Raw genomic sequence first — 56902 nt, 5'->3', positions numbered from 1 at the left:
ATTACAGTTGGGACGAAGTCGGTATCTGGCAAGGGGTAAGCAGTATTTCAGATGCTTATCTGCAGTTTATTACGGCATCTTTTAGCGTTTACCTGTTGCCAACGCTTGCTCGTCTGAAAGAAAAAAGCGCCATCACGCGTGAAATTGTGCGCTCGCTAAAGTTTGTTCTGCCCGCCGTGGCAGCCGCAAGCCTGACAGTCTGGCTGCTGCGTGATTTCGCCATCTGGCTACTGTTTTCGCCAAAATTTATCGCCATGCGTGATTTGTTTGCCTGGCAGCTGGTGGGGGATGTGCTGAAGGTAGGCGCCTATGTGTTTGGCTATTTGGTTATCGCGAAGGCGTCACTGCGCTTTTATATTTTGACTGAAATCAGTCAGTTTATGCTGTTAACCGGCTTTTCGCGTTGGTTAATACCTGCTCATGGTGCGCTGGGCGCGGCTCAGGCTTATATGGCGACCTATATTGTTTATTTTGCGCTCTGCTGTGGCGTATTTCTTATTTATCGTAGACGAGCATGACAACACTGATTCACGTATTGGGATCTGATATCCCGCATCATAATCAGACGGTATTACGTTTTTTTAACGACGTTCTGTCCGCCACGACGCCTCATGCACGAGAGTTTATCGTGGTTTCAGAGGATCGCTCTTTGTTGTCCGCTTTTCCGGCGCTGTCGATCTCTCTATGCCCTTCAAAGCAGGCTATTGCCGCAGAAATTGTGGCAAAAGCTCGAGCTAACCGACAGCAGCGTTTCTTTTTTCACGGGCAGTTTAACGGCAGTCTTTGGATTGCCTTGCTAACCGGGGGACTAAAGCCGGAGCAGGTGAACTGGCATATCTGGGGAGCCGATCTTTATGAGGTATCACGCAGCATCAAATTTCGGCTTTTTTACCAGTTACGCCGTTTTGCCCAAGGGCGAGTTGGGCGCGTTTACGCCACGCGTGGGGATTTAAGCTATTTTCACCGGCGGCACCCACAGGTGCCTGGCGAGCTGTTGTATTTCCCAACGCGTATGGATCCTGGCCTCAATACAATGGCTGTTGATCGGCAACACAGCGGGAAGCTGACGTTACTCGTGGGCAACTCTGGTGACCGCAGCAACCAGCATGTTGATGCACTGAAGGCTATTCATCAGCAATTTGGCGACACGGTGCGCATTGTTGTGCCGATGGGATACCCGACAAATAACGAAGCTTATATTGCAGAAGTAAAGCAGGCTGGCAGCGGTTTATTTAGCCCGGAAAATTTTGACGTGCTGACGGAAAAAATCGAATTCAATGATTACCTCACTCTGCTGCGTCAGTGCGATCTCGGCTATTTTATCTTTGCACGCCAGCAGGGCATCGGCACGCTTTGCTTACTGATTCAGGCCGGGATCCCCTGCGTGCTGAACCGGAAAAATCCTTTCTGGCAAGACATGGTTGAGCAGCATATTCCGGTGCTCTTTACCGAGGATATCCTGGATGAGGCGACGGTGCGGGAAGCTCAGCGCCAGCTACGCTTACTGGATAAACAAAGCATCGCTTTCTTTAACCCTAACTATATCGATGGGTGGCATCGCGCGCTTAGCACCGCGGCTGGAGAGCAAAAATGAGTCTGACGCAATTTGGCGGGTTATTTGTTGTCTGGTTCCTGTCGGTCGGGTTTATCGGATTGTTGACGTATCAAGAGTTTCGCCGCGTGCGCTTTAACTTCAACGTCTTCTTTTCACTGCTTTACCTGTTGACCTTTTTCTTCGGCTTTCCGTTTACCTGTACCCTGGTGTTTCGTTTTGGGGTATCGGTGGTGCCCGCGGACGTGCTGTTGCAAGCTCAGCTCGCAGCGGCCTGTTTCTATGGCATTTACTATGTGACCTATAAAACGCGGCTTAGGGCGAAGGCAGGGCACATGGAGCGGCGTCCACTATTTACCATGAATCGCGTTGAGACGAACCTGACGTGGCTGATGCTGGTGTTAGTGGCTCTGGTCAGCGTCGGCATCTTCTTTGCCCATAACGGCTTCCTGTTGTTTAAGCTGCATTCTTACAGCCAAATTTTCTCCAGTGAAGTGTCAGGCGTAGCGCTTAAGCGCTTCTTCTATTTCTTTATACCAGCCATGCTGGTGGTTTACTTTCTGCGTCAGGACAGCTGGGCCTGGATCTTCTTCCTGGTCAGTACTGTGGGTTTCGGCCTGTTAACGTACATGATTGTCGGCGGGACGCGTGCCAACATCATCATCGCCTTCGCCATCTTCTTGTTTATCGGCATTATTCGCGGGTGGATCTCTCTCTGGATGCTGGCGGCGGCGGGTGTGCTAGGGATCGTCGGGATGTTCTGGCTGGCGCTTAAGCGCTACGGCCTGAACGTCAGCGGTGACGAAGCGTTTTATACCTTCCTTTATTTGACCCGAGATACGTTCTCTCCGTGGGAGAATCTGGGTCTCTTGCTGCAAAATTACGACAAGATTGAATTCCAGGGGCTCGCACCTATTATTCGGGATTTCTACGTATTTATCCCCAGTTGGGTCTGGCCAGATCGTCCTGGCACGGTGCTGAATACCGCGAACTATTTCACCTGGCAGGTACTGAACAACCATTCGGGACTGGCCATTTCCCCAACGCTGATCGGCTCGCTGGTGGTGATGGGCGGCGTGTGGTTTATCCCACTCGGGGCAGTTGTCGTCGGCTTGATTATCAAATGGTTTGACTGGCTGTATGAGCTGGCGAACAGAGAAAGTAATCGCTATAAAGCGGCAATAATCTATGCGTTCTGCTTCGGGGCGATTTTCAATATGATCGTTCTGGCTCGTGAGGGGCTGGACTCTTTTGTTTCACGCGTGGTGTTCTTCCTGGTCATTTTTGGCGCCTGCCTTGTTGTGGCAAAATTACTTTATTGGCTATTTGAAAGCGCGGGGCTTATTCATCAGCGCTTGCGCCGCGTGTCCGCAGTCGACGCGCAAAATGCATGACAAGGATATTCATGAACAACTCTACTGAAGCCCCTTTTTATACTCTTCGTGGTCTTGACCTGTTGGGATGGCGAGATATGCAGCATGCGCTGGATTATCTCTATGCGGGGGGGCGATTGCGCCAGGGGACGTTAGTGGCGATTAATGCTGAAAAAGTGCTGACGGCAGAAGACGATGAGCAAACTCGCGGTCTGATTGCGGCAGCGGAATACAAATACGCCGACGGCATCAGCGTCGTTCGCTCCATCCGGAAAAAATACCCTGAAGCTGTGGTTAATCGCGTAGCGGGGGCCGATCTGTGGGAAGCCTTGATGGTACGGGCGGGTCAGGAAGGGACCCCGGTATTTTTGGTGGGCGGCCAGCCCGACGTTCTTGCGCAGACCGAAGCTAAGCTACGGCAGCTTTGGCAGGTCAATATTGTCGGCAGCCAGGACGGTTATTTTACCGATGCGCAGCGGCCAGCCTTGTTTGAGCGCATTCGTGACAGTGGGGCTGAGCTTGTTACCGTCGCGATGGGCTCGCCACGTCAGGAGATCCTGATGCAGGCGTGTCGGAAGGTCCATCCCCATGCGCTTTATATGGGCGTCGGTGGTACATATGACGTATTTACCGGGCGAGTAAAGCGGGCGCCTAAGGTTTGGCAAAAATTCGGGCTGGAGTGGTTATACCGGCTGTTATCCCAGCCAACCAGAATCAAAAGACAACTCAGACTGCTGCGCTATCAGCGCTGGCATCTGACCGGTAAGCTTTAAACCTTTCAACGCGCTCATCCGGGCGCGTTTTGCTTTCTCTGCACGATTTTCAACCAGACTTATTCCAGTTTGTTACGCAGTTATTTGTAATTTTGTAAAAAATACGGAACCATTGCGCCAACTCGATGCAGTGCCGTAGTGATGTTGCGCCAGCAAATCTCTTGCCGACGCTGCATGGCCTGTTATTGACCCTGGCAACAACCAAACACAATAACCGGTAAAAACCGGAGTAAAGCAAACACAATACAGAGGATTTATGGCAGAGAAAAAAGCAGAGCTGCAGCGCGGGCTGGAAGCTCGACACATCGAACTTATCGCCCTGGGAGGGACCATTGGTGTTGGCCTGTTTATGGGCGCCGCCAGTACCCTCAAATGGGCCGGACCGTCGGTACTGCTGGCGTACATTATTGCGGGCCTGTTCGTGTTCTTTATTATGCGTTCAATGGGAGAAATGTTGTTCCTTGAACCCGTAGCCGGGTCGTTTGCCGTCTATGCGCACCGCTATATGAGCCCCTTTTTCGGCTATCTGACGGCCTGGTCTTACTGGTTTATGTGGATGGCGGTTGGCATCTCCGAAATTACAGCGATTGGCGTCTACGTCCAATACTGGTTCCCGGATCTTCCTCAGTGGCTGCCCGCCATTTTTGCCGTAGGGCTTGTGGCGCTGGCAAACCTTGCGGCAGTGCGCCTTTACGGGGAAATCGAGTTCTGGTTTGCAATGATTAAAGTGACAACCATCATCGTGATGATTGTCGTTGGCCTGGGCGTTATCTTTTTCGGTTTTGGAAATCATGGTCAGGCGACTGGCTTTAGCAACCTTACAGAGCACGGCGGCTTCTTTGCTGGCGGCTGGAAAGGATTCCTGACCGCGTTGTGTATTGTTGTGGCTTCCTATCAGGGCGTGGAGTTAATTGGTATTACCGCCGGCGAAGCTAAGAACCCGCAGGTCACCTTACGCAGTGCCGTAGGGAAAGTGCTGTGGCGTATTCTGATTTTCTATGTGGGCGCGATTTTCGTTATCGTCACTATTTTCCCATGGAACCAAATCGGCACTACAGGTAGCCCGTTTGTACTGACCTTCGCGAAAATAGGCATCACCGCGGCGGCAGGGATTATTAACTTTGTTGTTTTGACGGCGGCATTGTCTGGCTGTAACAGCGGTATGTACAGCTGTGGGCGTATGCTGTATGCCCTGGCGAAAAACCGCCAGCTCCCGGCCAAAATGGCGAAAGTTTCCCGTAGCGGCGTGCCTGTCGTTGGGGTAGCTGTTTCTATCGGTATTTTGCTGCTCGGTTCTTGTCTGAATTACATCATTCCAAATCCGCAGCGCGTTTTCGTTTATGTCTACAGCGCCAGCGTATTACCGGGCATGGTGCCGTGGTTTGTGATCCTGATTAGCCAGATTCGCTTCCGTAAGGCGCACCGGGAAGCCATTGCCAGCCACCCGTTCCGATCTATTTTATTCCCGTGGGCTAACTACCTGACCATGGCGTTCCTGGCGTGTGTGCTTGTGGGGATGGGCTTGAATGAAGATACGCGAATGTCGCTGACGGTCGGCGTTGTTTTCCTGGCTGCGGTGACGTTGGTTTATAAGGTGTTTGGCCTGAATAAGCATGCCGTTAGTGAAAAACTGAACGGATAAGCATCAGGATGCACAAAGCATAACCAAACGCGCAGTTTTGCGAGTATTTTATTGAAATAAGCACTAGACAGCTGAGCACGAAGCCCGTATTATCCGACCCCGCAACGGCGCTACGCGCCCGTAGCTCAGCTGGATAGAGCGCTGCCCTCCGGAGGCAGAGGTCTCAGGTTCGAATCCTGTCGGGCGCACCATTTATTATAATGGCGCTAGAGCTGCGGTGGTATCATGTACCGCGTGAAAGTTTTACAGTGGTGGCTATAGCTCAGTTGGTAGAGCCCTGGATTGTGATTCCAGTTGTCGTGGGTTCGAGTCCCATTAGCCACCCCATTAATTTAGATGTATGCGAAGGTGGCGGAATTGGTAGACGCGCTAGCTTCAGGTGTTAGTGTTCTTACGGACGTGAGGGTTCAAGTCCCTCTCTTCGCACCACACCTAAATTAATCAGCAGTATAAGCAGTATTTCGGCGAGTAGCGCAGCTTGGTAGCGCAACTGGTTTGGGACCAGTGGGTCGGAGGTTCGAATCCTCTCTCGCCGACCAAATTTTAAAAGCCCTTCTAAAGAAGGGTTTTTGCTTTCAGCCCGGAGCCCTAATAAGCTTTTGATGTGTTGAAAGCAGCAGTAAAAGCAGTATTTCGGCGAGTAGCGCAGCTTGGTAGCGCAACTGGTTTGGGACCAGTGGGTCGGAGGTTCGAATCCTCTCTCGCCGACCACTTTAGAAAAGGCCAGCTTTCGAGCTGGCCTTTTTGCATCTGAAGCTTACAGAGGATGAGAACCTTCGAAGGAGGTTTGAGCCGAGCGCAGCGAGACAACGTTGCTTCAGCAACGGCCCTTAGGGGAATAATCCTCTCTCGCCGACCACTTTAGAAAAGGCCAGCTTTCGAGCTGGCCTTTTTGCATCTGAAACTTACAGAGGATGAGAACCTTCGAAGGAGGTTTGAGCCGAGCGTAGCGAGGCAACGTTGCTTCAGCAACGGCCCGCAGGGGATGTCTCCCCTCGCAAATTCCCGCGGTCGCAAACCCACCCTTGTCATTCTGCCGCTGAAATTGTCGCCTGGGTGCGACAATCGGGTGATTTTGTGTCTTCAAATGGAGACATTTAATCTCATGTTTTTATTTGGTTTTTTTATTTAAGCCACGGCTTGTCTCCTGGAGGAGACAATTTATTTCTGCCGGTGCAGGCCGGCGGGAAAGCCTGGAGGAGAAAGCTTTGTGGTGCTAATACTATGAAAATACTAATTTTGGTAGTTGAGTCCGTTTCTGCATGCAAACCTGGCATGTATTGTGCAATAATACCTGCGTAGATGCTCATTCCACTTCTTATGTTTGCTTCGGCTTCATAAACCAAGGAATGACGCAGAGCCGATTACGGTGCTTATCGTCCACCGACAGATGTCGCCCCCATGGGGTCTCATCGAACACCCTGGACATAACGTTGAGTGAAGCACCACTTAGTTGTCAAACAGACCTGTTTTAACACCTGCCTTTTGGCAGGTGTTTTTTTTTGCGTGGGAAAAAGAAAAGGGCGGTAGAGCTCCGCCCTGATGATCAGCTGTTAGAGGGAGTTTGCAGCGTGAGCAACAGACCGTCACGACGCATGAGGGCGGCTTCTTCAGGCTTATGTAATTTGTCGAGAGAGTCTGCCAGCCAGGCGTAATCGTAGGCATCCGGGCGCTGTTTAATGGCCTCACGGAATGCATCACATGCCTGCTGCCATTCACCGTGTTTCATCAGCAACTGGCCAAGCGTACTCTGCAGTAAAGGGCGATCGCCTTGCGTTTTGATCTGCTGGCGCAATGCTTTCTCTAACTGCTCTGGGTTACCTGACTTCAGACGCGGCATCAGCAATACCAGACGATCGTCATACTGGCGCTTCAGCCCGTCAAGGATGATCTCCTGGGCGGCGTCGTGATCATCGCACTCAATAAGATGCTCTGCCATGGCGACCTGCAGCGTGGTCTGGTGGCGCGTTTTACGGCTTTGATTACGCCACCAGGTTTTGAGGCCTTCGTTACCCTGTCCGGCCATCGCCTGATCCATAAGGCCGATCCAAGCCTGCTGTTGCAGCGCATCGCGGTGGGCTTCATCCCCAATCTGCACTTTTTCCATGGTCGGCAGAATATCCAGCAGGGAACTCCACGCGCCGGTTCGCAGGTAAGCTTGCTCGGCCAGGCGAAGCACTTCAGGATGGCGCGGCGCAATTTCCAGAAGCTTATCAATGCCGTGGCGTGCGGCGTGGTTTTCATTGCGGGCAAGCTGCAGGCGAACGCGAGCGATTTCGACCGGGAGCTGATCGCTATCCGCCAGTTCGGCGGCGCGCTCTAAATGCTGGTTCGCACGAATTTCATCCCCGCGTTGCTGGGCGGCTTCGGCAGCCAGCAAGTAGTTAACCACCGGCTGTTCGGCGTGATCGGCATTCTTACTCATCAGCTTCTCAACCTGCTGATAATCGCCTTCGGCCAGTTTCAACAATGCGGCTTTGGTCTGTTTGCGGGCGCGGCTGCGTTTGCGGCCCAGGAACCACCCACGGGTACGGGCACCGGTACGGAAAATGCGGCGCAATACCCATTCGATGGCGAACAACACCAGCATGGTCAGGATCAGAATAATGACTAATCCGGTCACGCTGGTTTCAATGTTGTAGTTATCGGTCTGGATTAAAACATAGCCCTGATGGCCTGCCAGCATTGGGCCCAGCACGATGCCCGCAATCAGCAGCAGGAAGAGCAATAAGACTTTAATCATACTTATTCCCCCTGACTTACGGCAGGTGCCGGCTGAGCGGGGGCCGCTTCTGGCTGCGCATTATTGGCCGCAGGACTTGCCGGCTGAGCAAGCAAATTGCGAACCCGAGTCTGCATCAGCTTTTCAAGCAGGGCCTGGCTTTGCAGCGTTTGCGGAATATCCATATGAATACTTTGCTGGCTCAGGCCATCAAGCTCTTCAAGGAACGCTTTGGTGGCGGAATCATTGGTGTCGTAGTAGGCGCGAACCCACGTTGAAACGTTATCCAGCGCCTGCTTGTAAGTGTCTTCCTGATGGCGTGGCACCGCCTGCGCGGCGACTAGCAGGCGGGAGCGGATGTTTTCGCGCAGGTAGATATCCTGATTCGGCGCCAGGAGCGGAACCGCGGTTTCATCGCGGCGGCGGATAGTAATAAAGCTATCCATAAAGCTGTGCCAGCTTTTCACCAGATTTTGGCGCCATTCGGTAATCGTACCTGACAGCTCGCTGCTGTCAGAATCCATCGGGGAATCATCGCTGTCGTTGTCGGCCAGACGCAAATTATCCAGGCCGTTAGAGAGCTGATTGAGCTTGAGGATAATTCCGTCGTAGTCGACCTGTGTTACCGTAGACAGCGTAGAGATATCGTCGGTCAGTGCGCGGCGAGCGGTGATCAAACTTGGATCGTTCATATCTGCCAGGCTGGCGTCAGCGCTTTTCAATAGCGCAGCGGCCGTGGTGACATCCTGATCGCTCCACAGCTTGCGGCCGGCCAGTTTCACAAGGAAATCGGCCTGTGCCAGCAGCCAGGTTTTGGAATCGCTACCGGAAATAGTCGCGACTTTTTGCTGCACTTCGTCCAGATGACGTGCCAGCGCTGCCTGCTGTTTGCTGGCGTCGCTAAGTGCGGTCGTCTGCTGTTTTAGCGCCGCTTCAAATTCACTTTTTTGTTCTTCTTGCTGTTTTTGCAGGGCAATCAGCTGATTTGCCAGCGCATCGCTGGTGGCCGTCTGAGTGGACGCCTGATGCTTACCATAGCTATAAAGTCCGCCACCTAATGCCAGGGCAATGGCAATCGCGATGGCCCCCAGCGCAATACCGGCAATGCCGGAACGATTTTTCTTCGTCACGGGCTCGGCGTGTGATGGCGTCTCCGCCGCGGGTGTGGTTTCCTCAACTATGGCGGAGGAAGTATTTTGTTCCGTCATTGTGGCGTCCTGTTATTGTTAGGTGTGTTGTAACGCGCGAAGCAGCGCGTCATTGTCCGCATTCGCGGCGACCCGAATATTCTGCCAACCCAATGTCCTGGCAAGCCTTGCCAAACGCTCGCTGACAACAAGTAACTCACAGCGAAGTAACCAGTTCTCGCGATACCAGTCAGGCGTAAGCGTATAAAGCTGCTGTAGCATTTCGCCGCTGGTCACGACCAGCGTTGAGATCCCCCGGGCGTGCCAACGGTGGGCTTCTTCTGTTCCATCGTAAATAATAGCGCTTCGCTGATAGCATTCGCAGAAGCTAACTTCTGCACCTCGCGCTTCCAGCGTTTCGCCCAACAGTTCACGCCCGCCATTACCACGTAAAATCAATGCGCGCTTACCAGCAACATTTTGTAATTCCGGTAATTGTAGCAAGATTTCGCTGGTTTCCCGATCTTGTGGGTAACGAATAGGAATATGGCTGACGATATGGAAAGCCAGCGCTGTCGTTCTGCCGATGGCGAACCAACTGAGATTGCCCGGCCACGGGATGCCGTTACGGCGCAAAAGTGGGGCGGCATAGTCAATGACGTGCTGTGAGAGGACAAAGACCAGATCGCCTGGCGCGAGCGCCGCAAGCTGGGCCGGAAGCTGCGATAGTTGCCGGCCGGGCGAGAACTCGATAAGCGGGAAGCTGTAAGCCACCTGCCCGAGTGTGCGCAGTCGGCTCACTAACTCTTCCCCGGCTGGGGAGGGGCGGGTGACGAGGATCGTCATGCGGGAGCGTCTCCATCATAAACGTCGGCGAGGATTTCCCTTGCGCCGTTATTCAACAGCTCTTCAGCCAGTGAAACACCCATGGCCACGGCATCTTCTGGCTTACCTCGACGTTCACCACGAACCATAATGGAACCGTCCGGCGCGCCAACTAATGCGCGCAGCCAAAGCTCGTTATCTTTCAGCTCTGCATAGCTGCCGATCGGCACCTGACAGCCACCTTCAAGGCGCATATTCATCGCACGTTCGGCGCTCACGCGAACGGCGGTTTCATGGTGATTCAACGGTGCGAGCAGTGCTTTGGTGCGTTCATCGTCCAGGCGACATTCGATGCCGACGGCGCCCTGGCCGACTGCGGGTAAAGACACTTCCGGCGGTAAGGCGTAGCGAATGCGATCCTGCATCTCAAGGCGGTTTAGCCCGGCAACGGCAAGAATAATGGCATCGTATTCGCCTTTATCCAGTTTACCAAGGCGGGTGCCAAGATTGCCGCGCAGGGAACGAATCACCAGATCTGGACGCTGCTCGGCTATCTGACACTGACGGCGCAGGCTTGAGGTGCCCACAATGCTGCCGGCAGGCAACTCATCCAGCGTTTGATAATGATTGGAAACAAAAGCGTCGCGGGGATCGTCGCGCTCGCAGATGGTGACCAGCCCCAGACCTTCAGGGAATGCCACCGGCACATCTTTCAGGGAATGGACGGCGATGTCCGCGCGCCCGTCCAGCATTGCCAGCTCAAGCTCTTTAACGAACAGCCCTTTGCCGCCGACTTTGGCAAGCGGTGTATCCAGCAGGACGTCGCCACGGGTGACCATTGGCACCAGTTCAACGGTGAGTTGCGGGTGAAAAGCTTCAAGACGTTGCTTAACATAATGTGCTTGCCAGAGTGCAAGGGGACTTTGGCGAGTGGCAATTCTGAGTATATTGTCTAACATGCTTGTTACCGTAATTATCGTCCACTGACCATCCTACCACTCTTAGCGGAAGGCTGTCAGGTTCGGCGGTTTTTCCGGCAACAGAGGGACGTGATTCGTATTATGGAAGAAACAGCCTGTGGCCAGGGCATCTACCACTTTGGTAGCGCATCTTTCTTTACGGTCAACAGGCAAGGTGTTAAATTGATCACGTTTCCAGCAATTGCTGTCCCGATCGTTTATAATAATGGGGACAACAACCAGGAAACGGGTTTTTTCGTAATACTGAAACCATCAGGCGATACGTCTTGTACCTCTATATTGAGACACTTAAACAGAGACTGGATGCCATCAACCAACTGCGCGTAGATCGTGCGCTTGCTGCTATGGGGCCTGCCTTCCAACAGGTCTACAGTCTACTGCCAACGTTATTACATTATCATCACCCGCTGATGCCGGGTTACCTTGACGGTAACGTTCCCCGCGGCATTTGCCTCTACACGCCTGATGAAACCCAACGCCACTACCTGGACGAACTCGAGCTGCAGCGCGGTATGCCGCCTCAGGAGACGCCAGCGGGCGAACTGCCGATCACCGGCCTCTATTCTATGGGCAGCACCTCCTCCGTGGGGCAGAGCTGCTCTTCTGACCTTGATATCTGGGTTTGCCACCAGGCTTGGCTCGATAACGACGAGCGCCAACTGCTGCAGCGCAAATGTAGCCTGCTGGAAAGCTGGGCGGCCTCCCTTGGCGTTGAGGTCAGTTTCTTCCTGATTGATGAAAACCGCTTCCGCCACAACGAAAGCGGCAGCCTGGGCGGCGAAGACTGCGGTTCTACCCAGCATATTTTGCTGCTGGACGAATTTTACCGCACTGCGGTACGTCTGGCCGGGAAGCGCATTCTGTGGAACATGGTGCCGGGCGATGAAGAAGAGCATTACGACGATTACGTGATGAGCCTCTATGCGCAGGGTGTCCTGACGCCGAACGAGTGGCTAGATCTCGGTGGATTAAGTTCACTGTCTGCTGAAGAGTACTTTGGTGCCAGCCTGTGGCAGCTCTATAAAAGCATCGACTCGCCGTATAAAGCCGTGCTGAAAACGCTGCTGCTGGAGGCGTATTCCTGGGAATATCCGAACACGCGCCTGCTGGCAAAAGACATTAAACAGCGCCTGCACGACGGCGAAATTGTCTCCTTTGGCCTCGATCCGTACTGCATGATGCTGGAACGCGTCACCGAGTACCTGACGCAAATCGAAGATCATGCGCGTCTGGACCTGGTTCGCCGCTGTTTCTATCTGAAAGTTTGCGAAAAACTTTCACGTGAGCGTGCCTGTGTTGGCTGGCGCCGCGAAGTCCTTAGTCAACTGGTGAAGAGCTGGGGCTGGGACGAAGCGCGTCTGGCGATGCTGGACAACCGTGCAAACTGGAAAATCGACCAGGTCCGCGAGGCGCACAACGAACTGCTCGACGCGATGATGCAAAGTTACCGCAATCTGATCCGCTTTGCGCGCCGCAACAATCTGAGTGTGTCCGCCAGTCCGCAGGACATCGGCGTGTTAACGCGTAAGCTGTACGCTGCGTTTGAAGCGCTGCCGGGCAAAGTCACGCTGGTAAACCCGCAGATTTCCCCCGATCTGTCTGAACCGAACCTGACCTTTATCCATGTGCCGCTTGGCCGTGCGAACCGCTCTGGCTGGTATCTCTACAACCGCGCACCGAACATGGACTCTATCGTCAGCCATCAACCGCTGGAATATAACCGTTATCTTAATAAGCTGGTGGCGTGGGCCTACTTTAACGGCCTGCTGACCTCGCGTACCCGCCTGTTTATTAAGGGCAACGGTATTTGTGATTTACCGAAGCTGCAGGAGATGGTGGCGGATGTTTCCCATCACTTCCCGCTGCGGCTCCCGGCACCGACGCCAAAAGCGTTGTATAGCCCGTGCGAGATTCGCCATCTGGCGATTATCGTCAACCTTGAATATGACCCGACGGCCGCCTTCCGCAATCAGGTTGTGCATTTCGATTTCCGTAAGCTGGATGTGTTCAGCTTCGGCGAGCAGCAGCAGTGCCTGATTGGCAGCGTTGACCTGCTGTATCGCAACTCGTGGAACGAAGTGCGTACCCTGCACTTTAACGGCGAGCAGGCGATGATCGAGGCATTGAAAACCATTCTTGGGAAAATGCACCAGGACGCCGCACCGCCGGATAGCGTGGAAGTCTTCTGCTACAGCCAGCACCTGCGTGGCCTGATCCGCACTCGCGTACAGCAGTTGGTGTCTGAATGCATCGAATTCCGCCTTTCCAGCACGCGCCAGGAGCCGGGCCGCTTTAAAGCGCTGCGCGTCTCCGGGCAGACATGGGGCCTGTTCTTCGAGCGTTTGAATGTCTCGGTACAAAAACTGGAAAACGCCGTTGAGTTTTATGGTGCCATCTCGCACAACAAGCTGCATGGCCTGTCGGTGCAGGTTGGCACTAACCAGGTGCAGTTGCCGGCGGTGGTGGATGGCTTTGCCAGTGAAGGGATTATTCAGTTCTTCTTTGAAGAAGCCAGTGAAGACCAAGGCTTCAACATCTATATCCTGGATGAAAGCAACCGGGCGGAAGTTTATCATCATTGCGAAGGCAGCAAAGAAGAGCTAGTGCGCGACGTGAGCCGCTTCTACTCCTCGTCCCACGATCGTTTCACCTACGGCTCAAGCTTCATCAACTTCAACCTGCCGCAGTTCTATCAGATTGTGAAAACGGATGGGCGGGTGCAGGTCATTCCGTTCCGCACCCAGTCACTCACAACAGCCGCGCCGGTTAATCAGGACGACAACTCAGCGCCGCTGCTGCAGCAGTACCAGCCGTAATCAGCGGAAGCTAACCGCTTCACCTGCCTGCTGCGTGCTCGCTTCTTCCAGCAACTGCCAAAACTCTGCGCCGCTACGGTCGCATATCCATTCGTCACCTTTCAGGTTGAAATGGTAGCCGCCGCTTTTGGTGGCCAGCCACACCTGATGCAAAGGCTCCTGGCGGTTGATAATGATTTTGCTGCCGTTTTCAAAGCTGATGGTCAGCACGCCACCGTTGATCTCACAATCAATATCGCTATCGCCGTCCCAGTCGTCCAGGCGCTCTTCAATCGTGCGCCACAGGTTATCGGCTAAAAGGTGAAATTCGCTGTCGTTCATGTCTGCTTCCTGTTGGGATTTCAGGGCAGTATAAGAGCATCGCCGGTAATTAGAAACTGCGGCTCAGGGATCATTCAGGGCCGTAATACTCATCCGTTTTATCTGTGCCACCTTTTGAAAGACAACCTGCGTCAGCGATGAGAAGGGCCAGGTAGCAGCGATTATTTTCTTGCCCGATTTACTGCCAGGTGATTTTCAGCGGTCTGGGTGATGAAGAGTATTGCTTTTCAGGGTTCACCTGCGATGATAGACGGCAGAATAGTGAATCACAGGCTACCCGATAATGAAGAAGATTTTCTGCCCTCTAGCTTTGGCACTGACGCTCGTCAGCCTCACCGGCTGCGGCCTGAAGGGGCCTCTTTATTTCCCTCCGGCTGATAAAAAAGCGACGCCGACAACGCACAGCGCAACCCCAGAGCAACCTGTCCAGACGGCACCCGTCCGCAACAGTCGCGGCATTGATGATGCGCCGACTCAGGTTGTTTACTAGCTAAATCGTGCTTTGTAACCGCGCTAATGGAGCAGAAGATGCAGTTCTCTAAAATGCATGGCCTTGGTAATGACTTTATGGTCGTCGACGCGGTGACGCAGAATGTTTATTTCTCTCCGGAGCTGATCCGTCGGCTTGCGGATCGTCATCTTGGCGTCGGCTTCGATCAGTTGCTGATCGTTGAGCCTCCCTACGATCCCGATCTCGACTTTCATTACCGGATCTTTAACGCCGATGGCAGTGAAGTTTCCCAGTGTGGTAACGGCGCGCGCTGTTTTGCCCGCTTTGTGCGCCTGAAAGGGCTGACCAATAAGCGTGAAATTCGCGTCAGTACCGCCAATGGCAGAATGGTACTGAGCGTGACGGAAGATGAGATGGTTCGCGTCAATATGGGCGAGCCTAACTTCGAACCGTCCCAGGTGCCGTTCCGGGCAAACAAAGCAGAAAAGACCTATATTATGCGTGCCGCCGAACAAACCATTATGTGCGGCGTCGTTTCAATGGGGAACCCGCATTGCGTCATTCAGGTCGATGACATCGAAACCGCCGCGGTTGAAAGCCTGGGCCCAGTGATGGAAAGCCATGAACGCTTCCCTGAGCGAGCCAACATCGGCTTCATGCAGGTGGTGAGCCGCGAACACATCCGCCTGCGCGTTTATGAACGCGGTGCGGGCGAAACTCAAGCCTGCGGCAGCGGCGCCTGTGGCGCAGTGGCGGTTGGAATTCAACAAGGATTACTGGCGGAGCAGGTACGCGTTGAGCTACCTGGCGGCCGTCTTGATATCGCCTGGAAAGGGCCAGGGTCACCGCTTTACATGACCGGCCCGGCGGCCCACGTCTATGATGGATTTATACATCTATGAAGAATGCCGAGGAACAGCAAGAAGCCCTTCTTGAGCTTAACGATGTCGCGGTTGCCGAATACTTACAGCGCAACCCTGATTTCTTTATTCGCAATGCCCACCAGGTGGAGAGCATGCAGGTTCCTCACCCGGTGCGCGGCAGCGTTTCGCTGGTGGAGTGGCATATGGCCCGCAGCCGTAACCACATCAATCACCTCGAAGAGAACATGACGCTGCTGATGGAGCAGGCGAGCGCCAACGAAGGTCTGTTCTATCGGCTACTGAAGCTTCAGGGGCGACTGGCTTCGGCTTCCAGCCTGCAGGAAATGCTGAACCGGCTGCATCGCTGGGCGCGGGACATGGGTCTTGCCGGGGCGAACATCCGGCTTTTTGCTGACCGCTGGCGTATCGGCGCTCCGTCAGACTTCACGCATCTCGCGCTGAACCGCCCGGCTTTTGAGCCGCTGCGTATTCAGCGTCTTGGCGAAAGCCAGCACTACCTCGGCCCGCTTAATGGCCCGGAACTTTTGTTGGTCTTGCCGCAGGCAAAAGCCATTGGTTCCGTTGCCCTGTCGCTGATGGGCAACGAGGGCGATCTTGGCGTTCTGCTGTTCAGTAGCCGCGACCCGCAACATTATCAACAGGGGCAGGGCACTCAGCTGCTGCACGAGCTGGCGCTGATGCTGCCAGACTTGCTGGAGCGTTGGATTGAACGGGCATGACCACTTCCGTATTAACATCTCACGTTGATGGTTTTCTGCGATACCTCAAGGTTGAGCGTCAGCTCAGCCCGCTCACTCTCCTGAACTACCAGCGCCAGCTCACGGCGATTATTCACATTGCAGAAGAGATGAAGCTCACCAGTTGGCAGCAATGCGATGCCGCAGCCGTGCGTTCATTGGCCGTGCGTAGCCGCAGGGCTGGCCTACAGGCCTCCAGCCTCGCATTAAGACTTTCGGCACTACGCAGCTTTTTCGACTGGATGGTCAGCCAGGGAGAGCTAAAGGCGAACCCGGCCAAAGGCATCACCACGCCAAAAGCCGGTCGGCATTTGCCTAAAAACATTGAAGTCGATGATGTGAATCATCTGCTGGATATCGATCTGAACGATCCGCTGGCAGTACGCGATCGGGCAATGCTGGAAGTGATGTACGGCGCTGGCCTGCGTCTTTCCGAACTGGTGAATATGAATTGCAGTCATATAGATCTTTCTACCGGAGAGGTCTGGGTGATGGGGAAAGGGAGCAAAGAGCGCCGCGTACCCGTTGGCCGGAGCGCAGTGACCTGGGTTGAACACTGGCTGGATTTGCGCGAACTTTTTGGCCCGGACGACGATGCGTTATTTCTGGCGAAGACGGGAAAGCGAATATCCGCCCGCAATGTGCAAAAGCGGTTTGGCGAATGGGGTATCAAGCAGGGGCTAAGCAGCCATGTGCATCCCCATAAACTGCGTCACTCGTTTGCCACCCACATGCTGGAATCTAGCGGCGATTTGCGCGCCGTTCAGGAACTGCTTGGGCACGCTAACCTGTCCACTACGCAAATCTATACCCATCTCGACTTTCAACATTTAGCCTCGGTGTATGATGCCGCGCATCCACGCGCCAAACGGGGGAAATCGTAATGCATTTTTACCGCCCGCTCGGGCAAATTGCTGCTCTGACGTTCGATCTCGACGATACGCTTTATGATAACCATCCGGTGATCCTGCGTACCACTCAGGAGTCGCTGGCCTTTGTGCAGAATTATCACCCAAAGCTCAGCGCGTTTACTGCCCTGGATTTTCACCGCAGCCGTGAAGCGCTTCGCGTGAAAGAGCCGGACATTTATCATGATGTCACCGAATGGCGTCGCCGTGCCGTCGAGCAAATGATGCTGGATGCCGGACTTAGCGCGGAAGAGGCCTTTACCGGTGCCGGTGCCGCCATGGAGAACTTCGCAAAATGGCGCAGCCGCATCGACATCCCACAGGAAACGCACGACACGCTGGCAAAGCTTGCTAAAAAATGGCCGCTGGTGGCGATCACCAACGGTAACGCAGAGCCGCACCTGTTCGGGCTGGATAACTACTTCGAATTCATCCTGCGGGCCGGGCCGGACGGGCGAGCTAAACCTTTCAGCGATATGTATCATACCGCTGCGCAGCGTTTAGGTGTGCCGCTGGAGCAAATCCTGCATGTCGGCGATGACCTGACCACCGACGTGGCGGGTGCCGTGCGCTGCGGAATGCAAGCCTGCTGGATTAACCTGCGCGAAGGCGACCTGATGCGTATAGATGACAGCCGTTTATTACCGCATCTGGAGATTTCGCGGTTGGCATCCCTTCTCGCGCTGATATAATCAACAGTAACTCTGTACAAATCACCAGTAGTTGGCTGAGCCAACTCTTTCTCTTTTTCGGCGGTGCCAATGGACGTTTCTTACCTGCTCGACAGCCTCAACGACAAACAGCGCGAAGCGGTTGCCGCCACGCGCAGCAATATGCTGGTGCTGGCCGGGGCGGGCAGTGGTAAGACACGTGTGCTTGTGCACCGCATTGCGTGGTTGATGACGGTCGAAAACTGCTCGCCTTACTCGATCATGGCGGTGACCTTTACCAACAAAGCGGCGGCGGAAATGCGCCACCGCATCGGTCAACTGATGGGCACCAGCCAGGGCGGGATGTGGGTGGGTACCTTCCACGGCCTGGCACACCGTCTGCTGCGCGCGCACCATATGGACGCCAACCTGCCGCAGGACTTTCAAATCCTCGACAGCGAAGATCAACTGCGCCTGCTGAAGCGCCTGATTAAAGCGATGAACCTGGACGAGAAGCAGTGGCCGCCGCGCCAGGCGATGTGGTACATCAACGGCAAAAAAGACGAGGGCCTGCGCCCACATCACGTTGAAAGCTACAGTAACCCGGTGGAGCAAACCTGGCAGAAGGTATACCAGGCCTATCAGGAAGCCTGCGACCGCGCCGGGCTGGTGGATTTTGCTGAGCTGTTGCTGCGCGCCCACGAACTGTGGCTGCACAAACCACATATCCTGAATCACTATCGCGAGCGTTTCACCAACATCCTGGTGGACGAATTCCAGGACACCAACAGCATTCAGTATGCGTGGATCCGCCTGCTGGCCGGGGACACCGGCAAAGTGATGATCGTCGGCGATGATGACCAGTCGATCTACGGCTGGCGCGGGGCGCAGGTTGAAAATATCCAGCGCTTCCTGAATGACTTCCCGGGGGCACAAACGATTCGTCTGGAGCAAAACTACCGCTCGACGAACAACATTCTGAACGCGGCCAACGCCCTGATTGCCAATAACTCTGGCCGCCTTGGTAAAGAGCTGTGGACCGACGGCAGCGACGGCGAACCTATCTCAATCTATTGCGCTTTCAACGAACTGGACGAAGCCCGTTTCGTGGTTAACCGCATTAAAACCTGGCAGGAAAACGGCGGTGCGCTCGAGCAATGTGCCATTCTGTACCGCAGCAACGCCCAGTCGCGCGTGCTGGAAGAGGCGCTGCTGCAGGGCAGCATGCCGTACCGTATTTACGGCGGGATGCGCTTCTTCGAACGTCAGGAAATCAAAGACGCGCTCTCCTATCTACGCCTGATGGCCAACCGCAACGACGATGCTGCCTTTGAACGCGTGGTGAATACGCCAACCCGCGGTATCGGTGACCGCACGCTCGACGTCGTGCGACAGACCGCGCGTGACCAGCAGCTAACGCTGTGGCAATCTTGCCGCCTGCTGCTGCAGGAAAAAGCACTGGCTGGTCGTGCGGCCTCCGCGCTGCAGCGCTTTATGGAGCTGATTGACGCGCTCGCCCATGAAACTGCGGATATGCCGCTGCACGTCCAGACCGACCGGGTAATTAAAGATTCAGGCCTGTTCATCATGTATGAGCAGGAAAAAGGCGAGAAAGGCCAGACCCGAATTGAGAACTTAGAAGAGCTGGTGACGGCCACGCGCCAGTTCAGCTACAACGACGAAGACGAAGATCTGATGCCGCTGCAGGCGTTTCTCTCCCATGCCGCGCTGGAAGCGGGGGAAGGCCAGGCAGATACCTGGCAGGATGCCGTGCAACTCATGACGCTGCACTCGGCCAAAGGACTGGAGTTCCCACAGGTGTTTATCGTGGGGATGGAGGAAGGCATGTTCCCGAGCCAGATGTCCCTCGACGAGGGTGGGCGCCTGGAAGAAGAGCGCCGTCTGGCCTACGTGGGCGTAACCCGCGCAATGCAAAAGCTGACGCTGACCTATGCGGAAACGCGTCGCCTGTATGGGAAAGAAGCCTACCATCGTCCGTCTCGCTTTATCGGCGAGCTGCCCGAAAACTGCGTGGAAGAAGTTCGCCTGCGCGCAAGTATCAGCCGTCCGGTCAGCCATCAGCGGATGGGGACTCCTCTCGCCCAGAACGATTCTGGCTTTAGCCTGGGGCAGCGCGTGCGTCATCCTAAGTTTGGCGAAGGGACCATTGTGAACCTGGAAGGCAGCGGGGAGCACAGCCGCCTGCAGGTGGCATTCCAGGGGCAGGGAATCAAGTGGTTAGTTGCCGCTTATGCGCGCCTGGAAACCGTGTAACCTACAGAAACTAATTACAATTTTTAGTGCGTGGGCTACCCTTAATATGTCACTGGCATGAACTTGTTCAGCCGTGTCCCGTTGCGTGTTGACGCCATATTAGTGGTGGCGTAACATGCGCGCACGAATACGCTAAGAGGACACTCGCCTTGGACACACCCAGTAGATGCTGGCTCAATAACCTGTCATCCAGGTACAACTTCTAAGGCTATCCTCTGATGCTGATAGCCTTCGTGGTTGTCAGCGACCTCGTGTATTTTCATTCCGTCGCCCCTTGAGTCAGACTGTTTAATGGTCTGAAACCTCTATTGTTTCTGTCTGTGTGCCAACCGAATTGTCCCTGATCTTTTTTTGCATTGGGAGTCCCGGTCATGCTGAGCGCATTTCAACTGGAAAATAATCGCCTTGCCCGCATTGAGCTGGACGAGACGGATACCCTTGCCAATTCGGTATGGGTCGATCTCGTCGAGCCGGAAGAGAGCGAGCGAGAGCGAGTGCAAACGGAACTTGGTCAAAGCCTGGCAACCCGACCAGAGCTGGAAGACATCGAAGCGTCCGCGCGTTTTTTTGAGGACGAAGACGGCCTTCACATCCACTCCTTTTTCTTCTTTGAAGATGCCGATGACCACGCCGGTAACAGCACGGTCGCTTTTACCATTCGTGAAGGCCGCTTGTACACGCTGCGTGAACGTGAGCTACCTGCGTTTCGCCTGTACCGCATGCGCGCCCGCAATCAGTCCATGGCGGACGGCAATGCGTGGGAGCTGCTGTTGGATCTGTTTGAAACCAAAATCGAACAGCTGGCGGATGAAATCGAAAACATTTATAGCGATCTGGAGCAGCTTAGCCGTGTGATCATGGAAGGGCATCAGGGCGACGAATACGACGCCGCGCTTTCGACGCTGGCGGAACTGGAGGATATCGGCTGGAAGGTTCGTCTGTGCCTGATGGATACCCAGCGCGCGCTGAATTTCCTGGTGCGTAAGGCACGTTTGCCGGGCAGCCAGCTGGAGCAGGCTCGCGAAATCCTGCGAGATATCGAATCCCTGCTGCCGCATAACGAATCTCTGTTCCAGAAGGTGAACTTCCTGATGCAGGCGGCGATGGGCTTCATCAACATCGAGCAGAACCGCATCATCAAAATCTTCTCGGTGGTTTCGGTTGTTTTCCTGCCGCCAACGCTGGTGGCGTCCAGCTACGGGATGAACTTCGAGTTTATGCCTGAGCTGAAGTGGAGCTTTGGTTACCCCGGCGCGATCATCTTTATGATGCTCGCGGGCTTAGCGCCCTATCTCTATTTTAAGCGTAAGAACTGGCTTTAAACCGGTTGCGGCTTTCGTCCTGAAGGCCGCATCTGTCGATAGCATTTATTATCTTGTCTCTGCGATTATCTTGAGGGGCAGTTGCTTCTCAGCTCTAGTACTGTGCGAATTGACCATTTATTTTCATGACTTATTTCGGGATTGTCACGAATGTGATCCATCAGGTAATTTCTACAGGAGTATTCCTTTTGATCATTAGTAGAGTTGACATAACTCTCCTGATAATCAAATGTGGCCGTGTCGTCCATCCCTCGGGCGAGTAACCAAATGATTAAATTTTCTGAGCCATATCTGAATATATAGCTTAATAGATCTATTTTACTGTTCCTCCAAACGTGATGATCTGAGCTCAACAGCTCGATATTTAGAAAGTTTTTATTTTCCTCAATCTTTTTCATGATTTTTTCATCTGCATGGCTTAAGACACTTGTTGCCAAAAGCAGATTTTCATTTTTAGTAGAATGATATGGGAGGGCGTAATTAATAAAGGTTATATTGCCGTAATCTATTGCGTTTATGATATCTTGCTCATCTATTTTTATGTAGTTAGTTAATTCTGGATGTTTTTTGATAAGGAAGTTAAAGCGCTCTACGAACCATGTATTTTTAGCTGAATAGCGGTTGTTTATTTCGGAAGTGATTTCTTCTACAAGATTATTTTTATCACTTTCATTGAGTTTATGATAATAATCAGCGTAGAGTAGGTTTAATAGTGCTGTGTTTGTATTTTCACGAAGTAATGCGTTTTTGTAAAAGATTATAAACTGAAATGGGACATGTTTCGTCTCGGTGCTTCCAGCCATACAGTCCAGCATAAAGGTAAACGATTTTGCAGGATAAGTTTCAACCTCAGCCATTTCGTATAGATAATCAAAAGTGATACTATTATTTGAGCATTCATCATTAAATACTTGCTGAAGTTTTTTTATATTCCCTTGTTCCAACGCAGAAAAAATCATTGCGCGGTGATCTTGCTTTAATTTTTCTGAAAAGCAATAAAAATTATATACACAAAGTGATAAGCTGAACAGTATTATGTACGTATAAATGTCAACTTTTTTGGGTAGGTTAATTAACAATGACAAAGAGGCTGGAAGGAAAGTTATCAGACTCATGGTGATAAAAAAAATCGTATGGGAGCTATAGGGCAAACTATTTGGTGAGAAAAAATAATAGAGTATGTTAACTATTATTAAAACATTGGCAGATAATATTATTTTGATGAATGTAATTTGTTCTTTTTTCTTAAATGCGCCGTAAATAGTGATTGGTGTATAAATAAAAGGAGTTGTATAGATAATTGCTATAACTGCAAGGAATATATAAAAATCACTCGATGATGAAAACATCCATTGTCCTTAAATATTATTAATCCATTGATTTTTTACACTAACATGAATGCTTCTACGTCACTACTCCGTATATTGATTTGTGCCTGCTGCTTCACAGGCACATTACTAAAAAAATTGAACCTATAACGGTTAGCGTATTTTATACCTTACGCAGACGCCGCTGGGTATAAATCGCATCGGCAATAAACAGCGCCAGCGCCGCCCAGATAAAGCCAAAAGTAATCAGCTTATCTTCAGTTACCACTTCGCCGTAGAACGTCACCGCCAGCAGGAACATCAGCGTCGGCCCCAGATACTGGAAGAAGCCCAGCGTGGAAAGGCGCAAGCGGGTCGCGGCGGCAGTAAAGCAAAGCAGCGGCACCGTGGTGATCACCCCGGCGGCGATAAGCATCAGATTCAGCGTCCACGGGTTCATCCCCATATGGCTGGTGGCACTGTCGGCGATGCCAAACAGGTAAATGCCCGCGATCGGCAGCAGCCACAGCGTTTCAAACAGCATCCCGGTTTGTGCATCTACGGCAATCTTTTTGCGGATCAGGCCGTAAAAAGCAAAGCTGAAGGCCAGGCCCAGGCCAATAATCGGCAGAGAACCGAAAGTCCAGAGCTGAACCAGCACGCCACAGAAGGCCAGCAAGACAGCGACCCACTGCATCCGCCGGAAGCGTTCACCCAAAAAGAGCATCCCCAGCAGCACGTTCACCAGTGGATTAATAAAGTAACCCAGGCTGGCTTCCAGCATGTGCTGATTATTCACTGCCCAGATATAAAGCAGCCAGTTACCGCCAATCAACACGGCGCTTAACGCCAGCGCGAGGATCTTTTTACGGTTCTGGCAGGAGCGTTTCACCTGCGGCCACTGGCGGCAGACAGTGATCAGCGCCAGCATAAAGAAGAATGACCAGATAACGCGGTGGGTCAAAATTTCTGTCGCCGGTACGTAGTGAATCAGTTTGAAATATACCGGCGCGATGCCCCAGATAAAGTAGGCCGTCAGGGCAAGCAAGATCCCCTGACGTGTCTGTTTCGGATCCATGAAGAAAACTCAGCAAAAAAATAGTGAGCAAATAATAACAGGGTTTACATCCTTACCCTACCATGTAGGTAGCCGTTGCGCTGGCAATGTGCAGTTGGTCCTGGTTATGCAGCTCTACTCGCGCTACCGCAACTTTGTTACCGGCGCGCAACAGGCTGCTGCTGGCCGTGAAGCGCTCTCCGCGGCCCGGACGCAGATAATCCACGCGCAAATCGATGGTGCCCATTTTGGACAGACGTTGACGAAGCTCGTCTTCGGTGATGGTGTCGTGGCGAGTCAGCGTACTGCCTACGCAGACCAGGCCAGCCGCCACGTCCAGCGCGGAGGCAATAACGCCGCCGTGCAAGATGCTTTGTGCCCAGTTGCCCACCATCATCGGCTGATTATTAAAGCTCAACTGGGCGAACGCTTTTTCGTAGCGCTCCAGCTCCAGGCCAAGCGCGCGGTTAAACGGCATGTGATACACGAAGATTTCGCCCACCAGCTTGAGGGCGGCTTCTGTGGTCAATACGGGGGAAGACATCGTTCATTCCTCGAACAAATAACGAATAAGTTAACAAAGTGTGTAGTTTATGCTTCTCAATTGTTGCTTTCCACTTTCGGAACCGTAGAGACGTGCTTTGGCCCATCCTGCGGTAAAATGTTTGGCAATAAATATTTAGACACTTTTTGTTATGGAGAACGGGACTAATGCTGAAACCTTTGGGGTGGGGAGTAGCCGCGATGCTGCCCTTGACCGCCTTCGCACAAGAAACCACCATCGATAAGATTCACGACAAGCCCGCGGTGCGAGGCAGCATCATTGCCAATCTGCTGCAGGAACACGACAACCCTTTCACGTTGTACCCGTACGACACGAATTACCTGCTGTACACCTGGACCAGCGATATGAACAAAGAGGCAATTAGCTCTTATGACTGGGCCAGCAATGCGCGCAAAGACGAGGTGAAGTTCCAGCTCAGCCTGGCCTTCCCGCTTTGGCGCGGAATTCTGGGGGATAATTCAGTGCTGGCCGCCTCCTATACCCAGAAATCCTGGTGGCAGTTTTCCAACCGCAATGAATCCTCCCCGTTTCGTGAAACCAACTATGAGCCTCAGCTATTCCTCGGTTTCGCAACGGAGGCAACGTTTGCAGGCTGGACATTGCGGGACGTCGAGTTTGGCTATAACCACGATTCAAACGGTCGTTCTGACCCAACCTCGCGCGGCTGGAACCGCCTGTACACCCGCCTGATGGCACAACACGGCGACTGGCAGGTGGAAGTCAAACCCTGGTACGTAGTGGGGAGCGTAGAGGACAACCCGGACATCACCAAATACATGGGTTACTACCAGCTTAAGGTGGGCTATGCGCTGGGCGATGCGATTTTCAGCGTGAAGGGGCAATACAACTGGAATAGTGGCTACGGCGGGGCAGAATTTGGCTTGAGTTACCCGATCTCGAAAAACGTTCGCTTCTATACCCAGGTCTATAGCGGCTACGGTGAATCGCTCATCGATTACAACTTTAACCAGACACGGGTTGGCGTAGGCGTTATGCTAAACGATCTTTTCTAAAGCATTGCAGTTTCTCTTCCAGGCGCTGAAAATGGCGCCTGAATTTTAGGTAGTGGGGATAGCGTGGCACAGGCGGAAGTAATCAATCAGGCGTCGCTGGCGAGACAGGTTCTGCAGGATACCTTTGGGTACCAACAGTTCCGTCCGGGTCAGGAAACCATCATCGACACGGTGCTGGAGGGGCGTGACTGCCTGGTAGTGATGCCAACCGGCGGTGGTAAATCCCTGTGCTATCAGATTCCTGCCCTGGTATTTGGCGGTCTGACCGTGGTGGTTTCCCCGCTGATTTCCCTGATGAAAGACCAGGTCGATCAGCTGCTGGCGAACGGCGTGGCGGCGGCCTGTCTTAACTCGACCCAAACCCGTGAACAGCAGCTGGAGGTGATGACCGGCTGCCGTACCGGGCAAATTCGTCTGCTGTATATCGCGCCTGAACGCCTGATGATGGACAATTTTATTGACCATCTCAGCAACTGGCAGCTTTCGATGGTGGCGGTGGACGAAGCCCACTGTATTTCGCAGTGGGGGCACGACTTCCGCCCGGAATATGCCGCCCTTGGTCAGCTTCGCGAAAGATTGCCTGCCGTCCCCTTTGTTGCATTAACGGCCACGGCGGACGACACCACCAGGCTCGATATCGTGCGCCTGTTGGGACTCCACGATCCGTTTATCCAAATCAGCAGCTTCGACCGGCCGAACATTCGCTACATGCTGATGGAGAAGTTTAAGCCGCTCGATCAGCTCACCCGCTATATTCAGGAACAGCGCGGTAAGTCCGGGATTATTTACTGCAACAGCCGGGCGAAAGTGGAAGACATTGCCGCCCGACTGCAAAGCAAAGGCATCAGCGCTGGCGCTTATCACGCGGGCCTGGAGCATCAGGTGCGCGGTGACGTGCAGGAGAAATTCCAGCGTGACGATCTGCAAATCGTGGTCGCGACCGTCGCTTTTGGCATGGGCATCAACAAGCCGAACGTGCGTTTTGTCGCCCACTTCGATATCCCCCGCAACATTGAATCTTACTATCAGGAAACGGGCCGCGCCGGGCGCGATGGCCTGCCTGCGGAAGCGATGCTGTTTTACGATCCGGCGGATATGGCCTGGCTGCGTAAATGCCTTGAAGAAAAAGCACCGGGACAGCTGCAGGATATCGAGCGCCATAAGCTCAACGCCATGGGTGCGTTTGCCGAAGCGCAAACCTGCCGCCGTCTCGTGCTGCTGAACTACTTCGGCGAAGGCCGCCAGCAGCCCTGCGGCAACTGTGATATCTGCCTCGACCCGCCTCGTCGCTATGACGGTCTGATGGACGCGCAAAAAGCGCTGTCCTGCATTTACCGCGTCGGCCAGCGCTTTGGGATGGGCTACGTGGTTGAGGTTCTACGGGGGGCCAACAACCAGCGAATTCGCGATCTCGGCCACGACAAACTGAAAATTTACGGCGAGGGCCGCGAGCACACGACGGAGCACTGGGTCAGCGTGATCCGCCAGCTCATTCACCTCGGCGTGGTGACGCAAAATATCGCCGCGCACTCAGCGCTGCAGCTCACGGAAGCGGCACGTCCTTACCTGCGTGGTGAAGAGCCGCTGATGCTGGCGGTGCCCCGTGTTGTCGCCATCAAGCCGCGCGCCAGTCAGAAAGTCTTTGGCGGTAATTACGATCGCAAGCTGTTCGCCAAACTCAGAAAGCTGCGCAAATCCATCGCGGATGAAGAAAACATCCCGCCTTATGTGGTATTCAACGATGCGACGCTGATTGAAATGGCGGAACAGATGCCGCTGTCGCCCGGCGAGATGCTGGGCATTAACGGGGTGGGGACGCGCAAACTTGAGCGCTTTGGCCGCCCGTTTATGACGCTTATCCGCGACCACGTTGACGGTGTGGATGAAGAGTAGCCTGCCGCGAAGAAAAGTGGCAGGATAATGACTCTTCGAATTATCTGCACGCGAGCTATTCCCTATGTTAATGCTATTTCTGACCGTGGCGCTGGTGCACATCGTTGCCCTGATGAGCCCGGGGCCTGACTTTTTCTTTGTTTCCCAGACTGCCGTAAGCCGCTCTCGCAAAGAGGCGATGATGGGCGTGCTGGGGATCACCGCTGGCGTCATGGTTTGGGCAGGCGTGGCGCTGCTAGGCCTGCATCTTATCCTCGAAAAAATGGCCTGGCTGCATAACATCATCATGGTCGGCGGCGGGCTGTATCTTTGCTGGATGGGCTATCAGATGCTGCGCGGTGCATTCAAGAAAGAAGTTAAAAGCGAAGAGGCGCCAAAAGTCGAGCTGGCGAGCGGTGGGAAGAGCTTTGTGAAAGGGCTGCTGACGAACCTGGCTAACCCGAAAGCGATTATCTACTTCGGCAGCGTGTTCTCGCTTTTTGTTGGCGACAACGTGGGCAGCGCCGAGCGCTGGGGCCTGTTTGTGCTGATCGCGATTGAAACCTTCGCCTGGTTCACTATCGTGGCGAGCCTGTTCGCCTTACCAAAAATGCGTCGCGGCTATCAGCGCCTCGCCAAATGGATAGACGGTATGGCTGGCGCTCTGTTCACCGGGTTTGGTATTCACCTGATCATCTCCCGATAATCAGGCCTGGCGCGCTCCCGCAAGCAGCGCGCCAACCAGCATAAACAGCGAGCCAAAGACCCGGTTCAGGGCTTTCATCTGGCGCGGCCCTTTAATCCAGGCGGCAATCCGTTTGGCCAGGGTCGCATAGCCAATCATCACAATAATATCGACGACGACTGTGGTAACACCGAGAACAACGTACTGCATCGCCTGGGGCTGATGCGGGACGATAAACTGCGGAAACAGCGCGGCCAGAAACACGATGCTCTTCGGGTTGGTCAGGTTAACAAACACCGCTCGCTTGAACAGTTTGCTGCGCGGTTGCGTGGTGGCCAGCGTGTTTAAGTCCAGTGCACCAGCGGCTCTCCATTGCTGGATGCCCAGCCAGATAAGATAGGCAACGCCCGCCCACTTCAGCACTTCAAAGGCCAGCAGCGAGCGTGAAAACAGGGCCCCAAGCCCAACGCCGACCAGCACAATATGCAGCGCCAGCCCGGTTTGCAGTCCGGTAATTGACGCTGCCGCACCGCGATAGCCGTGGCTGATAGCGGTAGTCATGGTATTGATGGCACCAGAGCCGGGGGAAAGGCTAAGAATTATTGTGGTTAGCAGATAGGTAAACCACCACTCGAAGGTCATGCGAAACTCCCTGAACGCGCGCTTTTATGCCACAATACGCTATTGTTGATAAGCGTGCCACGGGCCATAAAAAAACCACAGATACCTGATGCCGACCCCTATTTCTCAGCATAAAAATGGATGGTTAGAACGCGAAGGCGCATTTGCTGCTTTTGCCACGGGCCCACTGACGGACTTCTGGCGCAAGCGGGAAGAGCGCGAATTTACCGGCGTGGACGACGTGCCGGTTCGCTACGTTCGCTTCTGTTCACCGCAGCACGATCGCGTGATTGTGGTCTGCCCTGGTAGAATAGAAAGCTACGTGAAATATGCTGAGCTGGCGTATGACCTGTTCCACAGCGGGTTTGATGTGTTGATCATCGACCACCGCGGGCAGGGGCGTTCAGGACGCATGCTGTCGGACACCCACCGTGGCCACGTCGTCAACTTTAGTGACTATGTCGAAGATTTTGACCATTTTTACCAGCAGGAAGTGGCGTCAGGGCACTGGCGTAAACGCTACCTGTTGGCCCATTCGATGGGCGGCGCCATTGCCGCGTTATGGTTACAGCAAGCCCCGGGCGCTTTTGATGCGGTCGCGCTCTGCGCCCCGATGTTTGGTATTATCCTGCGCTGGCCGGAATGGATGGTGCGTCATATTCTTGACTGGGCCGAAGGGCATCCACGTATTCGGGAAGGATACGCCATTGGGACTGGCCGCTGGCGCGCGCTGCCGTTTAGCGTTAACGTCCTGACCCACAGCGAAGAGCGGTACCGCCGCAGCCTGCGTTTTTATGCTGATGAGCCAGCATTACGGGTGGGCGGGCCAACGTTCCATTGGGTACGAGAAGGGATCCTCGCCGGAGAAAAGGTGTTAGCAGGAGCCACTGCCATCACCACGCCGATCTTTTTACTCCAGGCGGAAGAGGAGCGAGTGGTCGATAACCGCGCGCACCAGCAATTCTGCGAAATTATGGCCGCGGCGGGCCACCCTTGTGAGGGGGAAACACCTTACGTCATTGAAGGCGCGTATCACGAGATCCTGTTTGAGAAGGACGCTATGCGAGCCAGAGCATTGTCTGCCGTGCTTGAGTTTTTCGACCGGCATAACTAATTGAAAATATCTCTCCAGAGGCTGAATATCCCTATGTACCACGTCGTTGCTTCAGATTTAGATGGCACCTTGCTGTCTCCCGATCATTTCCTCTCCGCTTACGCGAAAGAAACGTTAAAACTGCTCACCGCTGAAGGCGTTAACTTTGTTTTTGCCACCGGCCGTCACCATATCGATGTGGCGCAAATTCGCGACAATCTTGAGATCAAGGCGTACATGATCACCTCGAACGGCGCTCGCGTGCACGATACCGACGGCAACTTGTTCTTCTCTCACGATCTCGACCACGACATCGCTCAGGACTTGTTTGGCGTGGTGCATAACAACCCGGACATCGTGACCAACGTCTACAAAGGCGACGAGTGGTTTATGAACCGCCACCGCCCGGAAGAGATGAAGTATTTCCAGGAAGCCAAATTCAGCTACACCCTGTTTGAACCGGGCCTGCTGGAAGCCGACGGCGTCAGCAAAGTATTCTTTACCTGCGACGATCACGACACGCTGCTGCCGCTGGAACAGGCGATCAACGCCCGCTGGGGTGACCGCGTGAACGTCAGCTTCTCGACGCTGACCTGTCTGGAAGTGATGGCGGGCGGTGTTTCCAAAGGACACGCTCTGGAAGCGGTCTCGAAAGCGATGGGTTACGGCCTGAAGGATTGCATTGCCTTTGGCGACGGCATGAACGACGCCGAGATGCTGAGCATGGCCGGTAAGGGCTGCATCATGGGCAACGCTCACCAGCGCCTGAAAGATCTGTTGCCGGAGCTGGAAGTGATTGGCACCAACGGCGACAACGCCGTGCCGCATTATCTGCGTAAGCTGTTCCTCAAGACTGAGTGATCGGCAAATGACGAGTGGTTAATAAATACCCACTCGTCAACTAAATAGTTAAGCCGATGTAGCCTCCTCTCAGTACAATGGCGCAATCTTGTTCGTTGTGGATTGCTCATTGTGCCATTACTCATCATTACCACGATTCTGTGGGCCTTCTCGTTTAGCCTGATTGGGGAGTACCTCGCCGGGCATGTGGACAGCTATTTCTCGGTGCTGATGCGCGTTGGCCTGGCGGCGCTGGTGTTTCTGCCGTTCCTGCGTTTTAAAGGCTACCCGCTCAAAACCCTGCTGCTGTACATGCTGGTGGGCGCGCTACAGCTGGGCGTGATGTACCTCTTCAGCTTCCGCGCTTACCTCTATCTCACGGTATCCGAATTCCTGCTTTTCACGGTAATGACGCCGCTGTACGTCACGCTGATTTACGACCTGCTGAGCGGCAATAAACTGCGCTGGGGCTATGCGCTGAGTGCGGGGCTGGCGGTGATTGGCGCGGCGATTATTCGTTACGATAAAGTCAGCGATCACTTCTGGATCGGCCTGCTGCTGGTGCAGGGGGCGAACATCTGCTTCGCTATCGGCATGGTGGGCTACAAGCGCCTGATGGAAACGCACCCGATGCCGCAGCACTGCGCGTTTTCGTGGTTCTATCTGGGGGCGTTTATTGTCGCCGTTGTTGCCTGGTTTGCGCTTGGCAATCCGCAGAAACTCCCCACCACGACGCTACAGTGGGGGATTTTGGTCTGGCTTGGCGTTGTCGCTTCCGGGTTGGGTTATTTTATGTGGAACTACGGCGCAACTCAGGTGGACGCCGGCACGCTCGGCATCATGAACAACGTGCACGTCCCGGCCGGGCTGCTGGTGAATCTTGCCATCTGGCAGGAGCAGCCCCACTGGCCGAGCTTTATTATTGGGGGAACGGTAATAATGGCCTCGCTGTGGGTACATCGCCGATGGGTCGCTCCGCGTTCTTCACAAACGGTAAATGGTCGCAGGCGTGCTGGCGCGTCGAGCGAATAAACGCCTCGGTCACCGGCTGGCGCTGTTCGCCGTCACGTACCGCGGCGTAGAGGCGGCTCCATAAACCTTCACCCAGGGTTCTGGTCACAATCAGGCCCTGGTGCTCAAAGCTTTCCACCACCCAATGCGGCAGGGCGGCAATCCCCATCCGCGCCGATACCATCTGAATCAGCAGCAGCGTGTTATCGACGTTTTTCAACGACGGGCTAACCCCTGCTGGCTGCAGGAAATGACGCCAGATATCCATACGCTCACGCTGTACCGGGTAAATAAGCAGCGTTTCAAGCGTTAAATCTTCAGGCTCAATGCTCTCTTTCTTCGCCAATGGGTGGTCGGTCGCCATCACCAGGCGCACTTCAAAATCAAACATCGGCGAATAATGTAGCCCGCTGCGCGGCAAAATATCCGATGTCAGAACGATATCCAGCTCGCCCTGCTGCAGCGCAGGCTGCGGATCAAACGTAACGCCGGATTTAAAGTCCATCTCCACCTGCGGCCAGTGCTGGCGGAAATTTTCCAGCGCAGGCGTCAGCCACTGAATGCAGCTGTGGCACTCAATCGCAATGCGCAGCCGGGTTTGATGCGGCTCATTGCAGGCCTGCAGGGCGCGGCCAATCTGCGGCAACACTTGTTCCGCCAGCTGCAGCAGGATCTCCCCCTGCGGCGTAAAGCGAAGTGGCTGACTTTTACGGATAAACAGGCGGAAGCCGAGCCGCTGCTCCAGATCGCTGAACTGGTGAGAGAGGGCCGACTGAGTCTGATGCAGGGCGGCAGCAGCGGCGGCCAGCGAACCGCTGTGTCGTAACGCTTGCAGCGTCCGCAGGTGTTTAATCTCGATCATGAAAGTCCTTCACTTCGGCATGAACAAATTGCGCTTGAGGATTATACAGTACCTGCTGATTATAGAAGTGTAAACATCTGGATGGCTAAATACATCGCACCGAATAGAGGAAAGACCATGACAATCCATAATCACACCCTGGGGTTCCCTCGCGTCGGCCTTAAGCGCGAGTTGAAAAAAGCACAAGAAAGCTACTGGGCAGGGAATACCTCCCGCGAAGAATTACTGGCGGTTGGCCGCGAACTGCGTGCCCGCCACTGGGACCAACAAAAACAAGCCGGCGTCGAATTACTGCCGGTGGGCGATTTCGCATGGTACGACCATGTTCTGACCACCAGCCTGCTGCTCGGTAACGTACCGGCTCGTCATCAGAACAAAGACGGCAGCGTCGATATCGATACGCTGTTTCGCATCGGCCGTGGCCGGGCACCAACCGGCGAGCCTGCTGCTGCCGCAGAAATGACCAAATGGTTCAATACCAACTACCACTACATGGTGCCGGAATTTACTAAGGGGCAGCGGTTCAAACTGACCTGGACTCAGTTGCTGGAAGAAGTCGACGAGGCGCTTGCGCTGGGCCATAAGGTGAAACCTGTCCTGCTTGGGCCAGTGACTTACCTGTGGCTGGGCAAAGTGAAAGGCGAACAGTTTGATCGCCTGAGCCTGTTGAAAGATATTTTGCCGGTCTACCAGCAGGTGCTGGCCGAATTGGCGAAGCGTGGCGTTGAGTGGGTACAAATCGATGAGCCTGCGCTGGTGCTGGAGCTGCCAAAAGCATGGCTGGATGCCTTCAAACCCGCTTACGACGCGCTGATCGGCCAGGTGAAGCTGCTGCTTACCACCTACTTCGAAGGCGTGGGGCCAAACCTGAACACCATCACCGCGCTGCCGGTGCAGGGTCTGCACGTTGATTTTGTACATGGCAAAGATGACGTGAATGACATCCATAAGAAACTGCCTGCAAACTGGTTGTTGTCGGCGGGTGTTATCAACGGCCGTAACGTCTGGCGTGCCGATCTGACGGAGAAATATGCTCAGTTAAAAGACCTGGTGGGTAAACGTGAGCTGTGGGTGGCATCTTCCTGCTCCCTGCTGCACAGCCCAATTGACCTGAGCGTAGAAACTCGCCTGGATGCCGAAGTTAAAAGCTGGTTTGCTTTTGCCCTGCAGAAGTGTGCTGAGCTGTCCTTACTGACTGAAGCATTAAACAGTGGGAATACCGCCAAAATTGCTGAATGGAGCGCCCCGATTCAGGCTCGTCGTCAGTCCAAACGTGTGCACAATGCCGCTGTCAGCGAGCGTCTGGCTAAAATTACCGCCCAGGACAGCCAGCGCCAGAATGCTTACACTGCCCGTGCAGCAGCCCAGCGTGAACGCTTCAACCTGCCGGCCTGGCCAACAACGACCATTGGCTCCTTCCCGCAAACAACTGAAATTCGCGGCCTGCGCCTGGACTTCAAAAAAGGCAAGCTGGACGCGAGCAACTATCGCACCGGTATCGCCGAACACATTAAACAGGCGATTGTTGAGCAGGAACGTCTGGGCCTTGACGTGTTGGTGCATGGCGAAGCTGAGCGTAACGACATGGTTGAGTATTTCGGCGAACATCTGGATGGCTTCGTCTTTACTCAGAACGGCTGGGTGCAGAGCTACGGTTCCCGCTGCGTGAAACCCCCGATTGTTATCGGCGATATCAGCCGTCCGGAGCCGATCACCGTTGAGTGGGCCAAATACGCGCAGTCCCTGACCGACAAACCGGTTAAAGGCATGCTGACCGGTCCGGTGACGATTCTTTGCTGGTCCTTCCCGCGTGAAGATGTTTCCCGGGAGACTATCGCGAAGCAGATTGCGCTGGCCCTGCGTGACGAAGTAGCGGATCTGGAAGCCGCAGGTATCGGTATCATCCAGATTGATGAACCCGCCCTGCGTGAAGGTTTGCCGCTGCGCCAGTCCGACTGGCAGGCTTATCTGGAGTGGGGCGTGGAGGCCTTCCGTCTGAACGCCGCCGTGGTGCGAGATGACACCCAAATCCATACCCACATGTGCTACTGCGAGTTCAACGACATCATGGACTCCATTGCGGCGCTGGATGCGGACGTGATCACCATCGAAACTTCCCGTTCCGATATGGATCTGCTGGAGGCGTTTAAAGAGTTCGAATACCCGAATGAAATCGGGCCGGGCGTGTACGACATCCACTCTCCAAACGTTCCGGATGTGCAATGGATTGAAGCCCTGCTCAAGAAAGCGGCGGAATCTGTTCCGGCAGAGCGCCTGTGGGTTAACCCGGACTGCGGCCTGAAAACCCGTGGCTGGCCAGAAACCCGTGCGGCGCTGGCAAACATGGTGCAAGCGGCCCAGAATCTGCGCGAGGCTTAATACTAAAACGGAGGTGAGAGCCTCCGTTTTTCACACAGTTAAAATCACGCCCTCATCTCCCTGTTCGCTAATGCATGCTAATGCCAGGAATAATGCCCTTACTCTTTTCTGAAAGTCGTATTTATCCAACATTCACCTTGTCACGCTGAATTTTTTCTTGAGAAGCTTACTGCGCAGTTTGTCTTTTTTTGTGAAATAAAAGGATACTTATGAAGCAGCTAAGCGGTGAAAGCTGGGTTAGTCGATTCCAGGGAAGTAGTGACACGCAAACCCTGAGTCCAATATTCCGGGCAAATGTTAATAATTTTCTAAAAAGCCTTGAAGATGCTGGCGTCAGGGTAACTATTTCGGCGACGTTACGTCCGCCGGAAAGGGCATATTTAATGCACTGGTCCTGGAAGCTGGCACGAGGCATGGTTGAACCCGCCAATATTCCTGAAAAATCGGGTGTGGAAATTGAATGGGTGCATAATGGTGCGAACGGAAAGGCTGACAGAAATAAAAGCATTAATGCGGCAAAAGCGATGGTCCGGGCTTATGGCATGTCCAATCTCAACGTTGCTCCGGCGTTAAGGAGCCGACATACGGAAGGCAATGCTATTGATATGACGCTGTCGTGGATGGGTAACCTGGAAATTAAAGATAATAAAGGTGAGACTGTTATTATCAAAACAATGCCCCGTGATGGCATGAATGCTCAATTACATGAAGTAGGGAAAAGCTTTGATGTGATAAAGTATCACGGCGGTGCTAACGATAAACCTCATTGGTCAACGGATGGTCGATAAAATGAATAAAAGCCTAATTTTCTGTGCGCTATTCTTTTTGGTTTCCTGCGCTCAGGCTGCGGATAAATATCCAAAAGACGTTACTGAGTTTCTAATAAATGCAGATGACTGCCAGCATTTATCTGGTGAATGGGATTCGAGCTTGCCAAAAGAGCAGCAAAAGGATATTGAAAAACAGGTTAATGTTATTTGTGGTAAAGCAAAATCGCAGCAGGGTGCTTTGAGAACTCGCTACCATAATGAAAAAAGTATTCTAGATGTGATTAACGAATACGATTTTTAGATGTCAGGGATATAACGGGCCGTGACGGACGGCCCGTTATGTTATGCAGTCCGGGGTAACTGACCGGCTTTACTTCCTTACTCCGTACCGTTTAAACCACGCCAGCATCCTTTCCCAGCCATCTTTGGCCGACGCTTCATGGTAGCTCGGGCGGTAGTCAGCGTTAAAAGCATGTCCGGCTTCCGGGTAAACAATGATTTCCGCTTTGGCATTGGCCGCTCTTAGTGCCTGGCGCATGGTCTCAACGCTTTCCTGAGAAATCCCGGTATCCTGACCACCATAAAGGCCTAGCACTGGCGCATTAAGATTGACGGCGATATCTACCGGGTGGTGATGAGAGTTCAACGTTTTCTCACCCGTCAGCTTGCCGTACCAGGCGACGGCCGCTTTCAGCTGTGGATTGTGCGCCGCATAAAGCCAGGCAATTCGCCCGCCCCAGCAAAAACCGGTGACCATCAGGCGATGCGCATCGCCGCCGTTGCGTGACGCCCAACTGGCCACATGATCAAGGTCGCCCAGCACCTGGTTATCCGGCACTTTTGAGACCAGGCCGCTTAACAACGTGGGGATATCGGCAAAATCTCCCGGTTCTCCCTGGCGAAAATAAAGCTCCGGGGCGATGGCCAGATAGCCTTCAAGCGCCAGTCGACGGCAGAGATCGCGGATATGTTCGTGAACGCCAAATATCTCCTGAATGACAATCACGACCGGCAGCGGGCCATCGGCATTTTTGGGCCTGGCGTGGTAAGCCGGCATATTGTCGCCCTGGCTTGGAATTGACGTTTCCCCAGAAAGAATAGTGTCGTCCGGCGTTAGCAAAGCGGTGGGGGCGATGGGGGATGCCGCCGGTGCGAAACCTTCGCCCGGTGTGTTATGTGTTGTTTGCTTTTGTTTCATGGTTTTCTCCGAACCAGCATTAGCGCAGTGTGATAACTATAGCCAGGATTAGTAGCAAATCTGGCGGGCAAAAAACGCCGTCAAAGTTCAAAAAATAGCCCGATTGACGCTTAATTGTGATGCTGATCGCATATGAATATACAAATAATGTAATTTGTTTCATCCAAAGTGAGCGTCATCACGAAATTATGCTCAGGGGTTCTGTAAAGTGTCGCTTTGCTTCTCCTGAAACCTACTCAACAGAGGAGTCTGTTATGTCCAAGTCTGATGTTTTCCATCTCGGCCTCACTAAAAATGACCTGCAAGGGGCTACGCTTGCCATCGTCCCTGGCGATCCTGAGCGTGTGGAAAAAATCGCCGCGCTGATGGACAAGCCGGTTAAGCTGGCTTCCCACCGTGAATTCACTTCCTGGCGTGCTGAACTCGACGGCAAGCCGGTTATCATCTGTTCTACCGGTATCGGCGGCCCATCTACCTCTATTGCCGTTGAAGAACTGGCACAGCTTGGCATTCGCACTTTCCTGCGCGTCGGGACTACCGGGGCGATTCAGCCGAACATCAACGTCGGCGATGTGCTCGTGACCACCGCATCTGTTCGCCTGGATGGTGCCAGCCTGCACTTCGCGCCAATGGAATACCCGGCTGTGGCAGACTTCGCATGTACTACCGCGCTGGTTGAAGCGGCAAAAGCCGTGGGCGCAACGACGCACATCGGCGTGACGGCATCCTCCGACACCTTCTACCCTGGTCAGGAGCGTTACGACACGCTCTCCGGCCGCGTAGTTAGCCGCTTCAAAGGCTCAATGAAAGAGTGGCAGCAAATGGGCGTGATGAACTATGAAATGGAATCCGCCACGCTGCTGACCATGTGCTCCAGCCAGGGTCTGCGTGCGGGTATGGTTGCCGGGGTCATCGTGAACCGTACTCAGCAAGAGATCCCTAACGCGGAAACCATGAAGAAAACGGAAAGTCACGCGGTGAAAATCGTGGTCGAGGCGGCGCGTCGCCTGCTGTAGTTTTGCTTTTCCGATCATAAGGCCGGCGCTCGCCGGCTTTTTTTATGCTTTGCGCGCTCCCTTCCGGAAAATCCCTTTTCATCTGGACATTTATACAGCAGAATTTTATTTTGCCGATGTTGGTATCGTTTTGGGGGAAGCATGGATATTTCACTGTTGTTTGGGCTGGGCATCGGGTTGGTGGGCTTGCTGACCGGCTGGCTTGTCGCCAGTCTGCGTGCGGCGCAGCGGTTGGCGGCTTTGCATGAAGAACAGCGTGAAATCTACGGTGAGCTTACAGCCGCGCGGCAGGAGCTTCAGCAAAACCAGCACTGGCGAGATGAGTGCGACCAGCTTAACCGTGAGGTCCGTGCTCAAATGGAAATTAACAGCGGGCAGGAAGCAGATATTCGTGAGCTGACCACGTTGCTCGAGCAAACCCGGCTCAATGCTGAAGACAAGCATCGCCAAATGCTTAACAGCGAGCAGCGCCTGAACGAGCAGTTTGAGAATCTGGCCCACCGTATTTTTGAGCAAAGCGGGCGTAAGGTTGAAGAGCAGAACCGCCAAAGCCTTAACGTGTTGCTTTCCCCACTTCGAGAACAGCTCGATGGCTTCCGACGCCAGGTCCAGGAGAGTTTTGGCCAGGAAGCACGCGAACGGCATACGTTGACGCACGAAATCCGTAACCTGCAGCAGCTCAATGCACAAATGGCGCAAGAGGCGCTCAATCTCACCAAAGCACTGAAGGGCGACAACAAAACCCAGGGTAACTGGGGGGAAGTGGTGTTAACTCGGGTATTGGAAGCTTCTGGCCTGCGTGAAGGGCATGAATACCAGACTCAGGTGAACATCCAGCTTGAAAACAACAGTCGTATGCAGCCGGATGTTATCGTCCGCCTGCCTCAGGGCAAAGACGTTGTTATTGATGCAAAAATGACGCTGGTGGCCTATGAGCGTTACTTCAATGGTGAAGATGAACTCACGCGTGAAAGTGCGCTGAATGAGCACATCGCCGCTATCCGCAGCCATATTCGCCTGCTGGGGCGCAAAGATTACCAACAGCTACCCGGGCTACGTTCGCTGGACTATGTGTTGATGTTTATTCCCGTTGAGCCCGCTTTCCTGCTGGCTATCGACAGGCAGCCTGAACTGATTAGCGAAGCGCTGAAAAATAACATTATGCTGGTGAGCCCGACGACGCTGCTGGTGGCGCTGCGCACTATTGCCAATCTGTGGCGCTATGAACATCAAAGCCGTAATGCCCAGCAAATCGCCGACAGGGCGGGGCGCCTGTACGATAAAATGCGCCTGTTCGTGGATGATATGTCTGCGATTGGGCAAAGTCTCGATAAGGCGCAGGATAACTACCGGCAGGCGATGAAAAAACTTTCATCCGGGCGTGGGAATATCCTGGTTCAGGCAGATGCGTTTCGCGGACTTGGCGTAGAAGTCAAACGTGAGATGAATCCAGATCTGGTCGAGCGCGCTCGTCAGGAAGATGAGGATGATTCGGCTCGACTGGGCCATGCGGGCGAAGAACCTGAGGCTGAATTCGATACTTTGTCTTCATCGCGCACGGGTGAAGAGCGTTAAACTGAGGCTGAGTAGCACGGTTGAATCATAGGGCTTTCACGCCCATTCTGTTACACTTCCCGAACATTTTCTTTATTAAGCAGGCATTGAGATGGTTGATGAATCCCAGGAGTCCGGATCCCAGGAAACAACGCACTTTGGCTTCCGTACCGTAGCTAAAGAGCAAAAGGTCGATATGGTGGCGAACGTGTTCCACTCTGTTGCGGCGAAATACGACGTAATGAACGACCTGATGTCTTTTGGTATCCACAGGTTGTGGAAACGCTACACGATAGACTGCAGTGGCGTACGTCGTGGCCAGCGCGTGCTGGATCTTGCGGGCGGTACGGGCGATCTGACGGCGAAATTCTCTCGCCTGGTTGGTGAGACCGGTGAAGTCGTATTGGCCGATATTAACGATTCGATGCTGAAAATGGGGCGTGAAAAGTTGCGCAATATCGGCATTGTGGGGAACGTCAGATACGTGCAGGCTAACGCCGAAGCGCTGCCATTCCCGGACAACACCTTTGACTGCATCACCATCTCCTTTGGCCTGCGTAACGTCACGGATAAAGACGCTGCATTGCGCTCTATGTTCCGCGTTCTCAAACCCGGTGGCCGCCTGCTGGTGCTTGAGTTCTCCAAACCAGCTTTCGAGCCGCTGAACAAAGCCTACGACGCGTATTCCTTCCACATTCTGCCGCGCATCGGTGAAATGGTGGCTCAGGACGGCGAAAGCTATCGCTACCTGGCAGAATCCATTCGCATGCACCCGGATCAGGAAACGCTGAAAGGCATGATGGAAGAAGCCGGGTTTGAAAACACCACCTATTACAATATGACCGGTGGGATTGTCGCCCTGCACCGTGGCTATAAATTCTAACAGGGAGCCGCGATGCCATTTATGTCGCTGATGACTGCCGGAATTGAAGGTGTGCTGAACACCTTCCTCTGGCGCGATCGTAGCCTGAAATCCGCGCGTCAACGCCTGCAGGGCAAGACGTTGCGCGTTAGCCTGAAAGAATTTTCAGCGCCGCTGGTGCTGGTGTTCAGTGAACAACAGCTGGACGTACTGAGCCAGTGGGAAGGTGAGGCGGATTGTAGCGTCACAACCCATATCGGCGTGCTGCCGAAACTGCGCGATCGCCAGCAACTTACCGCTCTGATTCGCAGCGGTGAACTTGACGTGGCAGGTGACATTCAGGTTGTACAAAATCTGGCATCGCTGATGGATCTCGCGGAGTTTGATCCTGCGGAACTGCTGGCTCCGTATATAGGCGATATTGCCTCTGAAGGTATCAGTAAGTTTGCGCGTCATGGCGGAAAGCTGCTGAAAAAAGGATTGATCCGCAATCAGCAGTATCTGGGAGAAGCGCTCACCGAAGAGTGGCGCGTTGCGCCTGGCTCACTCGAAGTGGCCTGGTTTGCAGAGGAAACCGAAGCGCTGGCACGCTCGGCGGACGCACTCAGCAAACGGCTGGATAAGCTGGAGGGCAAATGACGCCAGGAGAAATTCGCCGCCTTTATTTCATTGTCCGTACCTTTCTGAGCTATGGCCTTGATGAACTGATTCCCAAAATGCGCATTACGCTGCCGTTACGTTTGTGGCGGCGTTGCCTGTTCTGGATGCCGAATCGTCACCGTGATAAGCCTTTGGGAGAACGTCTACGCCTTGCGCTGCAGGAGCTCGGTCCCGTTTGGATCAAGTTTGGTCAGATGCTTTCTACCCGTCGCGATCTGTTCCCACCGATCATTGCTGACCAACTGGCTATGTTGCAGGACAGAGTTGCGCCTTTTGACGGTGCGTTGGCGAAGAAACAGATTGAACTGGCGATGGGCGGCATTCCCGTTGAAAGTTGGTTCGACGATTTTGACATCAAGCCTCTGGCCTCTGCCTCCATTGCTCAGGTGCATACCGCACGCCTGAAAGAGAGCGGCAAAGAGGTCGTGATTAAGGTCATTCGGCCTGATATCCTGCCGGTGATCAAAGCCGATATGAAGCTTATCTATCGCCTCGCCCGTTGGGTGCCGCGTTTGCTGCCGGATGGCCGTCGTCTCCGCCCGCTGGAAGTGGTGCGTGAATACGAAAAAACGCTGATCGATGAGTTAAACCTGCTGCGTGAAGCGGCGAACGCCATCCAACTGCGGCGTAACTTCGAAAATAGCCCGATGCTGTATGTGCCGGAGGTTTATTCGGACTACTGCACCGAGAACATGATGGTGATGGAGCGGATTTACGGGGTTCCGGTCTCTGACACCGTTGCGCTCGAAGCTCAGGGCACCAACATGAAGCTGCTTGCCGAACGTGGCGTGCAGGTCTTCTTTACGCAGGTCTTCCGCGACAGCTTCTTCCATGCGGACATGCATCCGGGCAACATTTTCGTGAGCTACGACCACCCGGAAGATCCGCAATACATTGGTATCGACTGCGGTATCGTGGGCTCGCTGAACAAAGACGATAAGCGCTATCTGGCAGAAAACTTTATTGCCTTCTTCAACCGGGATTACCGCAAGGTAGCCGAGCTGCATGTGGACTCTGGCTGGGTGCCGGCAGATACGAATGTCGAAGAGTTCGAGTTTGCGATTCGCACCGTGTGTGAACCTATTTTTGAGAAGCCGCTGGCGGAGATCTCCTTTGGCCATGTGCTGCTGAACCTGTTCAATACCGCGCGTCGTTTCAACATGGAAGTTCAGCCGCAGTTAGTTTTACTGCAGAAGACCCTTTTATACGTCGAAGGCGTCGGTAGGCAGCTTTATCCGCAGCTGGATCTGTGGAAAACGGCGAAACCTTTTCTGGAAAGCTGGATCAAAGATCAGGTTGGTATTCCTGCTCTGGTACGTGCTTTCAAAGAAAAAGCGCCTTTTTGGGTGGAAAAAATGCCGGAATTGCCGGAACTGGTGTACAACAGTTTGCGCCAGGGCAAGCAATTACAGCTTAGCGTTGATAAAATTCAGCGCGACCTGCAACTTCATCACGTGCGGCAGGGACAGTCGCGTTACCTGTTCGGCATCGGTGCCACGCTTATATTGAGCGGGACGCTGCTGCTGATCAACAAACCTGAGTGGGACTTTATGCCTGCCTGGTTGATGGCGGGGGGAATCGTTGTCTGGCTGATTGGCTGGCGGCGCTCTGCCTGAACTTTAATCGGAATTAACGGGTGATTGCCGTATAATAGCGGTTCTCATTGCCTTAACATCTTTATTCAGGAGTAGGTATGGGCATCAGTTGGCCACAATTGCTAATCATTGTTGTTATCGTTGTTTTATTGTTTGGCACCAAGAAGCTGGGCTCTTTAGGTTCAGATCTTGGCGCGTCTATTAAGGGCTTTAAGAAAGCCATGAGCGACGACGACGGCAAAGAGAAAGAAAATGGTGAGAAGGATGCTGATTTCACAGCGAAATCCCTCTCTGAAAAACCGAGCGACGTGAAAAAAGACGAAGCGAAAAGCAACGATAAAGAGCAGGTATAAACCGTGTTCGACATTGGTTTTGGCGAACTGCTGCTGGTGTTTGTGATTGGCCTGATTGTTCTGGGTCCGCAGCGCTTGCCGGTGGCGGTAAAAACAGTTGTTGGCTGGGTGCGCGCGCTGCGTTCTCTGGCTACCACGGTGCAGAACGAACTCGCTCAGGAACTGAAGCTGCAGGAACTGCAGGACAGCCTGAAAAAGGTCGAGAAAGCCAGTATGGATAATTTGACGCCTGAACTGAAGGCGTCAATGGACGAACTGCGCCAGGCCGCTGAGTCGATGAAGCGTTCTTATACCCAGCACGATCCTGAAAAGAACAGCGACGAAGCGAATACCATCCATAACCCGTTGGTTAAGGATGAACAGCTAAGTCATGACGGTGCCACGCCAGCCAATGCGGCACATCAGGCGGCTGCGCCTGATGCCGTACCTTCAGAGACGGTGACACCTGCACCCGTGGCGGTCGAAAACGTCGTCGAATCTGCTGTCGAGCCTCAGGTGAAGCCTTTGCCCGAGGCTGCACCCGTTGTCACCCCAACGCAACTTCCAGGTGAAAAATCGTAACTATGGCTGTTGAAGATACCCAACCGCTCATTAGCCATCTGATCGAGCTGCGTAAGCGCCTGCTGAACAGCATGATCGCCGTGCTGGTGATTTTCCTGGCGCTGGTCTATTTCGCCAATGACATCTATCAGGTGGTTTCCGCCCCGCTGATCAAACATATGCCGTTGGGCTCAACGATGATTGCGACCGATGTCGCATCACCGTTCTTTACCCCGATAAAATTAACCATTTACGTTTCGGTGTTCCTGGCCGCGCCGGTCATTCTGTACCAGATCTGGGCTTTTGTTGCCCCTGCATTGTACAAGCATGAGCGTAAGCTGGTGATGCCGCTGCTGTTCTCCAGCACGCTGCTTTTTTATATCGGCATTGCCTTTGCGTATTTTGTGGTCTTCCCGCTCGCCTTTGGTTTCCTGACAAAAACTGCGCCAATAGGGGTGGTCGTCTCGACGGACATCACGAAATATCTCGACTTTGTGATGTCGTTGTTCATGGCCTTTGGCGTAGCTTTTGAGGTGCCCGTCGCCATTATCCTGCTGTGCTGGATGGGGGTGACAACACCGGAATCATTGAAACAGAAGCGCCCTTATATTCTGGTTGGGGCTTTTGTTGTCGGCATGCTGTTAACGCCGCCGGATGTTTTCTCGCAAACCCTTCTGGCGGTGCCAATGTACTGCCTGTTTGAGGTTGGTGTCTTCTTCTCCCGCTTCTACGTCGGAAAAGGGCGTAATGGCGATGAAGATGATGAGCCTGAATCTGAAGAGACGCGCTCGGAAAAAGAGCAGTAATGAAATAACCGCCCTCAGGGGCGGTTGTCGTTTGGAGGGAGAGATGTTTGATATTGGCGTGAATTTAACCAGTTCTCAATTCGCAAAAGATCACGAGGATGTGGTCGCTCGCGCATGGCAGGCTGGCCTGAGTGGCATGATGTTGACCGGTACCAACCTCCATGAAAGTGAACAAGCGTTACGCCTGGCGCAGCAGCATGAAAACTGCTGGTCCACCGCCGGAGTGCATCCCCATGATGCCAGCCAGTGGAATGACGAAACTGCGGGTGCCATCCGCCGTTTAGCGGCGGCCCCGCAGGTCGTCGCTATCGGCGAATGCGGTCTGGATTTTAACCGTAACTTTTCTACTCCTGCAGAGCAGGAACGCGCTTTCACCGCGCAGTTGGCGCTGGCCGCGGAGCTGATGATGCCGGTATTTTTACACTGCCGGGATGCACATGAACGTTTTCTTGCGCTACTTGACCCCTGGTTGGATCAACTGCCCGGCGTGGTGCTGCACTGCTTTACCGGAACTGAAGAGGAAGCCCGCGATTGCCTGCTTCGCGGACTGTTTATCGGCATTACCGGCTGGGTTTGCGACGAGCGCCGTGGCCTGGCATTAAGAGAGTTACTTCCGGTTATCCCCGCTCAGCAACTGCTGCTGGAAACCGATGCGCCCTATTTGTTGCCCCGGGATCTACAACCAAAACCTGCGTCCCGCCGCAACGAACCCTGTTATCTGCCCCATATCCTGAATAAGGTCGCCGAATGGCGCGGTGAAGACCCGGCCTGGCTTGCGCAGGTAACAGATGACAATGCTCGTCGGTTATTCCGACTGGGTTTTAATCAGGAGAAAGTTAAATGAGCTATGCATTTCCCGGTACGTTTCCCGGGCGTCGTATGCGCCGCGTACGTCGTCATGACTTCAGCCGTCGTCTTGTGGCTGAAAACCAGCTGACGGTAAACGACCTTATTTACCCTGTGTTTGTCATGGAAGGCCACAACCAGCAGCAGGAAGTGCCGTCTATGCCGGGGGTTTATCGTATGACTATCGATCAACTGCTGAAAGAGGCAGAGGCGGTCGCGAAGCTGGGCGTCCCTGTGCTCTCTTTGTTCCCGGTCATTGAAAGCGACGGGAAATCGCTGCATGCGGAAGAAGCCTATAACCCAAATGGCCTGGTACAGCGCGCTGTGCGTGCGCTGAAAGATGCTGTGCCTGAGCTTGGGTTGCTGACTGACGTTGCCCTGGACCCTTACACCACTCACGGGCAGGACGGTGTCATTGACGCTGATGGCTATGTGATCAACGACGTCACTCGCGAGATTCTGGTTCGTCAGGCCCTTTCCCATGCTGAAGCCGGGGCCGAAATTGTCGCGCCTAGCGATATGATGGATGGACGTATTGGCGCTATCCGGGACCGGTTAGAAGCTGATGGCTTCGTGAATACCCAGATCATGTCCTATGCCGCAAAATATGCTTCCTGCTACTACGGCCCGTTCCGGGATGCCATTGGCTCTTCCGGTAACCTGAAGGGCGGCAATAAGAAGACTTACCAGATGGATCCGGCTAACAGCGACGAAGCTTTGCAGGAAGTGGCGCAAGATCTGCAGGAAGGGGCCGACATGGTGATGGTGAAACCTGGGATGCCTTATCTCGACGTTGTGCGCCGCGTGAAAGACACCTTTGGGGTGCCAACATTTGCCTACCAGGTATCCGGTGAATATGCCATGCATATGGCTGCGATTCAGAACGGCTGGCTGGCCGAAAAACCGGCCATTATGGAATCTTTGATGTGCTTTAAGCGTGCTGGCGCGGATGGCGTGCTGACGTATTTCTCAAAACGTGTTGCCCAATGGCTGCACGATGAGCAGATGCAGCGCTAGTTGCGATTCAGGAAGAAAGAGGCCAGCGTTTGCTGGCCTCTTTGCATTAAACCTTGCGGAAGTCGGTATTCCTGATGCTTTGCTGCACCTGCTTATTCAGTAAATTCAGCAGCAACATTGAGCGAGCTTCACCGTCTGGTTCAGCGAAGATGGCTTCTAATCCCTTGAAGGCCCCTTCGGTAATCACCACGCTATCGCCGGGATACGGCGTTTCTGGGTCGAGGATATTCTCTATTTGATAGTGCATCAGTTCATGAATCACTGTTTCCGGAACCGTTGCCGGCTGCGCGCCGAAGCGAACAAAATGGCTGACGCCACGGGTGGAATTCACCGTGGTGGTATGGATGGATTCTGGATCGAACTCGACAAACAGGTAATTAGGGAACAGAGGCTCGCTGACCGCAGCTCTTTTACCACGCACCATTTTTTCCAGCGTGATCATTGGTGTAAGACAATTAACTTCCTGGCGCTCAAGATGCTCTTTGGCGCGCAGTAATTGACCACGTTTACAGTAAAGAAGATACCAGGATTGCATAATTTCTCTTTTCGCCCGCTTCAGCGCGTCAGAATAACAAAACGTCCTTCGCAGAGATACACAGCTTCAGTATAACCTGTCTGGGGCGGCCAGCAGGCGGCCAGTTTCACGCTAATTTAACAAAAATACAGCATGGTGGCGGTGAAGTCCGTATAATGACGGCCAAATCCGACGTCACGATAAATTGCATGAAATACCACGACCTACGCGAATTTCTTGCGCTGCTTGAGCAGCAGGGCGAACTCAAACGTATCGCATTGCCTGTCGATCCGAATCTGGAAATGACCGAAATTGCCGACCGCACGCTGCGAGCCGGTGGCCCGGCTTTGCTGTTTGAAAACCCGAAAGGCTACACCATGCCGGTGCTATGTAACCTGTTTGGAACGCCGAAACGCGTAGCGATGGGCATGGGGCAGGAGGACGTTACTGCCCTGCGTGAAGTCGGGAAACTGCTGGCTTTCCTTAAAGAACCGGAGCCGCCAAAAGGCTTCCGCGACCTGTTTGATAAGCTGCCGCAGTTCAAACAAGTTCTGAATATGCCGACTAAACGTCTGCGTAATGCACCTTGCCAGGAGCAGGTTTGGGAAGGGGATGAGGTCGATCTTAATCGCATTCCGATCATGCGCTGCTGGCCGGAAGACGTCGCCCCGCTGATTACCTGGGGGTTAACGGTCACCCGTGGTCCGCATAAAGAGCGCCAGAATCTGGGGATTTACCGCCAGCAGCTGATCGGCAAAAACAAGCTGATTATGCGCTGGTTGTCTCATCGCGGCGGTGCGCTGGACTTCCAGGAATGGTGTGAGGCTCACCCGGGTGAGCGCTTCCCTGTCTCCGTAGCGCTTGGCGCAGATCCCGCAACCATTCTTGGGGCGGTGACGCCGGTGCCGGATGCGCTTTCCGAATATGCTTTTGCCGGGCTGCTGCGCGGGACCAAAACCGAGGTCGTGAAATGTATCTCCAACGATCTTGAAGTTCCTGCAGGTGCAGAAATTGTGCTGGAAGGTTACATTGAGCCTGGTGAAATGGCACCGGAAGGCCCGTATGGCGACCATACGGGGTACTACAACGAAGTGGATAGCTTCCCGGTATTCACCGTAACCCACGTCACCCAGCGGCAGGATGCGATTTACCATTCCACCTACACTGGCCGCCCGCCGGATGAGCCTGCGGTGCTGGGTGTGGCGCTTAATGAAGTGCTGGTACCCATCCTGCAAAAGCAATTTCCGGAGATTATTGATTTCTATCTCCCGCCGGAAGGGTGTTCATACCGACTCGCGGTAGTGACGATTAAAAAACAGTATGCCGGACATGCCAAGCGAGTCATGATGGGGGTTTGGTCGTTCCTGCGTCAGTTCATGTACACCAAGTTTGTTATTGTGTGTGATGACGACGTCAATGCACGCGACTGGAATGATGTTATCTGGGCGATCACTACGCGTATGGATCCGTCCCGTGATACGGTGCTGGTGGATAACACGCCGATAGACTATCTGGATTTTGCCTCCCCGGTTTCCGGGCTAGGCTCTAAAATGGGACTGGACGCCACCAATAAATGGCCGGGCGAAACCCAGCGTGAATGGGGGCGCCCAATCAAGAAAGATGTTGAGGTATGCGCGCGTATTGATGCAATCTGGGATGAACTGGCTATTTTTGATAACGACAAAGGCGCCTGAGTGGCGACCTTTACGGTTTAGCATTATTGACCCGACAGAGGGGACGCATGACAACCTTAAGCTGTAAAGTGACCTCGGTAGAAGCGATAACCGACACGGTATATCGCGTTCGATTGCTGCCGGAAGGCGATTTCTCATTCCAGGCCGGGCAGTATTTGATGGTGGTGATGGATGAGCGGGATAAGCGCCCGTTCTCTATGGCTTCCACGCCGAGCGAGCGTGAGTTCATTGAGTTACATATTGGTGCCTCTGAGCTCAACCTCTATGCCATGGCGGTAATGGACCGTATTCTGAAAGGGCAAGAAATTGTGGTTGATATGCCACACGGTGATGCGTGGCTGCGCGAAGATGAAGACCGTCCTCTTATCCTGATTGCCGGCGGCACGGGGTTCTCTTACGTTCGTTCTATTCTGCTGACGGCGCTGGCGCGTAACCCAGAGCGTGAAATTGCAATCTATTGGGGCGGCCGTGAAGAGAAGCATCTTTACGACCTGGCCGAGCTGGAAGGGCTGACCCTGCAGCATCCTAATCTGCGTGTTGAAGCCGTGGTTGAGCAGCCGGAAGAAGGCTGGCGTGGCCGGAGCGGGACTGTACTCACCGCCGTTATGCAGGATCACGCTTCACTGAGCGGGCACGATATCTATATCGCAGGTCGTTTCGAAATGGCGAAAATTGCCCGTGAACTGTTCTGCAACGAGCGCGGGGCGCTGGTTGAACATATGTTCGGCGACGCTTTCTCCTTTATTTAAGGCCGTTCGTCGTCAGAATAAGCCACCGCATCGTCGGTGGTTTTTTTTATCTTTCAGATATAAAAAACCCGCCCCTGACAGGCGGGAAACACGGCAACTAAACTCAGTTTCGTTTTTTATTAAACGCGTTCAAATACGGTCGCGATGCCCTGACCCAGGCCAATACACATGGTAGCCAGGCCAAACTGCGCGTCGCGACGCTCCATCAGGTTGATAAGCGTGGTGCTGATACGCGAGCCGGAGCAGCCCAACGGGTGGCCCAGCGCGATCGCGCCACCGTTCAGGTTGATCTTTTCGTCGATCTTATCCATCAGCCCCAGATCTTTAATGCACGGCAGGATCTGGGCGGCAAACGCTTCGTTCATCTCAAACAGGTCGATATCCTGAGCGGTCAGGCCCGCTTTTTTCAGCGCTAGTCGGGATGCAGGCACCGGGCCGTAACCCATAATAGACGGGTCGCAGCCGACGACGGCCATCGAGCGAACGCGTGCGCGAATTTTCAGGCCCAGCTCTTTGGCGCGAGTTTCGCTCATCAGCAGCATCGCGGATGCCCCATCGGACAGCGCCGAAGATGTGCCTGCGGTGACGGTGCCATTGACCGGATCAAAAGCAGGTTTCAGCGCCGCCAGCCCTTCAACCGTGGTTTCCGGGCGAATCACTTCATCGTAGTCGTAACGCTTCAGAACGCCGTCGGCATCGTGACCGCTGGTCGGCATAATTTCCGCTTTGAAGTGCCCGGCTTCTGTGGCAGCCCAGGCGCGCTGATGGGAACGCGCGGCAAACTGATCCTGCATTTCACGGCTGATGCCGTGTAAGCGGGAAAGCATTTCAGCCGTCAGGCCCATCATGCCCGCAGCTTTTGCCACGTTGCGGCTGAGGCCAGGGTGGAAATCAATCCCGTGGGTCATCGGTACGTGGCCCATATGTTCCACGCCGCCGATCAGGCAAGCATGCGCGTCGCCGGTTTGAATCATGCGTGCTGCATCGTGCAGCGCCTGCATGGAGGAACCGCACAGGCGGTTCACCGTGGTGGCTGGCACTGAATGAGGAATTTCCGCCAGAAGCGATGCATTGCGGGCAATATTGAAACCCTGCTCAAGCGTCTGCTGGACGCAGCCCCAGTAGATATCGTCCAGCGCTGCGGCTTCGAGTGCCGGGTTACGGGACAGGATACTGCGCATCAGATGCGCCGACAGATCCTCAGCGCGAACGTTGCGGAACGCGCCGCCTTTCGAGCGGCCCATCGGCGTACGGATGGCATCAACAATAACAACCTTTTCCATGTTCACTCCTCAGGCGCTTTTCAGGTCACTGGTCGGGCGGGCTGGCTCGACCGGGGGATAGTACGGCTCGTTGCGTGATGCTTTGGCCTTAAGGCCTTCAGGCACGACGTACAGCGGGCCTAGGTTTTGGTACTGCTGCGCCATGTCGAAATACTTCGCGCTGCCCAGGGTGTCCAGCCAGCGGAACGCGCCGCCGTGGAACGGAGGGAAACCGAGGCCGTAAACCAGCGCCATATCGGCTTCTGCCGGGCTGGCAATCACGCCTTCTTCGAGGCAGCGAACCACTTCGTTGATCATTGGGATCATCATGCGGGCGATAATTTCTTCGTCGCTGAAGCTGCGCTTAGGCTGGCTCACGTCTGCCAGCAGGCGATCAACAGCTTCGTCCTGGTCTTTGCGCGGTTTGCCTTTGCTGTCTTCTTTAAAACGATAGAAGCCCTGCTGGGTTTTCTGGCCGTAGCGTCCGGCATCAAACAGAACGTCGATTGCGTCGCGGTAATCTTTGTTCATACGCTGCGGGAAGCCTGCGGCCATGACCGCCTGTGCGTGATGGGCGGTATCAATTCCGACCACGTCCAGCAGGTAAGCCGGGCCCATCGGCCAGCCGAACTGTTTTTCCATCACTTTGTCGATCTGGCGGAAATCCGCGCCGTCGCGCAGCAACTGGCTAAAGCCTGCAAAGTAGGGGAACAGCACGCGGTTGACGAAGAAGCCCGGGCAGTCATTGACCACGATAGGGGTTTTACCCATTTTGCTTGCCCATGCCACCACTTTGGCGAGGGTGGCGTCTGAGGTTTTTTCTCCGCGAATGACTTCAACCAGCGGCATGCGATGCACCGGGTTGAAGAAGTGCATCCCACAGAAGTTTTCCGGGCGTTTCAGCCCGCTTGCCAGTTCGCTAATCGGGATGGTTGAGGTGTTGGAAGCCAGCACGGCATCAGGGCGAACCTTATCTTCGGTTTCTGCCAGCACCGCTTTTTTCACTTTCGGATTTTCAACTACGGCTTCAACGACAACGTCTACACGATCGAACCCTGCGTATTCCAGCGTTGGCTGAATGGTTGAAATCACCTGTGCCAGCTTCATGCCGTCAATTTTGCCGCGCTCAAGCTGTTTGTTCAGCAGCTTGCTGGCTTCATTAATGCCCAGCGCCAGCGACTTCTCGTTAATGTCTTTCATTAATACCGGCACGCCTTTCCAGGCGGACTGATAAGCAATGCCGCCGCCCATAATACCCGCGCCGAGTACGGCCGCGTGTTTAGGCGTTTCGATATCTTTGGTGAGTTTTTTCGCTTTGCCTTTGACAAACTGATCGTTCAGGAAGATGCCGACCAGCGCGCGGGCTTCATTGGAACGAGCCAGCGGCACAAAGCTTTGGGTTTCCAGCTTCAGGGCTTCATCGCGGCCAAGACCGGCGGCAGCTTCAATGGTTTTTACCGCAGTCATTGGCGCTGGGTAATGCTTCCCGGCGATCTGCGCCACCATGCCTTTAGCAATGGTGAAGCTCATACCGGCTTCGATTTTGCTTAAACATAACGGCTCAAGTTTCGGGGCGCGCTTTGCCTGCCAGTCCAGCTCGCCTTTGATCGCCTGGCGGAGGACTGCCAGTGCGCCGTCACGCAGTTTTTCGGTTTTTACCACACCATCAACCAGGCCAAGTTTTTGCGCTTCTGCTGCGCCAACGTCTTTGCCCGCGGTGATAATTTCAAGCGCGCTATCGGCACCCAATAAACGCGGCAGACGAACGGAACCGCCAAAGCCCGGCATAATGCCTAGCTTAGTTTCCGGCAGGCCAATACGGGTATCCGGCGTTGCCAGACGGTAATCGGTTGCCAGTACACATTCGCATCCGCCGCCCAACGCGTAACCATTCACCGCGGCGATGGTTGGGACGGGCAAGTCTTCCAGGCGGTTAAACACGCTGTTGGCAAATTGCAGCCAGTGGGTCAGCTGTTCGGCAGGGACCAGGAACAGCGACAGGAATTCGGTAATGTCGGCGCCAACGATGAAGGCAGATTTGCTGGAACTCAGCAGCAGGCCTTTGAGGTTAGGCTGTTTTTCAAGTACGGCCAGCGCTTCGCCGAGGCTGGCGACGGTCGCTGTATCCAGCTTGTTGACGGAGCCGGGGGCATCAAAAACCAGTTCGGCGATGCCGTCTTCCAGCCAGTCGAGATGTAGGGTTTCACCTTGGTAGAGCATGTCAGTCTCCTGAATCCAGCAATGGGATCTGGTCGTACCAGATGAAGCGGAGTGTGGAATTGATGTTAATGAAATGCAAATTTCTCTTTAAATATTTGCAAACTCGATCACAGGCGGCGGAAATAACTCGGCGGTTTGTCCGGTATGCTAAGATGCGATGCGAACAGAGACAAAAACAGAAGGATAAATTATGGAATCACTGGCCGCGCTGTATAAAGATCATGTGGCAACGCTACAGGAGCGTACCCGCAACGTTCTGGCGCGTTTTAACCTTGATGCATTACTTATTCACTCCGGGGAGCTGTTCAATGTCTTCCTCGATGATCATGCCTATCCGTTTAAAGTAAACCCGCAGTTCAAAGCCTGGGTGCCGGTGACCCAGGTACCTAACTGCTGGCTGCTGGTGGATGGCGTGAATAAGCCGAAGCTGTGGTTCTATCTGCCGGTGGATTACTGGCACAACGTGGAGCCGCTGCCGGAATCCTTCTGGACCGACGATATTGAAGTGATTGCGCTGCCAAAAGCCGACGGTATCGGCAGCCAGCTGCCTGCCGCACGCAGCAATATTGGCTACATTGGCCCGGTGCCAGAGCGTGCATTACAGCTGGATATCACGCCAGCCAACATCAACCCGAAAGGGGTTATCGACTATCTGCATTATTATCGCGCTTATAAAACGGACTACGAGCTGTCCTGCATGCGCGAAGCACAGAAAACGGCAGTCGTCGGCCATCGCGCTGCGCACGAAGCGTTCCTGTCCGGCATGAGCGAATTCGATATTAACATCGCTTACCTGACGGCGACCGGACACCGCGATACCGATGTGCCGTATGGCAATATCGTGGCGCTCAATGAGCATGCTTCGGTGCTGCACTACACTAAGCTGGATCATCGCGTACCTGCCGAAATTCGGAGCTTCCTGCTGGACGCTGGCGCTGAATATAACGGCTATGCCGCCGACCTGACGCGGACCTGGACGACCCAAAGCGACAGCGATTTCGCTCATCTGATTAAAGACGTGAACGAAGAGCAACTGGCGCTGATCGACACTATGAAGTCCGGTGTGCGCTATACCGATTACCACATCCAGTTCCATCAGCGTCTGGCTAAGCTGCTGCGTCGCCACAAGCTGGTCAACGACATCAGTGAAGAGGCGATGCTGGAAGCCGGGATCACTACCCCGTTCATGCCGCACGGCATCGGGCATCCGCTTGGGTTGCAGGTTCACGATGTAGCCGGGTTTATGCAGGACGATACCGGGACGCATCTGGCTGCACCTTCGCAGCATCCTTATCTGCGCTGTACCCGCGTGCTGGAACCTCGCATGGTGCTGACCATCGAGCCAGGCTTGTACTTCATCGAATCACTGCTGGCACCGTGGCGTGAAGGGCAGTACAGCAAACACTTCGACTGGAAGCGTATTGAGGCGCTGAAGCCGTTTGGCGGCATCCGCATTGAAGATAACGTCGTTATCTATGAAAACAGCATCGAAAACATGACGCGTAACCTGAAGCTCGCGTAATGGAAAGTTGGCCAATCCCTGCCGAGCCCGTCACGGTCAGCGAGGAGATCAAGAAAAGCCGCTTTATTACCTTTGTCGCCCATACGGATGGGGTAATAGCGGCTAAAGCATTTGTTGAGAAAATCCGGGCTGAACACCCGGACGCTCGTCACCATTGCTGGGCGTGGGTTGCTGGCGCGCCGGATGACTCGCAGCAGCTAGGTTTCTCGGATGATGGTGAGCCTGCAGGCACCGCAGGGAAACCTATGCTTGCCCAACTGATGGGAAAAGGTATTGGTGAAATCACTGCGGTGGTGGTGCGCTACTACGGTGGGGTGAAGCTGGGTACTGGTGGCCTGGTGAAAGCCTATGGCGGCGGCGTACAGCTGGCGTTAAACCAGCTTTCTACAGTGCTCAAAGTGCCGTTAACCGAATATACTTTGCATTGCGACTATTCGCAGCTGGCGGGTGTGGAAGCGCTACTCAAGCAAAGCGATGGTCTTATTGTGGAAAGCGACTTCCAGGCCATCGTTGCTATGCGCGTAGCGTTGCCGCAAACCCAGGTGGCTGCCTTCAACGCCAGGCTGAGTGACTTTAGCCGCGGTGCGTTGCATTTATTGCCGTTTGAACAATAATCCCACCTCGTTATTTATAGATATTTAAGGAAGCGGCTGAAATGCATTTTCGCGCCATTACCCGAATCGTTGGCCTGTTGGTTATCCTCTTTTCCGGAACCATGATACTCCCCGGCTTAGTGGCTCTAATCTATCGAGACGGTGCCGGCCGCGCCTTTACCCAAACCTTTTTTGTTGCGCTGGCGATAGGTTCTTTACTGTGGTGGCCAAATCGCCGTGAGAAAAGGGATCTCAAACCGAAGGAAGGCTTCCTGATCGTTGTGCTGTTCTGGACTGTGCTGGGCAGCGTGGGTGCGCTGCCGTTTGTCTTTGCCGAGCGGCCGAATCTGACGGTAACAGACGCCTTTTTTGAATCCTTTTCTGGCCTGACAACGACCGGCGCGACAACGCTGGTGGGGCTGGACTCTTTACCTCATGCGATTCTTTTCTATCGGCAAATGCTGCAATGGTTCGGCGGGATGGGGATCATCGTCCTGGCGGTGGCCATCTTGCCTATTCTTGGCGTCGGTGGGTTGCAGCTGTATCGGGCAGAAATGCCGGGGCCGCTTAAAGATAATAAAATGCGCCCGCGTATCGCCGAAACGGCAAAGACGCTGTGGCTCATTTATGTCCTGCTGACGATTGCTTGCGCGCTGGCGCTTTGGTTCGCGGGGATGCCGGCGTTTGATGCTATCGGACATAGCTTCTCTACTATTGCGATTGGTGGCTTCTCGACACATGATGCGAGCGTGGGCTACTTCAATAGCCCAACCATCAATACCATTATTGCTATCTTCCTGCTGATCTCTGGCTGTAACTACAGTCTGCACTTCTCCCTGCTGAGCGGGCGTAGCCTCAAAGTGTACTGGCGCGATCCGGAATTTCGGATGTTTATCGGTGTACAGCTCTCGCTGGTTCTGGTCTGTACTCTGGTGCTTTGGTTCCATAATACCTACCAGTCAGCCTGGCAGACTTTGAACCAGGCTTTCTTCCAGGTCGTGTCGATGGCGACCACCGCGGGCTTTACCACGGACAGCATCGCTCGCTGGCCGCTATTCTTGCCGGTTTTGCTGCTCTGCTCTGCCTTCATCGGCGGCTGCGCCGGATCTACCGGCGGTGGCCTGAAAGTGATTCGTATCCTGCTGCTGTTTAAACAAGGTAACCGCGAGCTGAAACGCCTGGTACACCCGAATGCCGTTTACAGTATCAAGCTTGGGAACCGGGCCTTGCCGGAACGAATTCTTGAAGCCGTATGGGGATTCTTCTCTGCTTATGCGCTGGTGTTTATCGTCAGTATGCTGGCTATCATCGCGACCGGCGTCGATGACTTCTCTGCTTTTGCCTCTGTTGCTGCAACGCTTAATAACCTGGGCCCGGGCCTTGGCGTCGTTGCCGACAACTTTGCCAGCATGAATCCCGTGGCCAAATGGATCCTGATCGTGAATATGCTGTTTGGCCGCCTTGAAGTATTTACCCTGCTAGTACTGTTCACGCCTACTTTCTGGCGCGAGTAACCGGAGCCTGTGTGAAAACCTTAATTCTGTTTTCGACCCGAGATGGTCAAACTCGTGAGATTGCTTCTTATATCTCTTCTGAACTGAAAGAGCTGGGCGTGGAGAGCGATGTGGTCAATCTCCATCGCTGCGAGGAACTTGCCTGGGCTAATTACGACCGGGTGATCATTGGTGCTTCTATTCGCTACGGACATTTCCATGCCTCTGTTGAGGCGTTCGTGAAAAAGTATCAGCTGCAGCTGAAGGAGCGCGCGAGTGCATTTTTCGCGGTCAATCTTGTTGCCCGTAAACCAGAGAAGCGTTCGCCGCAGACGAATCCTTATACCCGCAAGTTTTTGCTTAACTCGGTTTGGCAGCCCGATCATTGTGCCGTGTTTGCCGGTGCATTGCGTTACCCGCGTTATGGCTGGCTGGACCGCTTCATGATCCGCTTAATTATGAAAATGACCGGCGGTGAAACGGATACAAGTAAAGAAGTGGTTTATACCGATTGGCCGCAGGTAGCCCGATTTGCCCGTGAAATTGTACAGTTAAGCACCAAATAGCGTTGTAAATAAGCGGGTTGGCGAAAAAGAATGCGGTCAGAAAGTTTTTTTAAATAAACGCTTGTCACCGGCGAAGAACTCCCTATAATGCGCCTCCACTGACACGGAACAACGGCTTGCAAAGCGGCGTGTCAGGCGGAGTGAAGCGAAAAATAAATGCTTGACTACGCAGCGGGAAAGCGTAATATGCACAGCCCGCGCTACTGAGAAAGTAGCACTGCTCTTTAACAATTTATCAGACAATCTGTGTGGGCACTCGCAGGATTGATATCTCAGCATCTTCGGATGCAAACAAATATCAAGTCTTGAAGAGTGACTACTGATTTTATAAACAGTTTTAATTCTTTGAGCATCAAACACTTTTAAATTGAAGAGTTTGATCATGGCTCAGATTGAACGCTGGCGGCAGG

Annotated in this window: 53 protein-coding genes, 5 tRNA genes and 2 other RNA genes (1 of these 60 cut by a window edge); 46 read left to right on the top strand and 14 right to left on the bottom strand. The window is 53.9% G+C overall.

What is annotated here, in order from left to right:
* The 12 genes from wzxE to WFK85_RS20020 all read left to right on the top strand — a co-directional run.
* Positions 1-518 carry the 3' portion of a lipid III flippase WzxE gene (gene wzxE, locus WFK85_RS20075; protein ID WP_166995855.1) on the top strand. 733 nt of this gene lie to the left of the window's left edge, so only the last 518 of its 1251 coding nucleotides appear in the window; its start codon lies beyond the left edge, outside the window; its stop codon occupies positions 516-518.
* Complete coding sequence (locus WFK85_RS20070) at positions 515-1594, top strand: TDP-N-acetylfucosamine:lipid II N-acetylfucosaminyltransferase (RefSeq protein WP_166995857.1); 1080 nt, start codon at positions 515-517, stop codon at positions 1592-1594. Before wzxE ends, WFK85_RS20070 begins: the two co-directional genes overlap by 4 nt.
* On the top strand, positions 1591-2946 hold the full coding sequence (gene wzyE, locus WFK85_RS20065) for an ECA oligosaccharide polymerase (RefSeq protein WP_166995859.1): 1356 nt from the start codon (positions 1591-1593) through the stop codon (positions 2944-2946). The genes WFK85_RS20070 and wzyE overlap by 4 nt, the downstream gene beginning before the upstream one ends.
* A gap of 11 nt (positions 2947-2957) precedes the next feature.
* Entirely contained in the window at positions 2958-3698 is a 741-nt protein-coding gene (gene wecG / locus WFK85_RS20060; RefSeq protein WP_166995861.1) for a lipopolysaccharide N-acetylmannosaminouronosyltransferase, read from the top strand.
* A gap of 256 nt (positions 3699-3954) precedes the next feature.
* Complete coding sequence (gene thrP / locus WFK85_RS20055; protein WP_008455535.1) at positions 3955-5340, top strand: bifunctional threonine/serine APC transporter ThrP; 1386 nt, start codon at positions 3955-3957, stop codon at positions 5338-5340.
* Positions 5341-5454: 114 nt separating this feature from the next.
* Positions 5455-5531 (top strand) — tRNA-Arg (locus tag WFK85_RS20050).
* A 60-nt stretch (positions 5532-5591) separates the two neighbouring features.
* Positions 5592-5667, top strand: a tRNA-His gene (locus WFK85_RS20045).
* Positions 5668-5682: 15 nt separating this feature from the next.
* Positions 5683-5769 (top strand) — tRNA-Leu (locus tag WFK85_RS20040).
* Positions 5770-5802: 33 nt separating this feature from the next.
* Positions 5803-5879: transfer RNA gene (locus WFK85_RS20035), tRNA-Pro, on the top strand.
* Positions 5880-5974: 95 nt separating this feature from the next.
* Positions 5975-6051 (top strand) — tRNA-Pro (locus WFK85_RS20030).
* Positions 6052-6085: 34 nt separating this feature from the next.
* A non-coding RNA gene (locus WFK85_RS20025) (RtT sRNA) lies at positions 6086-6199 on the top strand.
* A gap of 34 nt (positions 6200-6233) precedes the next feature.
* Positions 6234-6361, top strand: a non-coding RNA gene (locus WFK85_RS20020) — RtT sRNA.
* Between the two features lie 525 nt (positions 6362-6886).
* Here WFK85_RS20020 and hemY read toward each other — a convergent pair.
* Genes hemY through hemC form a run of 4 tightly spaced genes read right to left on the bottom strand, consistent with a single transcriptional unit; the run spans position 6887 to position 10973 of the window.
* A complete protein-coding gene (hemY, locus tag WFK85_RS20015) occupies positions 6887-8083 on the bottom strand; it encodes a protoheme IX biogenesis protein HemY (RefSeq protein ID WP_336709229.1) in 1197 nt (398 codons plus the stop codon).
* Positions 8084-8085: 2 nt separating this feature from the next.
* Positions 8086-9270 carry a uroporphyrinogen-III C-methyltransferase gene (gene hemX, locus WFK85_RS20010; RefSeq protein WP_336709228.1) on the bottom strand — a complete coding sequence of 395 codons (1185 nt, stop codon included), beginning with the start codon at positions 9268-9270 and terminating at the stop codon, positions 8086-8088.
* A gap of 18 nt (positions 9271-9288) precedes the next feature.
* Positions 9289-10035: a uroporphyrinogen-III synthase gene (gene hemD, locus WFK85_RS20005; protein ID WP_336709227.1), complete on the bottom strand. Its 747-nt coding sequence runs from the start codon at positions 10033-10035 to the stop codon at positions 9289-9291.
* Positions 10032-10973: a hydroxymethylbilane synthase gene (gene hemC, locus WFK85_RS20000; protein WP_008455526.1), complete on the bottom strand. Its 942-nt coding sequence runs from the start codon at positions 10971-10973 to the stop codon at positions 10032-10034. The genes hemD and hemC overlap by 4 nt, the downstream gene beginning before the upstream one ends.
* 287 nt (positions 10974-11260) lie before the next feature.
* On the opposite strand from hemC, the gene cyaA reads away from it, so the two are divergent.
* Positions 11261-13810, top strand: a complete 2550-nt coding sequence (gene cyaA, locus WFK85_RS19995) for a class I adenylate cyclase (protein ID WP_008455525.1) — start codon at positions 11261-11263, stop codon at positions 13808-13810.
* Here the strand turns inward: cyaA and cyaY are convergent, their stop codons facing one another.
* On the bottom strand, positions 13811-14131 hold the full coding sequence (gene cyaY, locus WFK85_RS19990; RefSeq protein ID WP_008455522.1) for an iron donor protein CyaY: 321 nt from the start codon (positions 14129-14131) through the stop codon (positions 13811-13813).
* 283 nt (positions 14132-14414) lie between these two features.
* Here cyaY and lptM point away from each other — a divergent pair, with 283 nt between their 5' ends.
* The 8 genes from lptM (at position 14415) to corA (ending at position 21357) form a co-directional block, all read left to right on the top strand.
* Positions 14415-14621, top strand: a complete 207-nt coding sequence (gene lptM / locus WFK85_RS19985) for an LPS translocon maturation chaperone LptM (RefSeq protein WP_008455520.1) — start codon at positions 14415-14417, stop codon at positions 14619-14621.
* A gap of 38 nt (positions 14622-14659) precedes the next feature.
* A complete protein-coding gene (gene dapF / locus WFK85_RS19980; RefSeq protein ID WP_061277805.1) occupies positions 14660-15484 on the top strand; it encodes a diaminopimelate epimerase in 825 nt (274 codons plus the stop codon).
* The gene (locus WFK85_RS19975) at positions 15481-16185 is read left to right on the top strand and encodes a DUF484 family protein (RefSeq protein WP_166995870.1); all 705 of its coding nucleotides are present in this window, start codon (positions 15481-15483) and stop codon (positions 16183-16185) included. Before dapF ends, WFK85_RS19975 begins: the two co-directional genes overlap by 4 nt.
* Positions 16182-17087, top strand: a complete 906-nt coding sequence (xerC, locus tag WFK85_RS19970) for a tyrosine recombinase XerC (RefSeq protein ID WP_336709223.1) — start codon at positions 16182-16184, stop codon at positions 17085-17087. Before WFK85_RS19975 ends, xerC begins: the two co-directional genes overlap by 4 nt.
* Positions 17087-17803, top strand: coding sequence for a 5-amino-6-(5-phospho-D-ribitylamino)uracil phosphatase YigB (gene yigB, locus WFK85_RS19965; RefSeq protein WP_336709222.1), 717 nt, complete (start codon positions 17087-17089; stop codon positions 17801-17803). The genes xerC and yigB overlap by 1 nt, the downstream gene beginning before the upstream one ends.
* A gap of 69 nt (positions 17804-17872) precedes the next feature.
* Entirely contained in the window at positions 17873-20035 is a 2163-nt protein-coding gene (uvrD, locus tag WFK85_RS19960; protein WP_336709221.1) for a DNA helicase II, read from the top strand.
* Positions 20036-20184: 149 nt separating this feature from the next.
* Entirely contained in the window at positions 20185-20241 is a 57-nt protein-coding gene (ysgD, locus tag WFK85_RS23665) for a YsgD/CorL family protein (protein WP_353591484.1), read from the top strand.
* Positions 20242-20406: 165 nt separating this feature from the next.
* Positions 20407-21357, top strand: a complete 951-nt coding sequence (gene corA / locus WFK85_RS19955) for a magnesium/cobalt transporter CorA (protein ID WP_039289228.1) — start codon at positions 20407-20409, stop codon at positions 21355-21357.
* A gap of 65 nt (positions 21358-21422) precedes the next feature.
* On the opposite strand, the gene WFK85_RS19950 is transcribed toward corA, so the two are convergent.
* From WFK85_RS19950 to yigI, 3 genes are all read right to left on the bottom strand, one after another.
* The gene (locus WFK85_RS19950; RefSeq protein ID WP_166995880.1) at positions 21423-22706 is read right to left on the bottom strand and encodes a hypothetical protein; all 1284 of its coding nucleotides are present in this window, start codon (positions 22704-22706) and stop codon (positions 21423-21425) included.
* A 142-nt stretch (positions 22707-22848) separates the two neighbouring features.
* Entirely contained in the window at positions 22849-23742 is an 894-nt protein-coding gene (gene rarD / locus WFK85_RS19945; protein ID WP_008455504.1) for an EamA family transporter RarD, read from the bottom strand.
* Between the two features lie 52 nt (positions 23743-23794).
* Entirely contained in the window at positions 23795-24265 is a 471-nt protein-coding gene (gene yigI, locus WFK85_RS19940; RefSeq protein ID WP_008455502.1) for an acyl-CoA thioesterase YigI, read from the bottom strand.
* A 167-nt stretch (positions 24266-24432) separates the two neighbouring features.
* Here yigI and pldA point away from each other — a divergent pair, with 167 nt between their 5' ends.
* The 3 genes from pldA (at position 24433) to rhtC (ending at position 27877) form a co-directional block, all read left to right on the top strand.
* On the top strand, positions 24433-25299 hold the full coding sequence (gene pldA, locus WFK85_RS19935) for a phospholipase A (RefSeq protein WP_336709219.1): 867 nt from the start codon (positions 24433-24435) through the stop codon (positions 25297-25299).
* A 63-nt stretch (positions 25300-25362) separates the two neighbouring features.
* Positions 25363-27192, top strand: coding sequence for an ATP-dependent DNA helicase RecQ (recQ, locus tag WFK85_RS19930; RefSeq protein WP_336709217.1), 1830 nt, complete (start codon positions 25363-25365; stop codon positions 27190-27192).
* Positions 27193-27256: 64 nt separating this feature from the next.
* Entirely contained in the window at positions 27257-27877 is a 621-nt protein-coding gene (gene rhtC / locus WFK85_RS19925) for a threonine export protein RhtC (RefSeq protein ID WP_166879511.1), read from the top strand.
* Here rhtC and rhtB read toward each other — a convergent pair whose 3' ends face one another.
* The gene (rhtB, locus tag WFK85_RS19920; protein ID WP_008455495.1) at positions 27878-28498 is read right to left on the bottom strand and encodes a homoserine/homoserine lactone efflux protein; all 621 of its coding nucleotides are present in this window, start codon (positions 28496-28498) and stop codon (positions 27878-27880) included. It abuts the gene before it with no gap.
* 88 nt (positions 28499-28586) lie between these two features.
* Between rhtB and pldB the strand changes: the two genes are divergently transcribed.
* The 3 genes from pldB to WFK85_RS19905 all read left to right on the top strand — a co-directional run bounded on the left by pldB (position 28587) and on the right by WFK85_RS19905 (position 31442).
* On the top strand, positions 28587-29591 hold the full coding sequence (gene pldB / locus WFK85_RS19915) for a lysophospholipase L2 (protein ID WP_336709215.1): 1005 nt from the start codon (positions 28587-28589) through the stop codon (positions 29589-29591).
* 33 nt (positions 29592-29624) lie between these two features.
* Positions 29625-30431 carry a sugar/pyridoxal phosphate phosphatase YigL gene (yigL, locus tag WFK85_RS19910; RefSeq protein WP_008455489.1) on the top strand — a complete coding sequence of 269 codons (807 nt, stop codon included), beginning with the start codon at positions 29625-29627 and terminating at the stop codon, positions 30429-30431.
* Positions 30432-30542: 111 nt separating this feature from the next.
* Entirely contained in the window at positions 30543-31442 is a 900-nt protein-coding gene (locus WFK85_RS19905; protein ID WP_166879503.1) for a carboxylate/amino acid/amine transporter, read from the top strand.
* Here WFK85_RS19905 and metR read toward each other — a convergent pair.
* On the bottom strand, positions 31330-32283 hold the full coding sequence (metR, locus tag WFK85_RS19900; protein WP_166995887.1) for an HTH-type transcriptional regulator MetR: 954 nt from the start codon (positions 32281-32283) through the stop codon (positions 31330-31332). The two genes, WFK85_RS19905 and metR, sit on opposite strands and share 113 nt — an antisense overlap.
* Positions 32284-32400: 117 nt before the next feature.
* Here metR and metE point away from each other — a divergent pair, with 117 nt between their 5' ends.
* From metE to WFK85_RS19885, 3 genes are all read left to right on the top strand, one after another.
* Complete coding sequence (metE, locus tag WFK85_RS19895; RefSeq protein WP_336709213.1) at positions 32401-34662, top strand: 5-methyltetrahydropteroyltriglutamate--homocysteine S-methyltransferase; 2262 nt, start codon at positions 32401-32403, stop codon at positions 34660-34662.
* 209 nt (positions 34663-34871) lie between these two features.
* Positions 34872-35450, top strand: coding sequence for a peptidoglycan-binding domain-containing protein (locus WFK85_RS19890; RefSeq protein WP_250153704.1), 579 nt, complete (start codon positions 34872-34874; stop codon positions 35448-35450).
* 1 nt (position 35451) lies between these two features.
* On the top strand, positions 35452-35733 hold the full coding sequence (locus tag WFK85_RS19885; protein ID WP_250153703.1) for a hypothetical protein: 282 nt from the start codon (positions 35452-35454) through the stop codon (positions 35731-35733).
* A 69-nt stretch (positions 35734-35802) separates the two neighbouring features.
* On the opposite strand, the gene WFK85_RS19880 is transcribed toward WFK85_RS19885, so the two are convergent.
* Positions 35803-36630 (bottom strand): dienelactone hydrolase family protein, encoded by an 828-nt coding sequence (locus tag WFK85_RS19880; RefSeq protein WP_166995893.1) that lies wholly within the window; start codon positions 36628-36630, stop codon positions 35803-35805.
* 254 nt (positions 36631-36884) lie between these two features.
* On the opposite strand from WFK85_RS19880, the gene udp reads away from it, so the two are divergent.
* The 10 genes from udp (at position 36885) to hemB (ending at position 45879) form a co-directional block, all read left to right on the top strand.
* Positions 36885-37646 carry a uridine phosphorylase gene (udp, locus tag WFK85_RS19875; RefSeq protein WP_166995895.1) on the top strand — a complete coding sequence of 254 codons (762 nt, stop codon included), beginning with the start codon at positions 36885-36887 and terminating at the stop codon, positions 37644-37646.
* A gap of 141 nt (positions 37647-37787) precedes the next feature.
* Complete coding sequence (gene rmuC / locus WFK85_RS19870; RefSeq protein WP_166879489.1) at positions 37788-39221, top strand: DNA recombination protein RmuC; 1434 nt, start codon at positions 37788-37790, stop codon at positions 39219-39221.
* Between the two features lie 91 nt (positions 39222-39312).
* Positions 39313-40083, top strand: coding sequence for a bifunctional demethylmenaquinone methyltransferase/2-methoxy-6-polyprenyl-1,4-benzoquinol methylase UbiE (gene ubiE / locus WFK85_RS19865; protein ID WP_008455469.1), 771 nt, complete (start codon positions 39313-39315; stop codon positions 40081-40083).
* Between the two features lie 12 nt (positions 40084-40095).
* The gene (gene ubiJ, locus WFK85_RS19860; protein WP_166995899.1) at positions 40096-40701 is read left to right on the top strand and encodes a ubiquinone biosynthesis protein UbiJ; all 606 of its coding nucleotides are present in this window, start codon (positions 40096-40098) and stop codon (positions 40699-40701) included.
* Positions 40698-42338, top strand: coding sequence for a ubiquinone biosynthesis regulatory protein kinase UbiB (ubiB, locus tag WFK85_RS19855; protein WP_008455465.1), 1641 nt, complete (start codon positions 40698-40700; stop codon positions 42336-42338). The genes ubiJ and ubiB overlap by 4 nt, the downstream gene beginning before the upstream one ends.
* A gap of 77 nt (positions 42339-42415) precedes the next feature.
* On the top strand, positions 42416-42670 hold the full coding sequence (gene tatA / locus WFK85_RS19850) for a twin-arginine translocase TatA/TatE family subunit (protein ID WP_008455463.1): 255 nt from the start codon (positions 42416-42418) through the stop codon (positions 42668-42670).
* A 3-nt stretch (positions 42671-42673) separates the two neighbouring features.
* A complete protein-coding gene (gene tatB, locus WFK85_RS19845; RefSeq protein ID WP_336709208.1) occupies positions 42674-43231 on the top strand; it encodes a Sec-independent protein translocase protein TatB in 558 nt (185 codons plus the stop codon).
* Positions 43232-43233: 2 nt separating this feature from the next.
* Positions 43234-44016 carry a Sec-independent protein translocase subunit TatC gene (tatC, locus tag WFK85_RS19840; RefSeq protein ID WP_008455457.1) on the top strand — a complete coding sequence of 261 codons (783 nt, stop codon included), beginning with the start codon at positions 43234-43236 and terminating at the stop codon, positions 44014-44016.
* 43 nt (positions 44017-44059) lie between these two features.
* Entirely contained in the window at positions 44060-44860 is an 801-nt protein-coding gene (gene tatD, locus WFK85_RS19835) for a 3'-5' ssDNA/RNA exonuclease TatD (RefSeq protein WP_336709206.1), read from the top strand.
* Positions 44857-45879, top strand: a complete 1023-nt coding sequence (gene hemB, locus WFK85_RS19830) for a porphobilinogen synthase (RefSeq protein WP_008455454.1) — start codon at positions 44857-44859, stop codon at positions 45877-45879. The genes tatD and hemB overlap by 4 nt, the downstream gene beginning before the upstream one ends.
* 46 nt (positions 45880-45925) lie before the next feature.
* On the opposite strand, the gene rfaH is transcribed toward hemB, so the two are convergent.
* Positions 45926-46414, bottom strand: a complete 489-nt coding sequence (gene rfaH / locus WFK85_RS19825) for a transcription/translation regulatory transformer protein RfaH (RefSeq protein WP_008455452.1) — start codon at positions 46412-46414, stop codon at positions 45926-45928.
* Positions 46415-46593: 179 nt separating this feature from the next.
* Between rfaH and ubiD the strand changes: the two genes are divergently transcribed.
* Together ubiD and fre are read left to right on the top strand one after the other, a co-directional pair.
* The gene (gene ubiD / locus WFK85_RS19820; RefSeq protein ID WP_336709242.1) at positions 46594-48087 is read left to right on the top strand and encodes a 4-hydroxy-3-polyprenylbenzoate decarboxylase; all 1494 of its coding nucleotides are present in this window, start codon (positions 46594-46596) and stop codon (positions 48085-48087) included.
* 47 nt (positions 48088-48134) lie between these two features.
* Complete coding sequence (fre, locus tag WFK85_RS19815; RefSeq protein ID WP_008455448.1) at positions 48135-48836, top strand: NAD(P)H-flavin reductase; 702 nt, start codon at positions 48135-48137, stop codon at positions 48834-48836.
* Between the two features lie 119 nt (positions 48837-48955).
* On the opposite strand, the gene fadA is transcribed toward fre, so the two are convergent.
* Together fadA and fadB are read right to left on the bottom strand one after the other, a co-directional pair.
* A complete protein-coding gene (fadA, locus tag WFK85_RS19810) occupies positions 48956-50119 on the bottom strand; it encodes an acetyl-CoA C-acyltransferase FadA (RefSeq protein WP_008455446.1) in 1164 nt (387 codons plus the stop codon).
* 9 nt (positions 50120-50128) lie between these two features.
* Positions 50129-52318, bottom strand: a complete 2190-nt coding sequence (gene fadB / locus WFK85_RS19805; protein ID WP_336709205.1) for a fatty acid oxidation complex subunit alpha FadB — start codon at positions 52316-52318, stop codon at positions 50129-50131.
* Between the two features lie 190 nt (positions 52319-52508).
* On the opposite strand from fadB, the gene pepQ reads away from it, so the two are divergent.
* The 4 genes from pepQ to hemG are packed head-to-tail and all read left to right on the top strand — an operon-like array spanning position 52509 to position 56492.
* Entirely contained in the window at positions 52509-53840 is a 1332-nt protein-coding gene (gene pepQ / locus WFK85_RS19800; RefSeq protein WP_166995906.1) for a Xaa-Pro dipeptidase, read from the top strand.
* Positions 53840-54454 (top strand): IMPACT family protein, encoded by a 615-nt coding sequence (locus WFK85_RS19795; RefSeq protein ID WP_008455441.1) that lies wholly within the window; start codon positions 53840-53842, stop codon positions 54452-54454. The genes pepQ and WFK85_RS19795 overlap by 1 nt, the downstream gene beginning before the upstream one ends.
* A gap of 41 nt (positions 54455-54495) precedes the next feature.
* The gene (trkH, locus tag WFK85_RS19790) at positions 54496-55947 is read left to right on the top strand and encodes a Trk system potassium transporter TrkH (protein ID WP_008455438.1); all 1452 of its coding nucleotides are present in this window, start codon (positions 54496-54498) and stop codon (positions 55945-55947) included.
* Between the two features lie 11 nt (positions 55948-55958).
* Positions 55959-56492: a menaquinone-dependent protoporphyrinogen IX dehydrogenase gene (hemG, locus tag WFK85_RS19785; protein ID WP_336709202.1), complete on the top strand. Its 534-nt coding sequence runs from the start codon at positions 55959-55961 to the stop codon at positions 56490-56492.
* Positions 56493-56902: the final 410 nt, after the last annotated feature.

The sequence above is a fragment of the Cedecea sp. VD22 genome, assembly GCF_037150195.1.
In the GTDB taxonomy this organism is placed as follows: Bacteria; Pseudomonadota; Gammaproteobacteria; order Enterobacterales; family Enterobacteriaceae; genus Cedecea.
Note: the sequence above shows the minus strand (reverse complement) of the source record. Positions and strands in the feature narration are given on the sequence as shown.

What these genes read in the sequence shown, in the direction of transcription:
- WFK85_RS20070 (WP_166995857.1), top strand. Translation starts at nt 515, where the DNA reads ATGACAACACTGATTCACGTATTGGGATCTGATATCCCGCATCATAAT.
- wzyE (WP_166995859.1), top strand. Translation starts at nt 1,591, where the DNA reads ATGAGTCTGACGCAATTTGGCGGGTTATTTGTTGTCTGGTTCCTGTCG.
- wecG (WP_166995861.1), top strand. Translation starts at nt 2,958, where the DNA reads ATGAACAACTCTACTGAAGCCCCTTTTTATACTCTTCGTGGTCTTGAC.
- thrP (WP_008455535.1), top strand. Translation starts at nt 3,955, where the DNA reads ATGGCAGAGAAAAAAGCAGAGCTGCAGCGCGGGCTGGAAGCTCGACAC.
- hemY (WP_336709229.1), bottom strand. Translation starts at nt 8,083, where the DNA reads ATGATTAAAGTCTTATTGCTCTTCCTGCTGCTGATTGCGGGCATCGTG.
- hemX (WP_336709228.1), bottom strand. Translation starts at nt 9,270, where the DNA reads ATGACGGAACAAAATACTTCCTCCGCCATAGTTGAGGAAACCACACCC.
- hemD (WP_336709227.1), bottom strand. Translation starts at nt 10,035, where the DNA reads ATGACGATCCTCGTCACCCGCCCCTCCCCAGCCGGGGAAGAGTTAGTG.
- hemC (WP_008455526.1), bottom strand. Translation starts at nt 10,973, where the DNA reads ATGTTAGACAATATACTCAGAATTGCCACTCGCCAAAGTCCCCTTGCA.
- cyaY (WP_008455522.1), bottom strand. Translation starts at nt 14,131, where the DNA reads ATGAACGACAGCGAATTTCACCTTTTAGCCGATAACCTGTGGCGCACG.
- lptM (WP_008455520.1), top strand. Translation starts at nt 14,415, where the DNA reads ATGAAGAAGATTTTCTGCCCTCTAGCTTTGGCACTGACGCTCGTCAGC.
- dapF (WP_061277805.1), top strand. Translation starts at nt 14,660, where the DNA reads ATGCAGTTCTCTAAAATGCATGGCCTTGGTAATGACTTTATGGTCGTC.
- WFK85_RS19975 (WP_166995870.1), top strand. Translation starts at nt 15,481, where the DNA reads ATGAAGAATGCCGAGGAACAGCAAGAAGCCCTTCTTGAGCTTAACGAT.
- xerC (WP_336709223.1), top strand. Translation starts at nt 16,182, where the DNA reads ATGACCACTTCCGTATTAACATCTCACGTTGATGGTTTTCTGCGATAC.
- yigB (WP_336709222.1), top strand. Translation starts at nt 17,087, where the DNA reads ATGCATTTTTACCGCCCGCTCGGGCAAATTGCTGCTCTGACGTTCGAT.
- uvrD (WP_336709221.1), top strand. Translation starts at nt 17,873, where the DNA reads ATGGACGTTTCTTACCTGCTCGACAGCCTCAACGACAAACAGCGCGAA.
- corA (WP_039289228.1), top strand. Translation starts at nt 20,407, where the DNA reads ATGCTGAGCGCATTTCAACTGGAAAATAATCGCCTTGCCCGCATTGAG.
- WFK85_RS19950 (WP_166995880.1), bottom strand. Translation starts at nt 22,706, where the DNA reads ATGTTTTCATCATCGAGTGATTTTTATATATTCCTTGCAGTTATAGCA.
- rarD (WP_008455504.1), bottom strand. Translation starts at nt 23,742, where the DNA reads ATGGATCCGAAACAGACACGTCAGGGGATCTTGCTTGCCCTGACGGCC.
- yigI (WP_008455502.1), bottom strand. Translation starts at nt 24,265, where the DNA reads ATGTCTTCCCCCGTATTGACCACAGAAGCCGCCCTCAAGCTGGTGGGC.
- pldA (WP_336709219.1), top strand. Translation starts at nt 24,433, where the DNA reads ATGCTGAAACCTTTGGGGTGGGGAGTAGCCGCGATGCTGCCCTTGACC.
- rhtC (WP_166879511.1), top strand. Translation starts at nt 27,257, where the DNA reads ATGTTAATGCTATTTCTGACCGTGGCGCTGGTGCACATCGTTGCCCTG.
- rhtB (WP_008455495.1), bottom strand. Translation starts at nt 28,498, where the DNA reads ATGACCTTCGAGTGGTGGTTTACCTATCTGCTAACCACAATAATTCTT.
- pldB (WP_336709215.1), top strand. Translation starts at nt 28,587, where the DNA reads ATGCCGACCCCTATTTCTCAGCATAAAAATGGATGGTTAGAACGCGAA.
- yigL (WP_008455489.1), top strand. Translation starts at nt 29,625, where the DNA reads ATGTACCACGTCGTTGCTTCAGATTTAGATGGCACCTTGCTGTCTCCC.
- metR (WP_166995887.1), bottom strand. Translation starts at nt 32,283, where the DNA reads ATGATCGAGATTAAACACCTGCGGACGCTGCAAGCGTTACGACACAGC.
- metE (WP_336709213.1), top strand. Translation starts at nt 32,401, where the DNA reads ATGACAATCCATAATCACACCCTGGGGTTCCCTCGCGTCGGCCTTAAG.
- WFK85_RS19890 (WP_250153704.1), top strand. Translation starts at nt 34,872, where the DNA reads ATGAAGCAGCTAAGCGGTGAAAGCTGGGTTAGTCGATTCCAGGGAAGT.
- WFK85_RS19885 (WP_250153703.1), top strand. Translation starts at nt 35,452, where the DNA reads ATGAATAAAAGCCTAATTTTCTGTGCGCTATTCTTTTTGGTTTCCTGC.
- WFK85_RS19880 (WP_166995893.1), bottom strand. Translation starts at nt 36,630, where the DNA reads ATGAAACAAAAGCAAACAACACATAACACACCGGGCGAAGGTTTCGCA.
- udp (WP_166995895.1), top strand. Translation starts at nt 36,885, where the DNA reads ATGTCCAAGTCTGATGTTTTCCATCTCGGCCTCACTAAAAATGACCTG.
- rmuC (WP_166879489.1), top strand. Translation starts at nt 37,788, where the DNA reads ATGGATATTTCACTGTTGTTTGGGCTGGGCATCGGGTTGGTGGGCTTG.
- ubiE (WP_008455469.1), top strand. Translation starts at nt 39,313, where the DNA reads ATGGTTGATGAATCCCAGGAGTCCGGATCCCAGGAAACAACGCACTTT.
- ubiJ (WP_166995899.1), top strand. Translation starts at nt 40,096, where the DNA reads ATGCCATTTATGTCGCTGATGACTGCCGGAATTGAAGGTGTGCTGAAC.
- ubiB (WP_008455465.1), top strand. Translation starts at nt 40,698, where the DNA reads ATGACGCCAGGAGAAATTCGCCGCCTTTATTTCATTGTCCGTACCTTT.
- tatA (WP_008455463.1), top strand. Translation starts at nt 42,416, where the DNA reads ATGGGCATCAGTTGGCCACAATTGCTAATCATTGTTGTTATCGTTGTT.
- tatC (WP_008455457.1), top strand. Translation starts at nt 43,234, where the DNA reads ATGGCTGTTGAAGATACCCAACCGCTCATTAGCCATCTGATCGAGCTG.
- tatD (WP_336709206.1), top strand. Translation starts at nt 44,060, where the DNA reads ATGTTTGATATTGGCGTGAATTTAACCAGTTCTCAATTCGCAAAAGAT.
- hemB (WP_008455454.1), top strand. Translation starts at nt 44,857, where the DNA reads ATGAGCTATGCATTTCCCGGTACGTTTCCCGGGCGTCGTATGCGCCGC.
- rfaH (WP_008455452.1), bottom strand. Translation starts at nt 46,414, where the DNA reads ATGCAATCCTGGTATCTTCTTTACTGTAAACGTGGTCAATTACTGCGC.
- fre (WP_008455448.1), top strand. Translation starts at nt 48,135, where the DNA reads ATGACAACCTTAAGCTGTAAAGTGACCTCGGTAGAAGCGATAACCGAC.
- fadA (WP_008455446.1), bottom strand. Translation starts at nt 50,119, where the DNA reads ATGGAAAAGGTTGTTATTGTTGATGCCATCCGTACGCCGATGGGCCGC.
- fadB (WP_336709205.1), bottom strand. Translation starts at nt 52,318, where the DNA reads ATGCTCTACCAAGGTGAAACCCTACATCTCGACTGGCTGGAAGACGGC.
- pepQ (WP_166995906.1), top strand. Translation starts at nt 52,509, where the DNA reads ATGGAATCACTGGCCGCGCTGTATAAAGATCATGTGGCAACGCTACAG.
- WFK85_RS19795 (WP_008455441.1), top strand. Translation starts at nt 53,840, where the DNA reads ATGGAAAGTTGGCCAATCCCTGCCGAGCCCGTCACGGTCAGCGAGGAG.
- trkH (WP_008455438.1), top strand. Translation starts at nt 54,496, where the DNA reads ATGCATTTTCGCGCCATTACCCGAATCGTTGGCCTGTTGGTTATCCTC.